38 protein-coding genes and 1 pseudogene are annotated in these 43,021 nt (G+C 70.8%); 20 read left to right on the top strand and 19 right to left on the bottom strand.

What is annotated here, in order from left to right; translation table 11 throughout:
• Positions 1 to 2,063 (top strand): 1,4-alpha-glucan branching enzyme (glgB, locus tag JGS39_RS08910; RefSeq protein WP_219568214.1); only part of this gene is annotated, 2,063 nt, incomplete at its 5' end.
• A 73-nt stretch (positions 2,064 to 2,136) separates the two neighbouring features.
• Here the strand turns inward: glgB and trxA are convergent.
• Positions 2,137 to 2,481: a thioredoxin gene (trxA, locus tag JGS39_RS08905; protein WP_219568213.1), complete on the bottom strand. Its 345-nt coding sequence runs from the start codon at positions 2,479 to 2,481 to the stop codon at positions 2,137 to 2,139.
• Positions 2,478 to 2,927, bottom strand: a complete 450-nt coding sequence (locus tag JGS39_RS08900; RefSeq protein ID WP_219568212.1) for a MerR family transcriptional regulator — start codon at positions 2,925 to 2,927, stop codon at positions 2,478 to 2,480. The genes trxA and JGS39_RS08900 overlap by 4 nt, the downstream gene beginning before the upstream one ends.
• A gap of 177 nt (positions 2,928 to 3,104) precedes the next feature.
• Between JGS39_RS08900 and JGS39_RS08895 the strand changes: the two genes are divergently transcribed.
• Complete coding sequence (locus tag JGS39_RS08895) at positions 3,105 to 4,577, top strand: glycoside hydrolase family 16 protein (protein ID WP_219568211.1); 1,473 nt, start codon at positions 3,105 to 3,107, stop codon at positions 4,575 to 4,577.
• A 63-nt stretch (positions 4,578 to 4,640) separates the two neighbouring features.
• Here JGS39_RS08895 and JGS39_RS08890 read toward each other — a convergent pair whose 3' ends face one another.
• Entirely contained in the window at positions 4,641 to 6,002 is a 1,362-nt protein-coding gene (locus tag JGS39_RS08890) for a cation:dicarboxylate symporter family transporter (RefSeq protein WP_219568210.1), read from the bottom strand.
• Between the two features lie 130 nt (positions 6,003 to 6,132).
• On the opposite strand from JGS39_RS08890, the gene JGS39_RS08885 reads away from it, so the two are divergent.
• The 3 genes from JGS39_RS08885 to JGS39_RS08875 all read left to right on the top strand — a co-directional run bounded on the left by JGS39_RS08885 (position 6,133) and on the right by JGS39_RS08875 (position 9,251).
• The gene (locus JGS39_RS08885) at positions 6,133 to 7,803 is read left to right on the top strand and encodes a sensor histidine kinase (protein WP_219568209.1); all 1,671 of its coding nucleotides are present in this window, start codon (positions 6,133 to 6,135) and stop codon (positions 7,801 to 7,803) included.
• Positions 7,800 to 8,474: a response regulator gene (locus tag JGS39_RS08880; RefSeq protein ID WP_219568208.1), complete on the top strand. Its 675-nt coding sequence runs from the start codon at positions 7,800 to 7,802 to the stop codon at positions 8,472 to 8,474. Before JGS39_RS08885 ends, JGS39_RS08880 begins: the two co-directional genes overlap by 4 nt.
• Before the next feature lie 153 nt (positions 8,475 to 8,627).
• Positions 8,628 to 9,251, top strand: a complete 624-nt coding sequence (locus JGS39_RS08875; RefSeq protein WP_219568217.1) for a helix-turn-helix domain-containing protein — start codon at positions 8,628 to 8,630, stop codon at positions 9,249 to 9,251.
• A gap of 51 nt (positions 9,252 to 9,302) precedes the next feature.
• Here the strand turns inward: JGS39_RS08875 and JGS39_RS08870 are convergent, their stop codons facing one another.
• Positions 9,303 to 10,259, bottom strand: coding sequence for a hypothetical protein (locus JGS39_RS08870; RefSeq protein ID WP_219568207.1), 957 nt, complete (start codon positions 10,257 to 10,259; stop codon positions 9,303 to 9,305).
• A 137-nt stretch (positions 10,260 to 10,396) separates the two neighbouring features.
• Complete coding sequence (locus JGS39_RS08865; RefSeq protein ID WP_219568206.1) at positions 10,397 to 11,422, bottom strand: ATP-dependent 6-phosphofructokinase; 1,026 nt, start codon at positions 11,420 to 11,422, stop codon at positions 10,397 to 10,399.
• Positions 11,423 to 11,708: 286 nt separating this feature from the next.
• Here JGS39_RS08865 and pta point away from each other — a divergent pair, with 286 nt between their 5' ends.
• The 3 genes from pta (at position 11,709) to pyk (ending at position 16,533) form a co-directional block, all read left to right on the top strand.
• Complete coding sequence (pta, locus tag JGS39_RS08860; protein WP_219568205.1) at positions 11,709 to 13,790, top strand: phosphate acetyltransferase; 2,082 nt, start codon at positions 11,709 to 11,711, stop codon at positions 13,788 to 13,790.
• Positions 13,787 to 15,028 (top strand): acetate kinase, encoded by a 1,242-nt coding sequence (locus JGS39_RS08855; protein ID WP_219568204.1) that lies wholly within the window; start codon positions 13,787 to 13,789, stop codon positions 15,026 to 15,028. Before pta ends, JGS39_RS08855 begins: the two co-directional genes overlap by 4 nt.
• A 74-nt stretch (positions 15,029 to 15,102) precedes the next feature.
• Positions 15,103 to 16,533: a pyruvate kinase gene (gene pyk, locus JGS39_RS08850; protein ID WP_219568203.1), complete on the top strand. Its 1,431-nt coding sequence runs from the start codon at positions 15,103 to 15,105 to the stop codon at positions 16,531 to 16,533.
• A gap of 89 nt (positions 16,534 to 16,622) precedes the next feature.
• Here the strand turns inward: pyk and JGS39_RS08845 are convergent, their stop codons facing one another.
• From JGS39_RS08845 to JGS39_RS08830, 4 genes are all read right to left on the bottom strand, one after another.
• Positions 16,623 to 17,927 carry a hypothetical protein gene (locus JGS39_RS08845; protein ID WP_219568202.1) on the bottom strand — a complete coding sequence of 435 codons (1,305 nt, stop codon included), beginning with the start codon at positions 17,925 to 17,927 and terminating at the stop codon, positions 16,623 to 16,625.
• Entirely contained in the window at positions 17,917 to 18,531 is a 615-nt protein-coding gene (locus tag JGS39_RS08840; protein ID WP_219568201.1) for a DUF6114 domain-containing protein, read from the bottom strand. Before JGS39_RS08840 ends, JGS39_RS08845 begins: the two co-directional genes overlap by 11 nt.
• Positions 18,532 to 18,628: 97 nt before the next feature.
• Entirely contained in the window at positions 18,629 to 19,276 is a 648-nt protein-coding gene (locus tag JGS39_RS08835; RefSeq protein WP_219568200.1) for a DUF6230 family protein, read from the bottom strand.
• A 599-nt stretch (positions 19,277 to 19,875) separates the two neighbouring features.
• Positions 19,876 to 20,838: a tetratricopeptide repeat protein gene (locus tag JGS39_RS08830; RefSeq protein WP_236063775.1), complete on the bottom strand. Its 963-nt coding sequence runs from the start codon at positions 20,836 to 20,838 to the stop codon at positions 19,876 to 19,878.
• Positions 20,839 to 21,170: 332 nt separating this feature from the next.
• Between JGS39_RS08830 and JGS39_RS08825 the strand changes: the two genes are divergently transcribed.
• The gene (locus JGS39_RS08825) at positions 21,171 to 21,800 is read left to right on the top strand and encodes a TetR/AcrR family transcriptional regulator (RefSeq protein ID WP_219568198.1); all 630 of its coding nucleotides are present in this window, start codon (positions 21,171 to 21,173) and stop codon (positions 21,798 to 21,800) included.
• A 19-nt stretch (positions 21,801 to 21,819) separates the two neighbouring features.
• Here JGS39_RS08825 and JGS39_RS08820 read toward each other — a convergent pair whose 3' ends face one another.
• The 6 genes from JGS39_RS08820 to JGS39_RS08795 all read right to left on the bottom strand — a co-directional run bounded on the left by JGS39_RS08820 (position 21,820) and on the right by JGS39_RS08795 (position 26,457).
• Positions 21,820 to 22,896, bottom strand: a complete 1,077-nt coding sequence (locus JGS39_RS08820) for an alpha/beta fold hydrolase (RefSeq protein WP_308120268.1) — start codon at positions 22,894 to 22,896, stop codon at positions 21,820 to 21,822.
• An 84-nt stretch (positions 22,897 to 22,980) separates the two neighbouring features.
• Positions 22,981 to 24,681, bottom strand: coding sequence for a coenzyme B12-dependent isobutyryl-CoA mutase large subunit (gene icmA / locus JGS39_RS08815; RefSeq protein ID WP_219568197.1), 1,701 nt, complete (start codon positions 24,679 to 24,681; stop codon positions 22,981 to 22,983).
• 83 nt (positions 24,682 to 24,764) lie between these two features.
• Complete coding sequence (locus tag JGS39_RS08810) at positions 24,765 to 25,100, bottom strand: DUF3817 domain-containing protein (RefSeq protein ID WP_148020772.1); 336 nt, start codon at positions 25,098 to 25,100, stop codon at positions 24,765 to 24,767.
• A 65-nt stretch (positions 25,101 to 25,165) separates the two neighbouring features.
• Entirely contained in the window at positions 25,166 to 25,675 is a 510-nt protein-coding gene (locus JGS39_RS08805; protein WP_148020771.1) for a MarR family winged helix-turn-helix transcriptional regulator, read from the bottom strand.
• Between the two features lie 141 nt (positions 25,676 to 25,816).
• Positions 25,817 to 26,110: an MTH1187 family thiamine-binding protein gene (locus tag JGS39_RS08800; RefSeq protein WP_014048385.1), complete on the bottom strand. Its 294-nt coding sequence runs from the start codon at positions 26,108 to 26,110 to the stop codon at positions 25,817 to 25,819.
• Positions 26,107 to 26,457, bottom strand: a complete 351-nt coding sequence (locus JGS39_RS08795) for a DUF3817 domain-containing protein (protein ID WP_148020770.1) — start codon at positions 26,455 to 26,457, stop codon at positions 26,107 to 26,109. Before JGS39_RS08795 ends, JGS39_RS08800 begins: the two co-directional genes overlap by 4 nt.
• Positions 26,458 to 26,703: 246 nt before the next feature.
• Here JGS39_RS08795 and JGS39_RS08790 point away from each other — a divergent pair, with 246 nt between their 5' ends.
• The 4 genes from JGS39_RS08790 to JGS39_RS08775 all read left to right on the top strand — a co-directional run bounded on the left by JGS39_RS08790 (position 26,704) and on the right by JGS39_RS08775 (position 29,334).
• Positions 26,704 to 27,336, top strand: coding sequence for an AIM24 family protein (locus tag JGS39_RS08790; RefSeq protein ID WP_219568215.1), 633 nt, complete (start codon positions 26,704 to 26,706; stop codon positions 27,334 to 27,336).
• A complete protein-coding gene (locus JGS39_RS08785) occupies positions 27,336 to 27,986 on the top strand; it encodes an AIM24 family protein (protein ID WP_219568196.1) in 651 nt (216 codons plus the stop codon). Before JGS39_RS08790 ends, JGS39_RS08785 begins: the two co-directional genes overlap by 1 nt.
• Entirely contained in the window at positions 27,983 to 28,744 is a 762-nt protein-coding gene (locus JGS39_RS08780; RefSeq protein ID WP_219568195.1) for an AIM24 family protein, read from the top strand. The genes JGS39_RS08785 and JGS39_RS08780 overlap by 4 nt, the downstream gene beginning before the upstream one ends.
• A gap of 113 nt (positions 28,745 to 28,857) precedes the next feature.
• On the top strand, positions 28,858 to 29,334 hold the full coding sequence (locus JGS39_RS08775) for a MarR family winged helix-turn-helix transcriptional regulator (protein WP_219568194.1): 477 nt from the start codon (positions 28,858 to 28,860) through the stop codon (positions 29,332 to 29,334).
• A 12-nt stretch (positions 29,335 to 29,346) separates the two neighbouring features.
• Here JGS39_RS08775 and JGS39_RS08770 read toward each other — a convergent pair whose 3' ends face one another.
• Together JGS39_RS08770 and JGS39_RS08765 are read right to left on the bottom strand one after the other, a co-directional pair.
• Positions 29,347 to 30,804 (bottom strand): sensor histidine kinase, encoded by a 1,458-nt coding sequence (locus JGS39_RS08770; protein WP_219568193.1) that lies wholly within the window; start codon positions 30,802 to 30,804, stop codon positions 29,347 to 29,349.
• Positions 30,801 to 31,460 (bottom strand): response regulator transcription factor, encoded by a 660-nt coding sequence (locus tag JGS39_RS08765; protein WP_219568192.1) that lies wholly within the window; start codon positions 31,458 to 31,460, stop codon positions 30,801 to 30,803. Before JGS39_RS08765 ends, JGS39_RS08770 begins: the two co-directional genes overlap by 4 nt.
• A 120-nt stretch (positions 31,461 to 31,580) precedes the next feature.
• Here JGS39_RS08765 and JGS39_RS08760 point away from each other — a divergent pair, with 120 nt between their 5' ends.
• Positions 31,581 to 32,168, top strand: a complete 588-nt coding sequence (locus tag JGS39_RS08760) for a PepSY domain-containing protein (protein ID WP_219568191.1) — start codon at positions 31,581 to 31,583, stop codon at positions 32,166 to 32,168.
• Positions 32,169 to 32,240: 72 nt separating this feature from the next.
• Here JGS39_RS08760 and meaB read toward each other — a convergent pair whose 3' ends face one another.
• A complete protein-coding gene (gene meaB, locus JGS39_RS08755; protein ID WP_219568190.1) occupies positions 32,241 to 33,203 on the bottom strand; it encodes a methylmalonyl Co-A mutase-associated GTPase MeaB in 963 nt (320 codons plus the stop codon).
• A 28-nt stretch (positions 33,204 to 33,231) separates the two neighbouring features.
• Positions 33,232 to 34,434, bottom strand: coding sequence for an acetyl-CoA C-acetyltransferase (locus JGS39_RS08750; protein WP_219568189.1), 1,203 nt, complete (start codon positions 34,432 to 34,434; stop codon positions 33,232 to 33,234).
• 134 nt (positions 34,435 to 34,568) lie between these two features.
• Here JGS39_RS08750 and mce point away from each other — a divergent pair, with 134 nt between their 5' ends.
• The 6 genes and pseudogenes from mce to JGS39_RS08720 form a co-directional block, all read left to right on the top strand.
• On the top strand, positions 34,569 to 34,997 hold the full coding sequence (gene mce, locus JGS39_RS08745; RefSeq protein ID WP_219568188.1) for a methylmalonyl-CoA epimerase: 429 nt from the start codon (positions 34,569 to 34,571) through the stop codon (positions 34,995 to 34,997).
• A gap of 235 nt (positions 34,998 to 35,232) precedes the next feature.
• Positions 35,233 to 39,096 (top strand): polarized growth protein Scy, encoded by a 3,864-nt coding sequence (gene scy / locus JGS39_RS08740; protein WP_219568187.1) that lies wholly within the window; start codon positions 35,233 to 35,235, stop codon positions 39,094 to 39,096.
• Between the two features lie 185 nt (positions 39,097 to 39,281).
• Positions 39,282 to 40,220, top strand: a complete 939-nt coding sequence (locus tag JGS39_RS08735) for a coiled-coil domain-containing protein (protein WP_219568186.1) — start codon at positions 39,282 to 39,284, stop codon at positions 40,218 to 40,220.
• Positions 40,221 to 40,301: 81 nt separating this feature from the next.
• Positions 40,302 to 41,345 (top strand): ATP-binding cassette domain-containing protein, encoded by a 1,044-nt coding sequence (locus JGS39_RS08730; protein ID WP_219568185.1) that lies wholly within the window; start codon positions 40,302 to 40,304, stop codon positions 41,343 to 41,345.
• Positions 41,346 to 41,350: 5 nt separating this feature from the next.
• Positions 41,351 to 42,130, top strand: a complete 780-nt coding sequence (locus tag JGS39_RS08725; protein WP_219568184.1) for an ABC transporter permease — start codon at positions 41,351 to 41,353, stop codon at positions 42,128 to 42,130.
• A gap of 158 nt (positions 42,131 to 42,288) precedes the next feature.
• A pseudogene (locus JGS39_RS08720) lies at positions 42,289 to 43,021 on the top strand (DUF8746 domain-containing protein); the annotation flags it as partial.

Here is a 43,021-nt window from a genome sequence, read left to right as displayed (position 1 = left end):
TCGCCCGCTCCGTCACCGTCCTCGCCAAGGGGCTGCGGGCCCAACTGCTCGACGACGGTGACGGGTTCTTCTCCGGCCTGCTGCCGATGTCCACCGTCCCCGAGTACCGGCTCCTGGTGGCCTACGACGACAACGAGATCGAGATCCACGATCCGTACCGCTTCCTGCCCGCGCTCGGCGATCTCGATCTGCACCTGATCGGCGAGGGCCGGCACGAGGAGCTGTGGACCGCGCTCGGCGCCCGGACCATGGAGCACCAGGGCGTCACGGGGACCCGGTTCACCCTCTGGGCGCCCAACGCCCGCGGGGTCCGCGTCTGCGGGGACTTCAACTACTGGGACGGCACCGGGTTCCCGATGCGTTCGCTCGGCTCCACCGGGGTGTGGGAGCTGTTCCTGCCGGCGATCGGCGAGGGCGCGCTGTACAAGTTCGACATCTGCCGCCCGGACGGCTCGCACACGCTGCGCGCCGACCCGATGGCCCGCCACGCCGAGGTCCCGCCGTCCAACGCCTCGGTCGTCACGGCCGCGCACCACGTCTGGCAGGACCAGGAGTGGATGGCCCACCGCGGGGACGTACCCGTGCACGAGGCGCCGCTCTCGGTCTACGAGGTGCATCTGCCGTCCTGGCGCCCCGGCCTCACCTACCGCCAGCTCGCGGAGCAACTCCCGGCGTACGTACGCGACCTGGGCTTCACCCACGTCGAGCTGATGCCGGTCTCCGAGCACCCCTTCGGCGGCTCCTGGGGCTACCAGGTCACCGGCTTCTACGCCCCGACTTCCCGGATGGGCTCGCCCGACGACTTCCGCTTCCTCGTCGACGCTCTGCACGGCGCCGGGATCGGGGTGATCGTCGACTGGGTGCCGGCGCACTTCCCGCGCGACGAGTGGGCGCTCGCCGAGTTCGACGGCCGTCCGCTGTACGAGCACTCGGACCCGCAGCGGGCCGCGCACCCGGACTGGGGCACGCTCGAATTCGACTACGGCCGCACCGAGGTGCGCAACTTCCTCGTGTCCAACGCCACTTACTGGTGCGAGGAGTTCCACATCGACGGGCTTAGGGTCGACGCGGTCGCCTCGATGCTCTACCTCGACTACTCGCGCGAGGACGGGGAGTGGTCCCCCAACGAGCACGGCGGCCGGGAGAACCTGGACGCCGTGGCCTTCCTCCAGGAGATGAACGCGACCGTCTACCGTCGCAACCCCGGTGTCGTGACGATCGCGGAGGAGTCCACCGCCTGGGACGGTGTCACCCGTGCCACCCATCATGTGGGCCCCGGCGGCTTCGGCGGTCTCGGCTTCGGGCTGAAGTGGAACATGGGCTGGATGCACGACTCGCTGGAGTACGTGTCGAAGGAGCCGGTGCACCGCAAGTACCACCACAACGAGATGACCTTCTCGATGGTGTACGCGTACAGCGAGAACTACGTCCTGCCGATCTCGCACGACGAGGTGGTGCACGGCAAGCGTTCGCTGGTCAGCAAGATGCCCGGCGACTGGTGGCAGCAGCGTGCCAACCACCGCGCCTATCTCGGCTTCATGTGGGCCCACCCCGGCAAGCAGCTCCTGTTCATGGGGCAGGAGTTCGCCCAGGGAGCGGAGTGGTCGGAGGGGCACGGCCCCGACTGGTGGCTGCTCGACCCGTCGTACGCGGCGGAGAGCGACCACCGGGGCGTAAGGACCCTGGTCAGCGACCTCAACACCGTGTACGGGGCGACGCCCGCGCTGTGGCAGCGCGACACCGTGCCGGAGGGCTTCAGCTGGATCGAGGGCGGCGCCGCGGAGGACAACGCGTTCGCGTTCGTCCGGTACGACGCTGACGGATCGCCGTTGATCGCCGTCTCCCACTTCTCCCCGGTGGTGCGGCACGACTACCGCATCGGGGTACCGGACGGGCCGGAGGCCTGGGTGGAGGTCCTGAACACGGACGAGCTGCGGTACGGCGGAAGCGACGTGCGCAACGAGGAGCCGCTGAAGCCGGAGGCGGTGGCGGCGCACGGCCGGGACACCAGCATCACGCTGACGCTGCCGCCGCTGGCGACGGTGTGGCTGCGGCCGGCCTGACCGAGCGGCGTCGGAACGGGCGGGGGCCCGCACCACGTACAGGTGGTGCGGGCCCGCGCGTGCCGGGCTCGGGTCAGACCGCCGCCGGCAGTACCCCCTCCAGCTCCTGGAGCAGGCGCCGCTTGGGGCGGGCGCCCACCATCGACTTCACCGGTTCGCCGTCCTGGAACACCATCAGGGTCGGCATGGAGAGCACCGCGTAGCGGCTCGTGATCCCCGGGTTGTGGTCCACGTCGATCTGCACCACCTTGAGCCGGCCGGCCTCCTCCGCGGCGATCGCGCTGAGCACCGGGGCCAGCTGGCGGCAGGGACCGCACCAGTCGGCGGTGAATTCGACCAGGACCGGCAGGCCGGCTGCCAGCACTTCGGCGTCGAACGTCGTGTCGGTGACCTCGGCGACACCTTCTGCGTGGATCATCTCTCGTCCTCCCAGTTCGGGCCGACCGGCGATTGAGGGGCGGTCGGTCCCAGTTCACAACGTGGTTCGGGGCCGCCCGGCAGCTCGGCGGACGCCTCCAGCTCGGCGCGGGCCAACTGGGCGCCCACCTCCGTGCGGACCGACTGGAGCTGGCCGATGAGCGCGTCCAGTTCGCCGAGCTTGCGCCGGTAGACGGCCAGCGAGGCCGGGCAGGAGTCGCCCGCCGGATGGCCGGCGCGCAGGCAGTCGACGAACGGACGGGTCTCCTCCAGGTCGAACCCGAAGTCCTGAAGGGTCCGGATCTGCTGGATCAGCCGCAGGTCGCCCTCGTCGTAGGTGCGGTAACCGTTCTCCGCGCGGCGTGCCGGCAGCAGGCCCCGTGACTCGTAGTACCGCAGCGTCCGTGTCGTCGTACCGGCGCGTTCGGCCAGTTCCCCGATTCGCATGCCCCGACGGTAATCCTTGACGTCGGCGTCAAGGCAAGGAGAGACGGGGCAAGGCGCCCGGAACCTTCGGGACATAAACCGTCCGGAGCCATTGACGGCCGCCCCGGGTGCAACTAAATAACTCTGAGAGCGCTCTCAACGACAACCTTCCCGGCACCGTCCCCACCGGAGGTTCACTTGCGTACGAGCCGCACCACCCCCCATAGACGCACCACCGTCCTCGCCACCCTCACGGCCCTGGCCCTCACCCTCGCCGGAGCGATCACCGTCGCGGGCTCCGGGCCCGCCCGCGGCGACGTACCCGCCACCCCCGGCTGGAACCTTCAGTGGAGTGACGACTTCAACGGCGCGAACCGCAGCCTGCCGTCCTCCGCGAACTGGCAGATCGACACAGGTCACGGCTATCCCGGCGGCCCGGGCAACTGGGGCACCGGCGAGATCCAGGACTACACCGCCAGTCCCGACAACGTCAGCCTCGACGGCAGCGGCAACCTCCGCATCACCCCGCTCCGCGACGGCGCGGGCAACTGGACCTCGGGCCGCGTCGAGACCAAGCGGGCGGACTTCAAGGCCCCGGCCGGCGGCACCCTGCGCATCGAGGGCCGCGTACAGATGCCGAACGTCACCGGCAACGCGGCCCTCGGCTACTGGCCGGCCTTCTGGGCGCTGGGCTCCCCGTACCGGGGTAACTACTGGAACTGGCCGGGCATCGGCGAGTTCGACATTATGGAGAACGTCAACGGGATCAACTCCGTCTGGGGCGTCCTGCACTGCGGGGTGAATCCCGGCGGCCCCTGCAACGAGACCACCGGCCTCGGCAACAGCCGCACCTGCCCGGGGGCGAGCTGCCAGTCCGCGTTCCACACCTACCGCTTCGAGTGGGACCGCGCCGTCACCCCGAACGCCCTGCGCTGGTACGTCGACGACCAGCTCTTCCACAGCGTCACCCAGAACCAGCTGGACGCCACGACGTGGGCGAACATGACGGACCACGCCGGGTACTTCCTCCTGCTGAACCTCGCGATCGGCGGGGCCTTCCCGAACGCGCTCGGCGGCTCCACCCCGACCGCCGAGACGGTTCCTGGCCGGCCCATGCTGATCGACTACGTGGGCGTCTGGACCAAGGGCGGCGGAGGAACCACGGAGCCGCCGACCGACCCGCCCACGGATCCGCCGTCCAGCTCCTCCACCCTCGCCCTGCGCAGCGCCGGCGGCCTCGGGGCCACCCAGTCGGCCGCCTCGTCGGTGACGGTCGCCTCGGCCGGGGGCGGTACCTACGACGGCGCCCCGCACAGTCCGCAGACATTCACCGCGACCGGCATCACCCGGGCGTACGACGGCGGCTCCACCCAGTTCGACGTCTTCGCCGACTCGGGCACCACCATCGCGAACGGGCAACAGGTGCGGGTGAGTTACGACCGTACGGGCGACGGGATCTGGGACCGCACGGAGACGTACCACTACTTCGCCACCGATCCGGTCAACGGGTACGAGCACTACACGCAGGCCAAGGGCCTCATATCGTCCACCGGGAGCCACGGCAACCTGGTCAACGGCAAGGTGAAGGTCGAGATCTGGAACGCGATCGGCAACGGCACGAGCACGGTGGGCGTCGGCAACCAGTCCGTCGTGCACATCCCCTACGGCTGAGGCCGGCCACGACAGACAGCTGCGGCCGGTACGGGAATCCGTACCGGCCGCAGCGCCAACGCGCTACACCTTCGCGAGCGAGGGCTGCTCGTCGCCGCCGTCCCTGGCCTCGGGGACGTGCGGCTCGGCGGGACCCTCGTCCGTGAGCATCGCCTCGTCGAACGGGAGGGATCCGGAGAGGACCTGATCCACCCGCTCCCGGTCGATCTCCTTGGTCCAGGTACCGACGAGCACCGTGGCCACCGCGTTGCCCGCGAAGTTCGTGAGGGCACGGGCCTCGCTCATGAAGCGGTCGATGCCGACGATCAGGCCGACACCGTCCACCAGCTCGGGGCGGTGCGACTGGAGGCCTCCGGCGAGGGTGGCGAGTCCGGCGCCGGTGACGCCCGCGGCGCCCTTGGAGGCGATCACCATGAAGACCAGCAGCGAGATCTGCTCGCTGATGCTGAGCGGGTCACCCGTCGCGTTGGCGATGAAGAGCGATGCCATCGTGAGGTAGATCGCGGTGCCGTCGAGGTTGAAGGAGTAGCCGGTCGGCACGGTGATGCCGACGACGGGCTTGCTGACGCCCATGTGCTCCATCTTCGCGATCAGCCGCGGCAGGGCCGACTCGGACGAGGACGTGGAGAGGATGAGCAGGAACTCCCGGCCCAGGTACTTCAGCAGGGCGAAGATGCTGACCCCGGCCACCAGCCGCAGGATCGTGCCCAGGATCAGGAACACGAAGAGCGCGCAGGTGACGTAGAAGCCGATCATGATGACCGCGAGGGACTTCAGCGCGTCCACGCCGGTCTCGCCGACCACGGCCGCCATCGCGCCGAAGGCGCCGACGGGGGCCATCCACATGATCATGGCGAGGATGCGGAAGACCAGGCGCTGGATGTGGCCGATGCCGCGCAGGACGGGTTCGCCCGCCGGGCCCAGGGCCTGGAGTGCGAAGCCCGAGAGCAACGCGATGAGGAGGGTCTGGAGGACCTCGCCCTCGGTGAAGGCCGACACCATGGTGGTGGGGATGATGCCGAGCAGGAAGTCCGCCGTGGACTCGCTGTCCCCCGCCTGCGCCTCACCGGCGGCGCGGGCCGCCTCGGTGAGGTGGAGGCTGGAGCCGGGCTCCAGGATGTTGCCGACGACCAGGCCGATGGCCAGGGCGACGGTCGACATCACCAGGAAGTAGCCGAGGGCCAGACCGCCGACGGCGCCGACCTTGGCGGCCTTGCGCACGGAGCCGACGCCCAGCACGATCGTGCAGAAGATGATCGGCGAGATCATCATCTTGATGAGGTTGACGAAGCCGGTTCCGATCGGCTTGAGCTCGACGGCGGTGTCCGGAGCGACGAGGCCGACCAGAATGCCGAGCCCCACCGCCGCGATCACGGCGAGATACAGATATTTCGTACGGTCCCGCTTGGCGGCGGCCACTCCCACGGGGGTCTCCTCGGCTCGTCCCTGTCCCTCCCCCGTCCCTGGGGGCCTCGGTGACTATCTCTGTCCCTGTGACGCCGGTCACCCTTGTGTGCATTTCGTTCACAGGTTTTCGGCCAGGCAGACTGTGAGGATGCGTTTCCCCCGTACCCGCCCGCGCAGCCTGGCGGGCCAGCTCTTCGCCATGCAGGTGGTGCTGGTCGCGGCCGTGGTGGCGGGGTGCGCCTTCTTCGCGTACGTCTCCGGCAGCTCCCAGGCCAAGGAGACCGCGACCCGGCAGGTGCGGACGGCCGCGCTGGCGATCGCCGGTGCGCCGTCGGTACGGGAGGCGATCCGCACCCCGGACCCGTCGGCCGTGCTTCAGCCGTACGCGGAGCAGGTCCGCAAGGACACCGGGATCGCCTTCGTCACCATCATGGATCCGCACCGGGTCCGCTGGACGCACCCGAACGCCGAGCGGATCGGCGAGAGCTTCCTCGGGCACACCGCACGGGCCCTGCGCGGCGAGACGTTCTCGGAGACGTACACCGGCACGCTCGGGCCCTCGATACGTGTCGTCACACCGATCCGGGACGGCGACAGGATCGTCGGCCTCGTCAGTGCGGGCATCACGGTCGAGCGGGTCTCCTCGCAGGTGCGGGCGCAGCTGGGCGCGCTGGGGCTGGCGGCGGGTGCGGCGCTGGCGCTCGGCGGCCTCGGCACGTACGTGATCAACGCCCGGCTCCGGCGGCACACCCATGGGATGAACGCCGCCGAGCTGAGCCGGCTGCACGACTACCACGAGGCCACCCTGCACGCGGTGCGCGAGGGACTGCTGATGCTCGACGGGCAGCGCAGGATCGCGCTGATCAACGACGCGGGCCGCGAACTGCTCGGGCTGGCGCCCGGCACGGTCGGACGCCGGGTCGCCGAACTCGATCTGCCCGCTCCGCTGACCGGGGCGCTGCTCGCCTCCGAGGAGCGGGTCGACGAGGTGCATCTGACGGCGGACCGGGTGATCGTGGTCAACACCCGTCCGGTGGTCGGCGGGGAGCGGCGCGGCACCGTAGTCACCCTGCGCGATCACACGGAACTCCAGGCGCTGTCCGGCGAGCTGGACTCCGAGCGCGGCTTCACCCAGGCCCTGCGTTCGCAGGCGCACGAGGCGGCGAACCGGCTGCACACGGTGGTCTCGCTGATCGAGCTGGGCCGTGAGGAGGAGGCGGTGGGCTTCGCCACGGCGGAACTGGAGCTGGCCCAGGCGCTCACCGACCGGGTCGTCGGCGCGGTCGGTGAGCCGGTGCTGGCGGCGCTGCTGCTCGGCAAGGCCGCGCAGGCGAACGAGCGCGGGGTGGAACTGGTGCTGGCGGACGACAGCCTGATCGACGACGGGGCGCTGCCCGCGACGCTGCCGCAGCGCGATCTGGTGACCATCCTCGGCAATCTGATCGACAACGCGGTGGACGCGGCGTCGGAGGCGGTGACCGGCCCCGGATCCGGTGGCGGTGTGCCCGGCCGGCGCACGGGCCCGCGCCCGGCCCGCGCCCGCGTCACGGTCACGGCGCTCGCCGACGACGGGGAGCTCCTGCTGCGCGTCGCCGACAACGGGGCGGGCGTCGGACCGGACGACGCCGCGGAGGTGTTCCGGCGCGGCTGGTCGACGCACGGCGCGGGCCGCGGGCTCGGCCTGGCGCTCGTCCGGCAGGCCGCGCACCGCAACGGCGGGGCGGTGGTGCTGGAACAGGGGCCGGACGGCGGCGCGGAGTTCACCGTACGGCTGCCGCTGGCGGCGTGCAGCGCTGTGCGGAAGGAGAGGACCACGTGATCCAGGTGCTGGTCGTCGAGGACGACCCCGTCGCCGCCGACGCCCATCAGCTGTACGTGAACCGGGTGCAGGGCTTCTCCGTGGCGGCCGTCGCGCACTCCCGGGCCGAGGCGGCGCGGGCCCTGGACCGCGTCCCGGTCGACCTCCTGCTCCTCGATCTGTATCTGCCCGACGGGCACGGGCTGCAACTGCTGCGTTCGCTGCGCGCGGCCGGGCACGGGGCCGATGTGATCGCGGTGACCTCGGCCCGCGATCTGGCCGTGGTCCGCGAGGGCGTCTCGCTCGGCGTCGTCCAGTACGTGCTGAAGCCCTTCACCTTCGCCACGTTGCGCGACCGGCTCGTCCGTTACGCCGAGTTCCGTGCGGCGGCCGGTGAGGCGAGCGGCCAGGACGAGGTGGACCGTGCGCTGGCCACCCTGCGCACCCCGCAGCCCGCCCGCCTGCCCAAGGGCCTCAGCAGCCCGACCCTGGAGGCCGTGACCCGCGCGCTGCGGGCGGCCCCGGACGGTGTGACGGCGGCGGCGGCCGGGGTCGAGCTCGGGATCTCGCGCATCACCGCGCGCCGCTACCTGGAACACCTGGTGTCGGCCGGGCGGGCGGTGCGCAGTCCGCAGTACGGACAGATCGGACGCCCGGAACTGCACTACCGGTGGCTGGCGGAAGGGCGCTGAGAGGGGCCCCGGCCGTCTGGAGGTTCCTATGAGCTGTGCTCATCGTGTGAACACACCGTGGTCATACCGCCTCTGACCTCCTACGGTGGGGCCGTGCACCCCACCCCGCCTTTCAACGCCCCCGCCGCGCGCAGACTGCGCGAGGCCCTGGGGATGGCTCCCGGCCATGTCGCCTACGGACTCGGCGCCCAGTACGGCCTTCGGATCAGCGCCGAGACGGTCGCCGCCTGGGAGCGCGGACTCGCCTGGCCGTCCGAGTACGAACTCACCGCTCTGGCAGGTGTGTTGTGGTGTGCGCCGGGCGAACTCCTCACCGCTGCCCGGACACTGCGTGAGCACCGGGTCGCCCGGGAGATGACCGCGGAGGAGCTGGCGGGGCAGCTGGGGATCTCCGCGTCCGCGTATCTCCGGATGGAGGAATCGGGCAAATGGCGAGGCAACGAGCGTCAGTCCGCCGCCCTCAGCGAGGCGCTGGGACTCGGCCCCGCCGCGTTCGTGACGGTCTCCGGACGCGACGAGGAACTGGCGGAGCTGCTGCGCAGCGCGGTGAAGACCCGCTGGCAGGCTTACGTCAGGCCGGTGGCGAAACTCGCGCCCCTGGACCGCCCGCTCATCCAGGGCTCGCTGGAGCGGCTGCACTCGGACTACCAGGCGCTGATGGTGTCCACGCTCAGCTGGAGCAGTACCGGCACGGAGTCGTCGGGCGCCACCGGGGACGCCGGCCGGGCATACCTCGTGGGCATCGTGGACCGCTTCTGGGAGACGGCCGAGGCGTAGGCCCATCCGTCCGGATCAGGCCGGATCCGAACGGGACGCCCCTGTGGTCCGTCAGGCGGCGTCCACCGCGCCCCCGTCCCCCGACCGGCCCCGGAGAACGGCGAAGGCCGTGCAGCTGACGGGCAGGACGACGGCCGCGGTGACCAGGATGCCGACGGCGACGGGGGCGAGGATGCCGGCGTAGTACGCGGCGAAGAAGTTGCCCGTGGCCTGTTCGAGAAGGTTCCGTACGAGGGGCCGCAGGGGCAAAGCGAGTTGCACGGCCAGCCGGAGCACCCCGGCGGTGGCGGCGGCCAGCGGCAGCGCCAGGGCGAGGACGCGGACCGCTCCGGCACGCGTCCACGTCACCGCCCAGGAACAGCGCAGGGCCGCGCGGGGACCGAGACCGCTCGCGGCTGCGGCCGGGGCGAGCGTGAGGGCGAGGCGCAGCACGACGGCGACGAACACGGCAGGCACGGGAGAGACCTCGACCAGGGTGTAGGGCCACGACCCGCGTTCCAGCACCTGGTCCTCGGTGTCGATATGAAGGCCGGTGAGGCGGTCCGCCACGAAGGCGACGAGCAGCGGCAGGGGCCACACGATCAGGCCGCGCAGCACGTAGACGGCGAGTACCGGCCGCAGCCGCGCGGAAGGCCCGGGGGGTTTCGCCGCGACCGCCCGTGAGCACGCGGCCTGCAGGGCCGCACTGCCGGTGCCGAGGAGAAGCAGGAAGAGCGGGAGCGTCCAGAGGGCGACCTGTACCAGGCCGGTGAGGTCGTGCAGATAGGGGTCTTCGAGCTGGTGGTACCGGATGCGTTCGTTCCGCATGTGGGTGAACAGCGGCCACCCGAGCGCGAATATCACCGCCGTCAGCAGCAGCCCTGCCAGTCCGCCCCAGCCGACGACCCGTAGGGTCGCGCCCGCCAGAGCGCCGCGGTTTCGCCGCAGGACCTCGAATGTCGTGGCGGCCGGAACGCGTTGCGCGCCCCCGCCCACCGGTGGCGCCGTGACGTCGTGCTGTATGCGCATGGGACGAGCCTTCTGTACGTACCGGATCCGTTCGCTCCCCTGAAGGACGCCGAACGGACCCGGCACGGTTCGCGGCTACCGGATGGCCGTCACCCTCGACACGTACGGGCGGGCGGTCACCCACGCACCGGTACCGGTCAGAAGACCGACTCGGCCTCGTGCATGCGGGCCACGGGCACGGTCTTGAGCTGGGTGACCGCGTCGGCCAGCGGCACCATCTCGATGTCGTTGCCGCGCAGGGCCGTCATCCGCCCGAAGTCGCCCCGGTGCGCCGCCTCCACCGCGTGCCAGCCGAAGCGGGTGGCGAGCACCCTGTCGTACGCGGTCGGCGTGCCGCCGCGCTGGACGTGGCCGAGGATGACCGGCCGGGCCTCCTTGCCGAGCCGGGTCTCCAGCTCGACGGCCAGGCGGTTGCCGATGCCCTGGAAGCGCTCGTGGCCGAACTGGTCGATCGCGCCCTTGGCGTACGGCATGGAGCCCTCGGCCGGGTGCGCGCCCTCGGCGACGCAGATGACCGCGAACTTCTTGCCGCGCGCGAAGCGCTCCTCGACCATCTTGACGAGGTCCTCCACCTGGAACTTCCGCTCGGGCAGGCAGATGCCGTGCGCACCGCCGGCCATTCCGGACTCCAGCGCGATCCAGCCCGCGTGGCGGCCCATCACCTCGACGACCATGACGCGCTGGTGGGACTCGGCCGTGGTCTTCAGCCGGTCTATGGCCTCCGTCGCGACGCCCACCGCGGTGTCGAAGCCGAAGGTGCGGTCGGTGGCCGAGATGTCGTTGTCGATGGTCTTCGGGACGCCGACGACGGGCATGCCCGCGTCGGACAGCATCCGGGCGGCCGTGAGGGTGCCCTCGCCGCCGATCGGGATCAGTGCGTCCATGCCGTAACGACGGCTCAGCTCGGCACAGTTCTCCGCGGCTTCGCGCAGCCGGTCGCGCTCCAGGCGGGCGGAGCCGAGGATGGTGCCGCCGCGGGCGAGGATGCCGCTCACCGCGTTGAGGTCGAGGGGGCGGAAGTGTCCGTCGAGGAGGCCCTTGAAGCCGTCCTCGAAGCCGATGACCTCATCGCCGTGACCCACCACGGCACGGTGCACGACCGAGCGGATCACTGCGTTCAGGCCTGGGCAGTCGCCGCCTGCGGTGAGAACTCCGATGCGCATCGTGCTGTATCTCCTGCTCGCTGGGGCCCGTCGTATGCCGTACGGGCCGGGGGCAACGGCATGATCCCCCGTACCGTGAGTCACGACGATTGTCCCACGTCACGTCCGCACCCGGCGCTTTCGGCTGCTCCATGGGCGGCCGGACCGGCTCCGGCGGTGGCTACGACGGCTGCGACCAGGGACTTTCGTCCGGCGGGCGGCCTCTCGGTCCCCGCAGGTATCGTCAAACAGGCGATACCACTCGAACCGGACAACATACCGGACAAGAGATGACGGGAGAGCACGCGTGACGCGCAGCGTGTACGTGACCGGGATCGACCGGGGAGACGGCCGTCAGGTCGTCGATCTGGGAGTCATGGAGCTCCTGACGCGTCAGGTGGACCGGGTCGGGGTGTTCCGGCCCCTGGTCCACGACGACCCCGACCGGCTCTTCGAACTCCTGCGGGCCCGCTACCGGCTCTCGCAGGACCCGGGGACCGTCTACGGCCTCGACTATCACGAGGGCTCCGCGATCCAGGCCGAGCAGGGTACCGACGAGCTGGTCTCCCGGCTCGTCGAGCGCTTCCACCGGGTGGCGGCGGACTACGAGGTGGTCCTCGTCCTCGGCACCGACTTCGCCGCCACCCAGCTCCCCGACGAGCTGGCCCTGAACGCCCGCCTGGCCAACGAGTTCGGCGCCCCGGTGATCGCGGTGGTCGGCGGCCAGGACCAGGACGCGGAGTCCGTGCGGGCCGAGACGCGCAACGCGTACCGCGCGTACGCCGGTCTCGGCTGCGACGTGCTGACGATGATCGTGAACCGGGTGGCCTCCGCGGACCGCGAGGTGATCGCGGAACGACTCTCGGCCACCCTTCCGGTGCCCTGCTCGGTGCTGCCCGACGACCCGGCCCTCTCGGCGCCGACGGTCGCGCAGATCACCGCGGCACTGGACGGCACGGTGCTGCTCGGCGACGACGCGGGGCTGGCGCGGGACGCGCTGGACTTCGTGTTCGGCGGCGCGATGCTGCCGAACCTGCTGAAGGCGCTGACGCCGGGCTGCATGGTGGTGACGCCCGGGGACCGTTCGGATCTGGTGGTCGGCTCGCTCGCCGCCCACAGCGCGGGGACGCCGCCCATCGCGGGCCTGCTGCTGACGCTGAACGAGCGGCCGGGCGAGGAGATACTCAAGCTCGCCGCGCGCCTGGCGCCCGGCACCCCGGTCGTCTCGGTGGCCGGCGGCTCCTTCCCCACGGCCGGGGAGCTCTTCGCCCTGGAGGGCAAGCTGAACGCGGCGACGCCGCGCAAGGCCGAGACGGCCCTGGGACTCTTCGAGCGGCATGTCGACACGGCCGCGCTCCTCGACCGGATCTCGGTCGCCCGCAGCGGCCGGGTCACGCCGATGATGTTCGAGCACGAACTGCTGGAGCAGGCCCGCGCGGACCGGCGCCGGGTGGTGCTGCCCGAGGGCACCGAGGAACGGGTGCTGCGCGCCGCCGACGTGCTGATGCGGCGCGACGTCTGCGACCTCACCCTGCTGGGCGATCCCGACGTGATCCGCAAGAAGGCCGCCGACCTCGGCATCGACCTGGCAGGCACCCAGCTGATCGACCCGCAGACCTCCGAGCTGCGCCAGACCTTCGCGGAGCGGTACGCGCAGCTGCGCGCACACCGCGGGGTGACGGTCGAGCTCGCGTACGACGTCGTCTCGGACGTCAACTACTTCGGCACCCTGATGGTCCAGGAGGGGCTCGCGGACGGCATGGTCTCCGGGGCCGTGCACTCCACGGCGGCGACGATCCGCCCGGCCTTCGAGATCATCAAGACCAAGCCCGACGCCTCGATCGTCTCGTCCGTCTTCTTCATGTGCCTCGCCGACAAGGTCCTGGTGTACGGCGACTGCGCGGTCAACCCGGACCCGGACGCGGAGCAGCTCGCGGACATCGCCGTGCAGTCCGCGGTCACCGCCGCCCGCTTCGGCGTGGAACCCCGGATCGCGATGCTCTCGTACTCGACGGGCACGTCGGGGTCGGGCGCCGACGTCGACAAGGTCCGTGAGGCGACGGACCGGGTGCGCGGAAGCCGCCCGGACCTGATGATCGAGGGCCCGATCCAGTACGACGCCGCGGTGGAGCCGAGCGTCGCCGCGACGAAGCTGCCCGGCTCCGAGGTGGCGGGCCAGGCGACGGTCCTGATCTTCCCGGACCTGAACACCGGCAACAACACGTACAAGGCCGTGCAGCGCTCGGCGGGCGCCGTGGCCGTCGGCCCGGTCCTCCAGGGGCTGCGCAAGCCCGTCAACGACCTGTCCCGGGGCGCACTCGTCCAGGACATCGTCAATACCGTGGCCATTACGGCGATTCAGGCACAGGGCGAGGAGCGACCCGTATGACCACCCCCACCGCACAGGACACGGCAGGAACCGGAGCGAGCAGGGTGCTCGTCCTCAACTCCGGTTCCTCCTCCGTGAAGTACCAGCTCCTCGACATGCGCGACCACACCCGGCTCGCGTCCGGGCTGGTCGAGCGGATCGGTGAGGAGACCTCACGCCTCGTCCACACCCCGCTGGCCGGCGGCGGTGGCGAGAGCCGGGAGCGCACCGGCCGGATCCCCGACCACGAAGCGGCACTCAAGGCGGCCGCCGAGGAGCTGGCCGCCGACGGGCTGGGGCTGGACTCCCCCGAACTGGCGGCGATCGGCCACCGGGTGGTGCACGGCGGACTTCGGTTCACCGAGCCGACGGTGATCACGGACGAGGTGCTGAAGGAGATCGAGCGCCTGGTGCCGGTGGCGCCGCTGCACAACCCGGCGAACATCACCGGCATCCGTACGGCCCAGGCGCTGCGCCCCGACCTGCCGCAGGTGGCGGTCTTCGACACCGCGTTCCACACGACGATGCCGGAGTACGCGGCGCGCTACGCGATCGACGTGGAGACGGCGGACGCCCACCGGATCCGCCGCTACGGATTCCACGGCACCTCGCACGCGTACGTGTCCCGCAAGGCGGCCGAGCTGCTGGGCAGTGCCCCCGAGGACGTCAACGTCATCGTGCTGCACCTGGGCAACGGCGCGTCCGCCTCGGCGGTGGCGGGCGGCCGGTGCGTGGAGACCTCGATGGGACTGACCCCCTTGGAGGGGCTGGTCATGGGTACGCGTTCCGGAGACATCGATCCGGCGGTCACGTTCCACCTCAAGCGGGTGGCGGGCATGTCGGCCGACGAGATCGATGAACTTCTCAACAAGAAGAGCGGTCTGGTCGGCCTCTGCGGCGACAACGACATGCGGGAGATCAGGCGCCGGGTCGATGAGGGCGACGAGCGGGCCGCGCTCGCCTTCGACATCTACGTGCACCGGCTGAAGAAGTACATCGGCGCCTATTCGGCGGTGCTCGGCCGGGTGGACGCCGTGGTGTTCACGGCGGGGGTCGGCGAGAACTCGGCTCCCGTACGCGAGGCTGCCATCGCGGGTCTGGAGGAGCTCGGCCTCGTGGTGGACGCCGGTCTCAACGCCGTACGGTCCGGCGAACCCCGGCTGATCTCGCCGAATTACGCACGGGTCGCGGTCGCCGTGGTGCCGACGGACGAGGAGCTGGAGATCGCCGGCCAGACCTTCGCACTGGTCGACAACTGAGCACCCCCGCGCCCCTTTGTATCTTCCACCAGACGGAATATTCCGCAGCGAAACAAACCGATAGGATCCGCCTCATGCGCCGTTCCAAAATCGTCTGCACCCTCGGTCCCGCCGTCGACTCCCATGAGCAGCTCGTCGCTCTGATCGAGGCCGGCATGAGCGTGGCCCGATTCAACTTCAGTCACGGTTCCCACGCGGAGCACCAGGGTCGTTACGACCGGGTCCGCAAGGCCGCCGCCGAGACCGGGCGGGCGGTCGGCGTGCTCGCCGACCTCCAGGGCCCGAAGATCCGCCTCGCGAAGTTCGCCGAGGGCCCCGTCGAACTGGTCCGCGGGGACGAGTTCGTCATCACCGCCGAGGACGTCCCCGGGGACAAGTCGATCTGCGGCACGACCTACAAGGGTCTGCCCGGCGACGTCGCCAAGGGCGACCCGATCCTGATCAACGACGGCAACGTCGAGCTGAAGGTCGTCTCCGTGGACGGCCCCCGCGTCCACACCATCGTCATCGAGGGCGGGGTGATCTCCGACCACAAGGGGATCAACCTGCCGGGTGCGGCGGTCAACGTCCCGGCCCTGTCCGAGAAGGACATCGAGGACCTGCGCTTCGCCCTGAAGATGGGCTGCGACCTGGTCGCGCTCTCCTTCGTGCGGGACGCGAGCGACGTCAAGGACGTCCACAAGGTCATGGACGAGGAGGGCCGCCGGGTCCCCGTCATCGCCAAGGTCGAGAAGCCGCAGGCCGTCGACAACATGGAGGGCATCGTCGCGGCGTTCGACGGCGTGATGGTCGCCCGTGGCGACCTCGCCGTCGAGTACCCGCTGGAGAAGGTCCCGATGGTGCAGAAGCGCCTCGTGGAGCTCTGCCGGCGCAACGCCAAGCCGGTGATCGTGGCGACCCAGATGATGGAGTCGATGATCACCAACTCGCGCCCGACCCGCGCCGAGGCGTCCGATGTCGCCAACGCGATCCTGGACGGCGCGGACGCGGTCATGCTGTCCGCGGAGTCCTCGGTGGGCGCGTACCCGATCGAGACGGTCAAGACGATGTCGAAGATCGTCGTCGCCGCCGAGGAGGAGCTGCTCTCCAAGGGCCTCCAGCCGCTGGTGCCGGGCAAGAAGCCCCGCACCCAGGGTGGTTCGGTGGCCCGCGCGGCCTGCGAGATCGCGGACTTCCTGAACGGTGAGGCCCTGGTCGCCTTCACCAAGTCCGGCGACACCGCCCGCCGCCTCTCCCGCTATCGCGCGGCCCAGCCCATCCTCGCCTTCACCACGGACGAGTCGACCCGCAACCAGCTGGCCCTCAGCTGGGGCGTCGAGGCCTACGTCGTCCCGCACGTGGACACCACGGACGCGATGGTGGACCTGGTCGACGCGGAGCTGCTGAAGCTGGACCGCTACAGCAACGGCGACACGATGGTCATCACGGCCGGCTCGCCTCCCGGCATCCCCGGCACGACCAACATGGTGCGCGTGCACCACGTGGGCGGCCAGAGCCGCGACTGACGCGTCCGTCCCGCACAACGACTGTGGGCCGTACCCCTCGGGGTGCGGCCCACAGTCGTTGTACGGCTCCCGGACGGGTCAGGGGTGCGTCAGGCGCCGTCCTTGGTGAAGTAGTTCTGCAGACCGGGCACCTTCAGCGTCCCGCCGAACTGGCCCGCCTGCTTCAGCTTCACGTTGGTGAAGAACGCGAACGGCACGTTCAGCGGCGGCGGGGTCTCCGGGCTGAAGGTGATCGGGATGAGGCCGAAGAGGTTGCCCTTCAGCTCGTCCGTGTACATCGTCACCTCGCCGTCGCGGATGGTCGACGTGGAGCCCTTCCGCGCCTTCACGTGGCCGGTCACGCCCGGCATCGGGCCGACCGTCAGCTGGTGGAGGTCCTTGATGTCGATGGAGGAGGCGGTGAACTTCAGCACCTTCTTCGTGCTGCCGTCGCCCTTCTCCACCTCGACGATGCCCTTGTAGTCGAGCCCGACCAGGGTGAGCAGCGAACTCTCCAGGACCCACGGTTCGTTCGGGAGGCGGGGGATGCCCTGCTCCAGATCTGCCGCGGCCAGGGCCTTCGGGTCGGCGGTCGGACACGGGAAGGCGGGCTTGGCGCCGTCCGGGATGTCCTCGTCCGCCTTCGGGTCGAGACCCTTGACGTCCTCTTCGAGCTCCTTGACCGGCTTGCCGGCCTTGTCCGCCGCGTCGCGGATGGCGTCGGCGGTCTTGTCGACCGTGTCCTTCGCCGCGTCCGTGGCCTTCTCGACGGGCTCGTCGGCGGGCTTCTCCGTGGGCTCCGCGGTGGCGGACTTCGAGGGCTCCGGGGTCGCCGTGGTGGCGCTGGGGGACGGGCTCGCCGTCTCCTCGTCCGGTCCGTCGAAGAAGTCCTTGAGCTTGTCGCCCCAGCCCAGCGGGTCGAGCGGGTTCGCCGGCTTCGTGGCGGTGGGACTCGGGCTCGCCGTCGCGGCCGGGGCGTCGGCGCTCGTCTCGGCCGCGTCCGTCTTCGCCTCGTCCGTGGCGCTCGCCGAGGCCGACGGGGTTGCCGTGGGCTCCGGGGTCGCCTCGTCGCTCTTGACCGGAGCGGGCTTGCTGCTCTCGGAGGCCGACGGGGACGGCGTCTTCGACGCCGAGGGCGACGGCTCCGCCGACTCGCTCGGCTCGTCGGAGCGGGTCACGCAGGGGCCGGGGGCGAACGGGATGTCCGTGCTGTCGTCGGCCATCGCGAGCTTGGGGGTGAGCCCCATCCCGACGAAGACGGCCGTCGGCATCGCGGCGAGCGCGAACGCCTTCTTGCCGGAGGGCATGTGCAGCTTCGTCAGCAGCGACTTCCTGGGCGCGGCGTGACGCGGCCCTCTTCGCTCGTCGAGCCCGCCCTCGCCCAGGGCGTTCACCTGCCTGTCGTCACCCCGCACGATGCCTCCCGCCGTCTGCCTCGACTGTCGTGTCGTACTGGGCCGGCTGCTGCTCGGGGACACCCATCCCGTACAGCGCGCCCTCGGAATGGACCGGGGCCTGCGGGTCCTTCGCGAAGGAGAGGCCGTCCGGCTCCGCGCCGAGCAGTTCCGGCTCCTCCGCCTCGCCGAGGAGGCCCTGGGCCGGTACGGCCTCGTCCGGCTGCGGCTCGCCCGGGACCCAGGACACGGAGAGCGCGCCACCGAGCAGAGCGAACAGGAAGCCGATGAGGAAGCCGCCGATGTTGGCGACGGGTATGGAGATCAGCGCCAGCAGGATCGCCGCGACTCCGGCGAACACCCGGACGATGCTGTGGAACCACATCGTCAGGCCCAGCGTGACGAGCAGGACTCCGATGATGAGCGACCCGGCGCCCGCGGTGGTGGACATGGCCAGCGTCATGTTGCCGAGGTGCATGTTCGCGTACGGGAAGTACGCGATGGGTACACCGCCCAGCATGGTGAACAGGCCCGCCCAGAACGGCCGGTTACCCCGCCAGGTGCGGAAGTTCCGCCGGTAGACGCTGAGGTAGTGCTCGTTCTGCCCTTGGGATTCGGGGCTCATGGAAAACAGCTCCCTGGAACCGGTACTGCTGTGAGAAAGAGAAGGGTGGGCGGCCGGGGTCCGCCGCGAGGCGTGCCCCGGCCACCCGGGCGAGTGCTTAGTAGCACTCCTTGACGCCCTTGTGCAGCTTCAGCGACAGGTCGGGAAGCTTGAACGTTCCTGCCGTGGTGGCCCACGCCTGCTGGCGAACGTCCGACAGCTTGGCCTCGTCGGCGCGCTGCGAGAACCCGTACGGGTTGGCCTGGGTACCGGGCTGAATGCCGATGCTCCCGGGCCGGTCCTTCTTCAGCGAACCGGCAGCCACACCGATGTCGATGTTCTTGAACTCGGCGTCCGCGTCGAGCTGCGACACGTCGAGGTACAGGTCCTTGGCGTAGACCTTGTCCTTGCCGGTGCCCGCGTTGAGCTGCAGCGTGATGCTGCCCAGCCCGAACGGCAGGTCGGGCGTGACGACCGACTGGCACATGTTCGTGATGGTGGCCTCGCTGAACCCGGACACGGCGACCGGAGCGGCCATGTCCTTGCCCTTGAGGTCCTTGCCCGTCGCGACACTGCCGTACTGGACGAAGTTCTGGCCGACCAGCTCATCCGCGCTGACCTTGAACTCCTGGCCGGACACGCTGAACGACGCGGCGAGCGCGCCCTGTGCCAGACCCACACCGACTGCGGCGGTGGCTATGACGCTCGGCACCATGACGACAGCGAAACGCTTCCATCTCGTGCCACCGCGAACCTGGGAACTCATACTTTTCCTCCTTCTCGGACGTACATCTCCGGTCTGGCATCCTGCCCGACCTGGGAGGGGAGAAGTGCTACGTCCTCGGGAAGGAGAGCGCCTGCGGACGGGGCTTGAACCGCGCCCGAATCACCGGCGATCACCCCCGAGCGACAACCACTGGCCACGCGTTCGCGCAACCTGTTTCGGACAGGCCCTGCCGGTCAGCAGGAACCCCCCTGTCCGGAATCGGCGCCACTGCCGCCGATCCACTCGGTGGGGACCCAACGGAGCCGCCGCACCGACTGGCAGCCGGACTGGCGTTATTGGACCGAGCGTGGCCGATCGTGGTCCATTCGCGGCCGTGACACAAGGGGGTTCGTTACTCGCTAGTAACGGCCCGATAACCGACCCGCGACCGGGCGGCACCGAGCGGCCACACAGGGTTGCCCCGACCCGGCCGACGAAAGCAGCCATTGGCGAACGAAGCCGGACAGACCACAAAGATCGATTTACTGCGAGTAACAGGGCGTCCTTTTATCAAGATTTGGTAAAGCGGAGGGCTCTCTTATCGCCGGAACGCGAAAACGGCCGTGACCCCCACCGGGAGCCACGGCCGTGTTGTCAGATCAGAACAAGACGCGCGCGAGCGCGGTCCGCGCGGCGCCGACGCGCGGATCGTCGGGGCCGATCACCTCGAAGAGCTCCAGGAGACGGAGGCGCACCCGGTCCCGGTCGTCACCGAAATTGCGGCGGACCGTCTCGACGAGACGCCCGAACGCGTCCTCGACGTGACCGCCGACCAGATCCAGGTCGGCCGCCGCGATCTGCGCGTCCGCGTCCCCCGGGTTCTCGGCGGCGTCCTTGCGGATCTGCTGCGGGTCCATCTTCTGGACCCGGCCGAGGAGTTCCGCCTGCGCGAGGCCCAACTTGGCCTCGGTGTTGGCCGGGTCGTCGGACAGGACGTTCTTGTACGCCTGGACGGCGCCGGCGAAGTCGTTGGCGTCCAGCGCCTGCGCGGCCGCCTCCAGCAGCGCGTCGTACGGTCCCGCGGGCACCTCGGGGGTCTCCGCGGCCGCCTCCGGGCTTGCGGCGCCCCGGTCGACCGCGATACCGGTGAGGCCGAACCGCTCCTCGCCGACCTGGATCAGCTGGTCGAGCGTCTCCCGGATCTGGGATTCGGGGGCCGCGCCCTGGAAGAGGGGCAGCGCCTGTCCGGCGACGACGGCGAAGACGGCCGGGATGCCCTGGATCCCGAACTGCTGCATCAGCATCTGGTTGGCGTCGACATCGACCTTGGCCAGGACGAACCGGCCGTTGTACTCGTGGGCCAGGCGCTCCAGGAGCGGGCCCAGCTGCTTGCACGGCTCGCACCACTCGGCCCAGAAGTCGATGACGACCGGGACTTCGGCGGAGCGCTGGAGGACGTCGCTCTCGAAGCCCGCCTCATCGACGTCGATCACGAGGGAGGACGGGGGCACGGCTGCGGGGCCACCCTGCCGGGCGGACTCGGCGCGGGCCTGCTCCGCCTTCACCTTGGCCTCACCGGCCGCCTTCACCGCGGCGAGGTCGACGACGCCGCTCATGGACATGTTCCTAGGCTGCATACGTACATCCTCCCCCCTCGGCACACCGTTCCGGAAAGCGATACGGGAACCGCGTCCGCCCGCTGCCCCCGCCGGTGTGCGAGGTGCACGGACAGACACGGTCCGAGGGCCCCTGAAAGGCCCGGTTCGGCGCCCGGTCCCCACCCGGCGCCTGTGGCTGTAGCTCGTTCGCAGCGCCATGACGGCAGGACCGTCGTTCTTACGCTACGACCCGTAGCGTAACTGGACCCCACCCTCGATGCACAAGAGTGTTCGGTGATCTGTCTCACGGCTGACGGGGTCGGCCGAAACTAGCTACCGGCGGGTATGGTCGCGGGATGCTGAGCCGCAGCCACCCCAAACCCTCACGAACGGGACGTCCGCGCAGTGTCGCGGCCGACGAGGCGATCCTCGAAGCCACCAGAGCCTCGCTGGTCGACCTCGGCTGGTCGAAGCTGACGATGGGCGATGTGGCGACGCGCGCGGGGGTCGCCAAGACGACCCTGTACCGGCGCTGGGCGGGCAAGAACGAGCTGGTCGTGGACGCCGTCGCGGTGCTCTTCGACGAGCTGGAACTGCCGGACCTGGGGAGCCTGTCCGCCGATGTGCAGGCGGTGGTGCTGCAGTTCGCCGCGCTGCTGGAGCGGCCGGAGACCCAGACGGCCCTGATGGCGGTGGTCGCGGAGTCGACGCGCGACGAGGCGCTGCGGACCCGGATCCGCGACTCGATCGTGAACCGGCAGAAGCACCTCGTCCTCCAGGGCCGGCAGCGAGCGCAGGAGCGCGGCGAACTGCCCGTCGAGCAGGACGAGGCCAAGGCGGCGCTGACCGCCGACCTGATCTTCGATGTGATCGCCGGTGCGGTGGTCCACCGGGCGCTGGTGAGCGCCGAGCCCGTCGACGAGGACTGGGCCCGGCGCTTCACGCTGCTGCTGCTCGCGGGGCTGGGCGCGGCCGCGGCGGGGTAGTAGCGGCGGGGCCTACGGGTTACCGCTGCCAGGCGCAACTGCCCAGCGTGGCCTTGCCGGCGGCGACCAGCCGGTCCGCCTGCTTCGGCGCCATCAGCTTCGTACGGTCGCCGTGGCAGACGACGGTGCGGTCCCCGTGCCCGGCCAGGTCCACCAGGATCTGGTCCCAGTGGCGGTACTGGACGTCATGGCCGGAGTCCGCGTACGTGCGCACCACCGGGGTGACCGGCAGCGCCTCGCGCCAGGTGGCGAGGGTGGCCGGCGGGACCGTGGTGTCCTTCTCGCCGCCGTACAGGTAGACCGGGGCCTTCAGCTTCGACAGGTCGGGCCCGGGACGCTCGCAGTAGAGCCGCTGCTCGTGCACCTGCGGCGCCGGATCGGCCTTCTGGCCGCGCTGGTTGTACGTCCGGGCCCCCTCCTCGTACGCGGTGTCGGCGAAGCCCGGGATGGACTTGACGGCGCTGTCGTCGGGGAAGGCCCACCAGGAACGCGGATCGGCGATCGAGTCCTTGACCGCGTCGGCCAGCGCGTCGTCGCTCAGGCCGCAGTACGCGGGCTTCGTACCGTACGGCGGGAGCGCGGCGGCCAGATGGAGGGCCTGGATGCGTCCCGGGGCGCGGGCGGCGAGTTCGGCGGCGTACGGGCCGCCGCCGGAGATCGCGATCACCGAGACCTTGTCGACGCCGAGGCGGTCCAGGACTTCGAGCGCGTCCTTCGCGAAGTCGGCCTTGCCCAGGGACTTGTCGTACTCCGTGTCGCCGAAGCCGTTGCGTTCCACGGAGATCAGACGCAGTCCGAGGTTCTCGCGGGTGGTGCGGAAGAAGTCCGTCATGTGCGCCGCCCGGGCGCTCGTGCCGGTGCCGCCGATGAAGAGGACCGGGGTGCCGCCGCGGCGGCCCTCGTCGATGTAGTGCGCGGTCCGGCCGGTGGAGAGCTCCGCCGCCTTCACATCCGGCCCGAGGGAGTCGAAGGTGTCCTGCACCCCCGGCCTCGGCGCCGGTGCGGCGCTGACCGCCGTCGAACCGCTGACCAGCAGCGTTCCGAGCACGGCGAGTGCGGCGCCGGCGGCCGCGGTGATTCTCCCGGACAGTCTCACGGTGTTCCTCCAGGGGTGGTGCGGGTATCGCGGCTGCGCCTACCCGGGCCCCCGGAGGTGACACCTGTAACTACCAACTGTCTGTCAGAAGCCGGGCGGCTCCGTGTAAGTGCCCCACTCCTCGCGCAGCACCCCGCAGATCTCGCCGAGGGTCGCCTCCGCGCGTACGGCGTCGAGCATCGGAGCGATCATGTTGGAGCCGTCGCGGGCGGCGGCCAGCATCGCGTCCAGTGCGGCGGTGACCCGGGCGTCGTCGCGGCCCTCCTTGCGGCCGGCGAGCTCGCGGACCTGCTCGCGCTCGACCTCGTGGCTGACGCGCAGGATCTCCAGGTCGCCGGTGACCGAGCCGTGGGCGACGTTGACGCCGACGACCCGCTTCTCGCCCTTCTCCAGGGACTGCTGGTACTGGAAGGCGGACTCGGCGATCTCGCCGGTGAACCAGCCGTCCTCGATGCCGCGCAGGATGCCGGAGGTCATCGGGCCGATCGGGTGCTGCCCGTCCGGGTGGGCGCGGGTTCCGCGTTCCCTGATCTGGTCGAAGATCTTCTCGGCTTCCGCCTCGATGCGGTCGGTGAGCTGTTCCACGTACCAGGAACCGCCCAGCGGGTCGGCCACGTTGGCGACGCCGGTCTCCTCCATCAGCACCTGCTGGGTGCGCAGCGCGATCTCGGCGGCCTGCGCGGAGGGGAGCGCGAGGGTCTCGTCGAGGGCGTTGGTGTGCAGGGAGTTGGTGCCGCCGAGGACTGCGGACAGGGCCTCGACCGCGGTGCGTACGACGTTGTTGTACGGCTGCTGGGCGGTGAGCGAGACGCCGGCGGTCTGGGTGTGGAAGCGGAGCCACTGCGCCTTGTCGGTCTTCGCGCCGTACGTCTCCTTCATCCAGCGGGCCCAGATCCGGCGGGCCGCGCGGAACTTGGCGATCTCCTCGAAGAAGTCGAGGTGCGCGTCGAAGAAGAAGGAGAGGCCGGGGGCGAAGGTGTCGACGTCCATCCCGCGGGAGAGGCCGAGCTCCACGTAGCCGAAGCCGTCGGCGAGGGTGTAGGCGAGCTCCTGCGCGGCCGTGGCCCCGGCCTCGCGGATGTGGTAGCCGGAGACGGAGAGCGGCTTGTAGGCGGGGATGTCGCGGGCGCAGTGCTCCATCAGGTCGCCGATGAGGCGCAGGTGGGGCTCGGGCTGGAAGAGCCACTCCTTCTGCGCGATGTACTCCTTGAAGATGTCCGTCTGCAGCGTGCCGTTGAGCACGGCCGGGTCGATGCCCTGGCGCTCGGCGGCGACCAGGTACATGCAGAAGACGGGCACGGCGGGGCCGCTGATCGTCATCGACGTCGTGACGTCGCCGAGCGGGATGCCCTTGAAGAGGACCTCCATGTCGGCGGCGGAGTCGATGGCCACTCCGCAGTGGCCGACCTCGCCGAGCGCACGGGGGTCGTCCGAGTCCCGGCCCATGAGCGTCGGCATGTCGAAGGCGACGCTCAGCCCGCCGCCGCCCGCGGCGAGGATCATCTTGTAGCGCTCGTTGGTCTGCTCGGCGTTGCCGAAGCCGGCGAACTGGCGGATGGTCCAGGTGCGGCCGCGGTAGCCGGTCGGGTGCAGGCCCCGGGTGAAGGGGTACTCGCCGGGCCAGCCGATCCGCTCGAAGCCCTCGTACGCGTCCCCGGGACGGGGGCCGTACACGGGGTCGACCGGATCACCGGAGAGCGTGGTGAAGTCCGCGTCACGCTTGCGGGCCTTGTCGTAACGGGCCTGCCAGCGTTGGCGGCCTTCCTCGATCGCGTCAGCGTCCATACCTATCAATTTACTAGGACGTCCTAGTAAATGTCGATGACAAACCGCCCGGCGCTTCGCACGGGGCGGTTCGGGTGGGACGGTCAGGCGTTCGCGGGGGCCGCGGGGGCCGCGTCCGCGAGCAGCGGCTCGACCTCGCGGACGACCTTGCGCTCGACGAAGAACGCGGCCGTCGGGATCGTGCCGGAGAGCAGCACCCAGGCCAGCTTGCCCATCGGCCACTTCGCCTTGGAGCCCAGGTCGAAGGCGAAGATCAGGTAGATGATGTACAGCACGCCGTGGATCTGGGAGACGACGAGGGTCAGGCCCTCGCCCTTGTCGAAGCCGTATTTGAAGATCATGCAGACGCAGAGGATCAGCAACATGACGGCGGTGACGTAAGCCATCACCCGATAGCGGGTCAGCACACTGCGTTTCATGCCATCGAGCGTAACCGGCCGCCCGGGGCGATCTTGCAGCGGGCCCGGGGCCGGAACGCCGTCTCTCAGATCTCCTCGAAGTCCTGCGCGGCGATGCGCAGCGGACGCAGCAGCGCGAAGATCTCCGCGCACTCCTCGGCGTCGTACACGCCGAGTCCGAACTCCATCGCGACCAGGTCCTGGGTCGCGGACTCGACGACCTCGCGGCCCTTGTCGGTGATGGAGGCGAGCGTTCCGCGGCCGTCGTTGGGGTTGGGGCGCTTGTCGACGAGGCCGGAGCGCACCAGCCGGTCCACGGTGTTCGTGACCGAGGTCGGGTGGACCATGAGCCGCTCGCCGATCTTGGACATGGGCAGCTCGCCGGCCTTGGAGAAGGTGAGCAGCACCAGCGCCTCGTACCGCGCGAAGGTCAGTCCGTACGGTTTGACGACCGCGTCGACCTCCGCGAGCAGGATCTGCTGCGCCCGCATGATCGAGGTGATCGCCCCCATGGAGGGCACCGGGCCCCAGCGCTGCTGCCAGAGCTCGTCGGCGCGGGCGATGGGATCGAAGGGGAGACTGAGGGGCTTCGGCACGGCCACGACCTTACCCATGAGGAACTTTCCGCTGCTCCCCGTCTCGAACTTCGGTCCGAACCCCGAATGGGGTGGGGATGCGCGGAGCCCCCGGCCGGCTGTGCGGCTGGGGGCTCCGGGGAGGTTCGGCGGGACTCGGCGTCAGTCCGCGAGGTATCGCTCGACCGTCTCGACCTTGGAGGTCAGACCGTCGGTGACACCCGGACGGATGTCGGCCTTGAGCACGAGGGAGACCCGTCCGGCGCGAGCCTCGACGGCCGCGACAGCGCGCTTCACGACGTCCATCACTTCGTCCCACTCACCTTCTACGGAGGTGAACATGGCGTCCGTGCGGTTGGGCAGCCCCGACTCGCGGACCACCCGGACCGCGTCGGCGACGTACTCGCCGACGTCCTCGCCGACACCCAGCGGACTGACGGAGAAGGCGACGATCATGCGCTGACCGTGCCTTCACGGCGGGCCCGGGCGGCGATGACGCCGTCGGCCTCGTAGCGCTTGAGCACCTTGTCGCCGTACAGGCCGCCGAAGGGCAGGACGCAGAGCAGGAAGAAGAACGCGACGCGCTTGAGCGGCCACTTGGTCTTCGCCCAGACGTCCAGCAGCGCCACGACGTAGATCACGAAGAGCACGCCGTGCAGCATGCCGAGCGGCATCATCAGGAAGTCGATGTCGGAGACCCGGCTCAGCACCGAGCCGAAGAGGATCAGCGCCGGGAAGGAGAGCGCCTCGGGAATCGAGATGAGGCGCAGCCGGTGCAGGGCGGTGGCGGTCTTGATGTCCACGGGGGCACCTTCGGTGGGAGGACGGTGACAGCTTGTGAACGCAGGCACAAGCGGCACCCATTGTGGCATCGGCGCTCCCGGCGACCGGCGGCGGGGCCGGTCCGGTACCTGCCGCTCCGTACGGGATACGTCCCGATTGCGTCCGGGTCCGGTACCGGATGCGTATCAGGGACGGTCCAGGGGGCCGGATCGCGTCACAGGCCCTGTTCCGGCGGCGGCCCCTGCCGCTACCTTCGCCGGGTGGCGATGTTCCGACTCCAAGGCAGCAAGACGCTCGCCGTCGACCTGGCCGGCGACGCAGTCAAGGCGAAGAACGGCTCGATGGTCGCGTACGACGGCCGGATGACGTTCAAGAAGATGACCGGCGGGGGTGAGGGCCTGCGTGGCATGGTGACCCGCCGGCTGACCGGCGAGCAGATGGCCGTGATGGAGGTGACCGGGCAGGGCACCTGCTTCTTCGCCGACCGCGCGAGCGAGATCAGTCTCGTCTCGCTGCACGGCGACAAGCTGTACGTCGAAGCGAGCAATCTGCTCTGCACCGACTCCGGGCTGCGCACCGGCACCACCTTCACGGGGATGCGCGGCAGCGCGGCGGGCAACGGCCTGTTCACCACGACCGTCGAGGGAACCGGCCAGGCGGCGATCATGTCGGACGGCTCGGCCGTGGCCCTGCGGGTCTCCGCCCAGTACCCGCTCTTCGTCGACCCGGGCGCCTACATCGCCCACCAGGGCAACCTCCAGCAGCACTTCCAGTCGGGGGTGAACTTCCGGACGCTGATGGGCGAGGGGTCGGGCGAGTCCTTCCAGATCCGGTTCGAGGGCGAGGGACTCGTCTACGTCCAGCCCAGCGAGCGGAACACGATCGGGGGCAACGTCTGATGCCGTTCCGTGAGATCAACTCGAAGATGGTCGAGGCGACGGTGATCCCCGGCCAGAAGATGTTCAGCCAGCGCGGCGCGATGCTCGCCTACCGCGGCGAGGTGTCGTTCACGCCGAACATCCAGGGCGGCCAGGGCGGTGTGATGTCGATGATCGGCCGCCGGATGGCGAACGAGGCGACTCCGCTCATGACAGTCGAGGGCAGCGGCACCGTGATGTTCGGCCACGGCGGCCACCACATCCAGGTGATCAACCTGACCGGCGACACCCTCTACGTGGAGGCCGACCGGCTGCTCGCCTTCGACGGGACGCTCCAGCAGGGCACGATGTTCATGGGCTCGCAGGGCGGCGTGATGGGCATGGTCCGTGGCCAGGTGAGCGGGCAGGGCCTGTTCACCACGACGCTGAAGGGACACGGCGCGGTGGCGGTGATGGCGCACGGCGGGGTCATCGAGCTGCCGATCGCGCCGGGCCGCGAGGTGCATGTGGACCCGCAGGCGTACGTCGCGCACCACGGCGACGTGACCAACAAGCTCTCCACCGCGCTGGGCTGGCGCGAGATGGTGGGGCGCGGGTCCGGCGAGGGGTTCCAGCTGGAGCTCAGCGGCAGTGGTGCGGTGTACGTCCAGGCATCGGAGGAGAAGCTTTGAGCGGGCCCGTGGTCTTCGACCCGATGACGCTGCCGTCGGACGACAACGTCAACGCGTACACCTTCTGTGTGGAGCTCAAGGGGAGCCAGTGGTTCCTGCAGAAGGGCAAGATGATCGCCTACTACGGGCGGATCGAGTTCAACGGCATCGGGCACGGCCGCTTCCAGGGCCTGATCCGTACGAGCTTCCACTCGCCGCTGCACGCGGCCGACTGGGTGGTGGCCGAGGGCAGCGGCAAGATGCTGCTCGCGGACCGGGCCTTCGATGTGAACTCGTACGACCTGGACGACGGCAATCTGACGATCCGGTCCGGCAACCTGCTCGCCTACCAGCCGACGCTGGCACTCAAGCAGTCGATCGTGCCCGGATTTCTCACGCTGATCGGTACGGGGAAGTTCGTCGCCGCGTCCAACGGTCCGGTCGTCTTCATGGAGCCGCCGCTGCGCGTCGACCCGCAGGCGCTGGTGGGCTGGGCGGACTGTCCCTCGCCGTGCCACCACTACGACCACGGCTATATGACGGGCGTGATGGGCGGGCTGCGGGCGTTCACCGGGATCGGGGGCGCTTCGGGCGAGGAGCACCAGTTCGAGTTCGTGGGCGCCGGTACGGTGCTGCTCCAGTCCAGCGAGGCGCTGATGGCCGAGCAGCCGACCGGGGCCGTGCCCCAGCAGGCGGGGATCCCGGGAGCGGGTCAACCTGGGTCCGGACCTCGCAGGCCTGGTCAGCGGGGGGACTTCCAACATCACTTCGGTTTGTGAGCGGTAGTCTGCGGAGTGTGACGTCGAACGCCTGCGCCCAGCCTGCGAGCGCGTGCCGGGCGTCACACACCCTCACTTCGTCCGGCTTTCAACTTCTTAGGTAGAATCCATATATGGAGACCGAGACGGCCACCCGCTGGCTGAGCGACGCGGAGCAGTGCGCCTGGCGCACCCACCTGGATGTCGGCAGGCTGCTGACGCATCAACTGGAGAAAGACCTCCAGCCGTTCGGCCTGACCATGAACGACTACGAGATCCTCGTCAATCTCTCGGAGTCGGACGACCAGCGCATGCGGATGAGCGACCTCGCCGGTGCCACGCTGCAGTCCAAGAGCAGGCTCTCGCACCAGATCACCCGTATGGAGAGCGCGGGCCTGGTCCGCCGGGAGAACTGCGAGTCCGACCGCCGGGGGCTGTACGCGGTCCTCACCGAGACCGGTGCCGAGACTATGCGCAAGGTCGCGCCGCACCACGTGGCGTCGGTCCGCAAGCACTTCATGGACCTGCTGCCGCCGGAGGCCCTGGAACAGCTGCACGCGGCCCTGACCCCGGTCGCCGACCACCTGCGCGGGCGGCGCGGCAAGCTCTGACCCACCGGGGGTTCAGCGGGCGTCCGGCAGCCACAGCGTGAACCGGGCGCCCCGCTCCCCCGCACCCGTCACGGTCAGCCGGCCTCCGTGCCGCACGGCCACATCGCGGGCGAGGGCGAGGCCCAGTCCCGCCCCGCCCTCGTCACGGGTGCGGGCGTCGTCGAGGCGCACGAAGCGTTCGAAGATCCGCTCACGCTCCGCCTCCGCAACCCCGTCCCCGTCGTCGGTGACCTCGACGGCCACTCCGCCGCCCTCCGCGCGCACGGCGACCGCCACCGCACTGCGGGCGTGCCGCTCGGCGTTGTCCAGCAGATTGCCGACCACCCGGGCCAGCTGTGTACGGGACCCGGTCACCTCAAGGCCCCCGGCCTCCTCCGGAACGGACACCGTCACCGGGATCCGGTCACCGGTGCGCTGCGAGACCTCCTCGCGCACCAGCGCGCCGAGTTCCAGGAGTGCCGTGCCCGGACGCTCCCCCGCGTCCAGCCGGGCCAGCAGCAGCAGATCGGCGGCCAGCGCCTGGAGCCGTACGGTGTCGGCGACCGCGCCCGTCACGTCCAGCAGCTCCGGGTGCGCGGCGCCCACCTCCAGCTGGGTGCGGAGCGAGGCGATCGGGCTGCGCAGTTCGTGCGAGGCGTCGGCGACGAACCGCCGCTGCCGCTCGACGGAGGCCTCCAGGGCGGTGAGCGTCTCGTTCGTCGTACGGGCCAGGCGGGCGACCTCGTCGTGCGAACCGGGCTCCGGCACCCGCCTGCTCAGGTCCTCCGACGCGGTGATCGCGGCCATCTCGCGCCGGATGCCCTCGACCGGGCGCAGCGCCCGCCGCGTCACCAGCCAGGTCACACCGGCGACGACGAGGAGCACGACGGGCAGTCCCGTCAGCATCGCGCCGCGCACACTGCCGACGGCCCGCTGCTCGGCGGCGAGCGGGGCGCCCGCGTGCACGGTCAGGGTCAGCCCGGCCGCGTTCGTGGCCTCGACGGAGGCGAAGCGGTAGTCGGCGCGGTCGCCGTCGACCGTGGCGGTGCCGTTGGCGAAGTCCGGGTCGTCGGTGGAGACCTCGCCTCGCGCGGGGTCGGGGCCGTCCGTCCCGTCGTCGTCATCGTCGTCGTCGCCGTCCTCGGCGGTCGGCGAGGGGGTCGGCGAGGGGGTCGGCGCGGGCGCGCGGGTGACCCGGTCCGTGCCGGTGCCGGAGACAGCCTCCAGGTCCTTGGAGACGGCCACCACCCGGCCGTCCTCGTCGGTCACCTGAACGGGGTGGTCCTCCTCGTCGCCCGTCTCCAGCCGGTCGTAGGGCACGCCCAGCGCCAGCTGCCCCGCGACCTCCCGGGCCGCGACCTCGGCCTGGAGCCCGGCCTGGTCTGTGAGGTTGGCGCGCAGGACCAGGAGGACGGCGAGCCCGGCGGCGGCCAGTGCGAGCGCGACCACCAGGGTGGCGCCGAGCGCCGCTCTGGCCCGTACGGACCTCACAGCGCCTCCAGCCGGTAGCCGGCTCCGCGCATCGTGCGGATGGACGCCGTGCCGAGCTTGCGGCGCAGGGTGCTGACGTAGACCTCGACGATGTTCGGGTCGCCGTCGTAGGCGAAGTCCCAGACGTGCTCCAGGATCTCCGCCTTGCTCACCACCTGCCCGGCCCGCAGCACGAGCTGTTCCAGCACGGCGAACTCCTTCGCGGTGAGGGCGATCTCCTCCTCGCCGCGGTGGACCCGGCGGGCCGCGGTGTCCATGCGCAGGGAGCCGACCGTGACCACCGGGGAGCCGGCCCCCGCCCGGCGGCGCAGCAGCGCCCGGACCCGGGCGACCAGCACCACGTAACTGAACGGCTTGGTCAGGTAGTCGTCGGCCCCGGTGTCGAGCCCCTCCGCCTCGTCGTACTCCCCGTCCTTCGCGGTCAGCATGAGGATGGGCACCTCATGGCCCGCGGCGCGCAGGGCGGCGCAGACCCGGTAGCCGTTCATCCCCGGCAGCATGATGTCGAGGACGACGAGGTCGTAGGCACCGTCACAGGCCCGGTGCAGCCCTTCGAGGCCGTCGTGGACCACGTCCACGGCGAACCCTTCGGCGGTGAGCCCCCGGGCCAGGGAGACCGCCAGCCGCTTCTCGTCCTCCACGATCAACAGGCGCATGTGCACAGCGTCGCAAACGGAAGCTGAAGAAGGCTTCAGGTGGCTTCAGGCTGCGTTCAGCATCGCCCCGGCAGTGTGGACCGCATCGCAACGGACCCATCCGATCGGGGAGGAACCCTCATGAAGCGAAAGATCGTCATCGCCGCCGTCACCGCGGCCGTACTCGTCGGCGGCACAGCCGCTGCGGCCGTCGCCTTCGCGGCCGACGACGGCCCTGCCGCGGGCAGCGCCACGGCCCGTGTCTCCGTCGGCGACGCGGCCTCGTCCGCCGTCCGGGCCGTCCCGGGCACGGTGACCGAGGCGGAGCTCGACGACGAGGACGGCGGACTGGTCTGGGAGCTCGACGTGTACGGCTCCGACAAGGTCTGGCACGACGTGACGGTGGACGCCGGCAACGGCAAGGTGCTCGGGAAGCACACGTCCGACGACAACGACGACCGCGATCGCCACGCCCCGCGGCCGGCCACCGTCACGCTCGACCAGGCGGCCGCCGCCGCGCTGAAGACGTCCCCGGGCACGGTGACCTCGGTCGAACTGGAGGGCCGCAGCGGCGGCGCGGTGCGCTGGGAGGTCGACGTCCGGGGCAAGGACGGCAGGGCGCACGAGCTGAACGTGGACGCGAAGTCGGGTGCGGTCACGGTGGACCGGTCGGACGACGGGCGTGACTCCGACAACGGGCGTGACTCCGACGACGGCGACGACGACTGAGGCCGGTCCGCCGGAGCCGTTCCCCGGTCCCGGTGCGGCCGCACGCCGCGCCGGGACCGGGGAACGGTCCGGTCAGGCCTCCCCGGTGAGCCCCGCCACCAGTTCGTCCGCCGCCGCGTACGGATCGAGGCGGCCGGCCACGATGCGTGCGGCGAGGGCGTCCAGACGGCGGTCGCCGTGCAGGTCCCCGATGCGTTCGCGGAGCCGGGTGACGGCGATCGTCTCGACCTCCCGGGCGGCGCGGGTGGTGCGCCGCTCGGCCAGGACCCCGTGCTCCTCCATCCACGCCCGGTGCTTCTCCAGCGCCTCGACGACCTCGTCGATGCCTTCGCCCCGGGCGGCGACCGTCTTCACGATCGGCGGGCGCCAGTCGCCGGGACCGCGGGACTCCCCGAGGCCCAGCATGTGGTTGAGCTCGCGGGCGGTGGCGTCGGCGCCGTCCCGGTCGGCCTTGTTCACCACGTACACGTCGCCGATCTCCAGGATTCCGGCCTTGGCCGCCTGGATGCCGTCGCCCATGCCCGGGGCGAGGAGGACGACGGAGGTGTCGGCCTGGGAGGCGATCTCCACCTCCGACTGGCCGACGCCGACCGTCTCCACCAGGATCACGTCGAAGCCCGCCGCGTCCAGCACCCGGATCGCCTGCGGGGCCGACCAGGCGAGGCCGCCCAGATGACCGCGCGTGGCCATGGAACGGATGTAGACGCCCGGGTCCGAGGCGTGGTCCGACATCCGGATCCGGTCCCCGAGGAGCGCGCCGCCGGAGAACGGCGACGACGGGTCGACGGCGAGCACGGCGACCCGCTTGCCCTGCCGCCGGTAGGCGGAGACGAGCGCCGATGTCGATGTCGACTTGCCGACACCCGGGGATCCGGTCAGGCCGACGACGCAGGCGTTCCCCGCCAGGGGTGCCAGCGCCGCCATCACCTCGCGCAGTTGCGGCGACGCCCCCTCCACCAGGGAGATGAGCCGGGCCACGGCCCGTGGCCTGCCCTCCCGTGCCTGCTCGACCAGGGTGGGGACGTCCACCTTCACGCTCGGCCTCCTCGCTCGCTCGTACCGACTACTTGCCCGGTACGCGGATGATCAACGCATCGCCCTGGCCGCCGCCGCCGCACAGCGCGGCCGCACCGGTGCCGCCGCCGCGCCGCTTGAGCTCCAGCGCCAGGTGCAGCACCACACGGGCGCCGGACATCCCGATGGGGTGGCCGAGCGCGATGGCGCCGCCGTTGACGTTGACCTTGTCCGAGGTGACGCCGAGGTCCTTCATGGACTGGACGGCGACGGCCGCGAACGCCTCGTTGATCTCGATCAGGTCGAGGTCCTCGACGCCGATGCCCTCCTTCTTGAGGGCGTGGCGGATGGCGCCCGACGGCTGCGACTGGAGCGAGTTGTCCGGACCGGCCACGTTGCCGTGGGCGCCGATCTCGGCGATCCAGTCCAGGCCCAGCGCCTCGGCCTTGGCCTTGCTCATGACGACGACGGCGGCGGCGCCGTCGGAGATCTGCGAGGAGGTGCCGGCCGTGATCGTGCCGTCCTTCGCGAAGGCGGGACGCAGCTTGCCGAGCGACTCGACGGTCGTCTCGGCGCGGATGCCCTCGTCCTTGGAGAAGAGGACCGGGTCGCCCTTGCGCTGCGGGATCTCGACCGGGGTGATCTCGGCCTCGAAGAGGCCGTTCTTCTGCGCCGCGGCGGCGCGCTGGTGGGACAGGGCGCCGATCTCGTCCTGGGCCGCACGCGCCAGGCCGAGACGGGTGTTGTGCTTCTCGGTGGACTCGCCCATCGGAATGTTCTCGTAGGCGTCGGTCAGGCCGTCGTACGCCATCGAGTCGAGCATCTCGATGGCGCCGTACTTGTGGCCCTCGCGGGACTTCGGGAGCAGGTGCGGGGCGTTCGTCATGGACTCCTGGCCGCCGGCCACGACCACGTCGAACTCACCGGCGCGGATCAGCTGGTCGGCCAGGGCGATGGCGTCGAGCCCGGAGAGACACACCTTGTTGACGGTGAGCGCCGGGACGCTCAAAGGGATGCCGGCCTTGACCGCTGCCTGGCGTGCCGGGATCTGCCCTGCCCCGGCCTGCAGCACCTGGCCCATGATCACGTACTCGACCTGGTCGCCGCCGATGCCGGCCCGGTCCAGCGCCGCCTTGATGGCGAAGCCGCCGAGGTCGGCGCCGGAGAAGCTCTTGAGGGAGCCGAGGAGGCGGCCCATGGGCGTACGGGCGCCCGCGACGATCACCGAAGTGGTACCGGTCGTTCCTGACATGAGGCACAGCCCCTTGGAATAGGAGTGAACGAGGGTTTACATGAATGTACTGAGCGGTACCTCGCCCGTCATCCGGCAACGGGTGTGATCGCGCGCACGTTGCGTAACCATCCGCCGAGCGCTGCACTGGTTCCATGCTGACGCGAATCGACCACATCGGGATCGCCTGTTTCGACCTCGACAAGACCGTCGAGTTCTACCGCTCGACCTACGGGTTCGAGGTGTTCCACTCCGAGATCAACGAGGAGCAGGGCGTGAGGGAGGCCATGCTCAAGATCAACGAGACGTCCGACGGCGGCGCCTCGTACCTCCAGCTGCTGGAACCGACCCGCGAGGACTCCGCGGTGGGCAAATGGCTGGCCAAGAATGGCGAGGGCGTGCACCACATCGCCTTCGGTACGGCGGACGTGGACGAGGACGCCGCGGACATCCGGGAGAAGGGGGTCCGGGTGCTGTACGACGAGCCCAGGACGGGTTCGATGGGGTCCCGCATCACCTTCCTGCACCCCAAGGACTGCCACGGTGTGCTGACCGAACTCGTCACGTCCCGGACGGAGCACTGACCCCGGCTGACCAGCGGGAGCCGGACAACCGCTTCTCAGGGATACCCGGCCCGGTAGAGTGGGCTGTTCCGGGCCGGGGCCGGGTCGGGGCCGCGCCGCGTCCTCAGCCGATGATCTGTCACCATTCCCCGGGGGGCCGTTCGCCGGCGAACGGTGCTCGTTTGGAGTTTGCGACGAGGGTTGGGGCCTCCCCCGCTCGAACAGTTGAGAGCTCGGGGAAGGATGGGACCGCGCAGTGCGGGGCTACGAACGCCAGGAGAGCCACCGGGCTGAAGACGACCATCTCTCGAGGTTCGAAGCCGAGATGGACCGGCTGAAGACCGACCGGGAGAAGGCCGTCCAGCACGCCGAGGACCTCGGTTACCAGGTCGAGGTCTTGCGCGCCAAGCTGCACGAGGCCCGACGCAGTCTGGCGACCCGTCCCGCCTACGACAGCGCGGACATCGGTTACCAGGCGGAGCAGCTGCTCCGTAACGCCCAGATCCAGGCCGACCAGCTGCGCAACGACGCCGAGCGCGAGCTGCGCGACGCCCGTGCCCAGACGCAGCGGATCCTCCAGGAGCACGCCGAGCACCAGGCCCGGCTCCAGGCCGAACTGCACAACGAGGCCGTGCAGCGCCGCCAGCAGCTCGACCAGGAGCTGGCGGAGCGCCGCCAGACAGTCGAGTCCCACGTCAACGAGAACGTGGCGTGGGCCGAGCAGTTGCGCGCCCGGACCGAGTCCCAGGCCCGCCGGCTGCTGGAGGAGTCGCGTTCCGAGGCCGAACAGGCGCTGGGCGCCGCCCGTGCCGAGGCCTCCCGGCTGGCCGACGAGACGCGTCAGCGCCTGGGGTCCGAGGCCGAGTCCGCCCGCTCCGAGGCCGAGGCGATCCTGCTGCGCGCCCGTAAGGACGCCGAGCGGCTGCTGGGCGCCGCCTCCAGCCAGGCGCAGGAGGCCACCGCCCACGCCGAGCAGCTGCGCACGTCGACGACGGCGGAGACCGAGCAGACGCGGCAGCAGACCACCGAGCTGAACCGGGCCGCCGAGCAGCGCATGCAGGAGGCCGAGACGCAGCTGCGCGAGGCCCGCCTCGAGGCCGAGAAGGTGCTGTCCGAGGCGAAGGAGGCCGCGGTCAAGCGGCTGGCCGGCGCCGAGTCGCAGAACGAGCAGCGCACCCGTACCGCCAAGTCGGAGATCGCCCGGCTGGTCGGCGAGGCCACCAAGGACGCCGAGTCCCTCAAGGCGGAGGCCGAGCAGGCGCTCGCCGATGCCCGGGCCGAGGCGGACCGGCTCCGTTCCGAGGCGGCCGACACCGCGCGCACCGCCGCGGCCGAGGACGCCGCGGCCCAGCTCGCCAAGGCGGCCCGCGCCGCCGAGGAGGTGCTGACCAAGGCGTCCGACGACGCGAAGTCGACCACGAGGGCGGCGAGCGAGGAGGCCGACCGGATCCGCCGTGAGGCGGAGGCCGAGGCGGACCGGCTGCGCGGCGAGGCCGCCGAGCAGGCCGACCAGCTCAAGGGCGCGGCCAAGGACGACACCAAGGAGTACCGGGCCAAGACGGTCGAGCTCCAGGAGGAGGCGCGCCGGCTGCGCGGCGAGGCCGAGCAGCTGCGCTCCGAAGCGGTCGCCGAGGGCGAGCGGATCCGTGGCGAGGCCCGGCGCGAGGCCCTCCAGCAGATCGAGGAGGGCGCGAGGACAGCCGAGGAGCTGCTGGCCAAGGCGAAGGCGGACGCGGAGGAGCTGCGCGGCGCCGCGGGCACCGAGAGCGAACGGGTCCGCACCGAGGCGGGCGAGCGCGCGGCAACGCTGCGCAAGCAGGCCGAGGAGGCCCTGGAGCGGGCACGCGCCGAGGCCGAGCAGCTGCGTACCGAGGCCGAGGAGCAGGCCGAGTCGACGACGGCCGCGGCCGAGCAGGCGGCGGCGGAGCTGCGCGAGGAGACCGAGCGCGCGGTCGCGGCCCGGCAGACCGAGGCGGCCGAGGAGCTGGCCCGGCTGCACAGCGAGGCCGAGACCCGGGTCACCACCGCCGAGCAGACGCTGAGCGAGGCTCGTTCCGACGCGGAGCGGATCCGGCGCGAGACGAACGAGGAGTCCGAGCGGCTGCGCGCGGAGGCCGCCGAGCGGCTGCGCACGCTGCAGGAGCAGTCCGAGGCCGAGGCCCAGCGGCTGCGCGACGAGGCCGCCGCCGATGCCTCGCGGTCCCGTGCGGAGGGCGAGTCCCTCGCCGTACGGCTGCGCAGCGAGGCGGCCGCCGAGGCCGAGCGGCTGAAGACCGAGGCGCAGGAGAGTGCCGACCGGGTGCGGTCGGAGGCCGCGGCCGCCGCCGAACGTGTGGGCACGGAGGCCGCCGAGGCGCTGGCCGCCGCCCAGGAGGAGGCGAACCGGCGCCGTCGCGAGGCCGAGGAGACCCTCGACGCGGCACGTACCGAGGCCAACCAGGAGCGCGAGCGGGCCCGCGAGCAGAGCGAGGAGCTCCTGGCCTCTGCCCGCAAGCGGGTCGAGGAGGCGCAGACCGAGGCCCAGCGCCTGGTCGAGGAGGCGGACGCGCGGGCGACCGAGATGGTCGCCGCGGCCGAGCAGACCGCCCAGCAGGTGCGGGATTCGGTCAACGGGCTCCAGGAGCAGGCCGAGGCGGAGATCGCCGGGCTGCGCTCCACCGCCGAGCATGTCGCGGAGCGGACGAAGTCCGAGGCGCAGGAGGAGGCGGACCGGGTCCGTTCCGACGCGTACGCGGAGCGGGAGCGGGCCGGCGAGGACGCCGCCCGGGTGCGCCGGGTGGCGCAGGAGGAGACCGACGCCGCGAAGGCGATGGCCGAGCGGACCGTGTCCGAGGCGATCACGGAGTCGGAGAAGCTGCGGGCCGACACCGCGGAGTACAGCCAGCGGATGCGTACCGAGGCGTCCGATGCCCTGGCCTCGGCCGAGCAGGACGCGTCGCGCAGCCGGGCCGAGGCCCGCGAGGACGCCAACCGGATGCGGTCCCAGGCCGCGGAGCAGGCCGACAGCCTGGTGTCCGAGGCCGCGAGCGAGGCGGAGCGGCTCCGTACGGAGTCGACGCAGCAGGCCGACAGCCTGGTGTCCGAGGCCACGGGCGAGGCGGAGCGGCTCCGTAGCGAGGCGCAGCAGCTGGCGGCCCGGCTCGGTGACGAGGCGGCGGGCGAGGCGGAGCGGCTGCGGGCCGAGGCGGCGGCGACCGTCGGTTCCGCGCAGGAGCACGCGCTCCGTACCCGCGAGGAGTCGGAGCGGCTGCGGGGCGACGCCGAGGCGGCGGCCGAGCAGATGCGTGCCGAGGCCCGCCAGGAGGCGGACCGGCTGCTGGACGAGGCGCGCGAGTCGGCCTCTAAGCGGCGTGCGGACGCGGCCGAGCAGGCGGACCAGCTGATCAACAAGGCCCAGGAGGAGGCGCTGCGCGCTGCCACCGAGGCCGAGGAGCAGGCCGACACGATGGTCGGGATGGCCCGCAAGGAGGCCGTGCGGATCACCTCCGAGGCGACGGTCGAGGGCAACTCCCTGGTGGAGCGGGCCCGGACGGACGCGGACGAGCTGCTGGTCGGCGCGCGGCGGGACGCCACGCAGATCCGGGAGCGGGCCGAGGAGCTCAGGAACCGGGCGGAGGCCGAGGTCCAGGAGCTGCACGACCGTGCGCGGCGGGAGACGGCCGAGCAGGTCAAGACGGTCGGCGAGCGCGTGGACAACCTGATGAAGGCCGCGACCGAGCAGCGCGAGGAAGCCGCGGCGAAGGCCAAGGAACTGCTGTCCGACGCCAACTCCGAGGCGAGCAAGGTCCGGATCGCCGCCGTGAAGCGGGCCGAGTCGCTGCTCAAGGAGGCCGAGCAGAAGAAGGCCAGCCTGGTGCGCGAGGCGGAGAAGCTGCGGGCCGACGCCGAGGCCGAGGCCACGCGGACGGTGGACGAGGGCCGGCGCGAGCTCGATGTCCTGGTGCGCCGGCGTGCGGACATCAACACGGAGATCTCCCGTGTCCAGGACGTCCTGGAGGCGTTGGAGTCTTTCGAGACCCCCGGGGCGGGCGGTAAGGGCGCGGGTGCCGGTCCGCCGGGCGGTGTCAAGGCCACGGCGGCGGCGGGCACTCGTGCGGGTGGCAAGCAGTCGGATGGGTAGCCACCCGGTGCTCTTCCGTGGTTCGGCATGGACGTTCAGCCCTCCGAGTGGCAAGGGTTACGGGGGTTAGCCACTCAAAAGGGGTGTCATTCTCCAGATCAAACAGGCATCTGCTCGATGACACGCCGTTCTGGCCCCTAGGATTCCCTCTATCACCTCACCGGTCTCACTTCGACAGGAACCCCATGAGTGACCCTTCCTCCCCCTTCGGCTTCGAGCTCGTGCGGCGTGGTTACGACCGCGGTCAGGTGGATGACCGCATTACCAAGATCGTCGCCGACCGTGATAGTGCTCTCTCCCGCATCACATCTCTGGAAAAGCGCATCGAGGAGCTCCACCTCGAAACGCAGAACGCCCAGGCCCAGGTGAGCGACGCCGAGCCGTCGTACGCGGGTCTCGGCGCGCGTGTGGAGAAGATTCTCCGCCTTGCCGAGGAGGAGGCCAAGGACCTGCGTGAGGAGGCCCGTCGCGCCGCCGAGCAGCACCGTGAGCTCGCCGAGTCCGCCGCCCAGCAGGTGCGCAACGACGCCGAGACCTTCGCCTCCGAGCGCAAGGCCAAGGCCGAGGACGACGGCGTCCGCATCGTCGAGAAGGCCCAGGGTGAGGCCAACACGCTGCGCTCGGACGCGCAGAAGGACGCGGCCCAGAAGCGCGAGGAGGCCGACGCCCTCTTCGAGGAGACCCGTGCCAAGGCCGCCCAGGCCGCCGCGGACTTCGAGACGAACCTGGCCAAGCGCCGCGACCAGTCGGAGCGCGACCTCGCGTCCCGTCAGGCCAAGGCCGAGAAGCGTCTGGCCGAGATCGAGCACCGCGCGGAGCAGCTCCGCCTGGAGGCCGAGAAGCTCCGCACGGACGCCGAGCGCCGCGCCCGTCAGACGGTGGAGACCGCTCAGCGTCAGGCCGAGGACATCGTGGCCGACGCCAACGCGAAGGCCGACCGGATCCGCAGCGAGTCGGAGCGCGAGCTGGCGGCGCTCACCAACCGCCGCGACTCGATCAACGCGCAGCTGACCAACGTCCGCGAGATGCTGGCGACGTTGACGGGTGCCGCGGTGGCAGCCGCCGGCTCGCCCGCCGACGAGGAGCCCGCGACCCGCGGCGTCCCGGCGCAGCAGACCCGCTGATCACCTGCCCGGCCCAGCCTTTGCGCGCCCGGTTCCGCCTTTGTGGTGGCGCCGGGCGCGCGGCCGTTCTAGCGTGAACGCATGATCGAGCTTGATGGCCTCACCAAGCGCTTCGGCAACAAGGTTGCCGTCGACCAGTTGTCGTGCCGGATCAGTCCGGGGATGGTGACGGGTTTTCTGGGACCCAACGGGGCGGGCAAGTCCACCACGATGCGGATGATGCTCGATCTCGACAACCCCACCAGCGGATCGGTGCGCATCGACGGCAAGCACTACCGCGATCTGTCGGAGCCCCTGAAGTACATCGGTGCGCTCCTGGACGCCAAGTCGATGCACGGCGGCCGCAGCGCGTACAACAACCTGCTCTGTCTCGCCCAGAGCAACCGGATCCCGGAGAGCCGGGTGGCGGAGGTTCTCGACACCGTCGGCCTGACCGCGGTGGCGAAGAAGAAATCCAAGGGATTCTCCCTCGGTATGGGGCAGCGACTCGGAATCGCGTCGGCGCTGCTCGGTGATCCCGAGATTCTGATGTTCGACGAACCCGTCAATGGTCTGGACCCCGAGGGAATTCACTGGATCCGCAATCTGATGAAGGCGCTCGCCGCGGAAGGGCGGACGATCTTCGTCTCCTCCCATCTGATGAGTGAAATGGCACTGACCGCGGACCATCTGATCGTGATCGGTCAGGGCCGGCTGCTCGCCGACACCTCGATGGCCGACTTCATCCATCAGAACTCCCGCAGTTATGTGCGGCTGCGCTCGCCGCAGCAGGAGCGGCTGCGGGACGTCCTGCACGCGGAGGGAATCGTCGCGGTCGAGTCGGGCAACGGCACGCTGGAGATCGACGGCGCCACCACCGAGGCCCTGGGCGAGCTCGCCGCCCGGCACACGATCGTGCTGCACGAGCTGAGCTCCCAGCGGGCCTCTCTGGAGGAGGCGTTCATGCAGATGACTGCGGACTCGGTGGAGTACCACGCACACTCGGAGCGCGGGGCCGCGCCGCCGCCGGTGGGGCCGCACTGGGGCGATCAGTGGAACCGGCCGCCCGGCTCCGCCCCGGGGGCTCCCGGCGGTTCCGGCGGTTCCGGCGGTTCCGGCGGTTCCGGCACCGGACAGGGGGCGTGACGGCGATGGCATCGGTACCCGCGGTCCTGACCTCCGAATGGACCAAGATCCGTACGGTTTCCTCGACGACCTGGACGCTGATCTCCGCGTTCGCCGTCACCGTCGCGATGAGCGCCGCGCTCTGTGCGGTGATGAACTCCCAGTTCGACGACCTCTCCGACGCGGAGCGGGCCACGTTCGACCCCACGTTCATCAGCTTCTCCGGGATGATTCTCGGCCAGCTGGCGATGGTCGTCTTCGGTGTCCTGGTGGTCGGTACGGAGTACAGCTCCGGCATGATCCGCACCTCGCTGGCGGCGGTGCCGCAGCGTGCCACCTTCCTCTTCAGCAAGATGCTGGTCGCCGGTGTGCTGGCCCTGGTGGTCGGGATGGTGACCAGCTTCGTCTCGTTCTTCCTCGGCCAGGCCCTGCTCGGTGACCACCGCATCGGCATCGGCGAGGACAACGTGCTGCGGGCGGTCTTCGGCGCCGGTCTCTACATGGGGCTGATCGCGATCTTCTCCATGGGGGTGGCGGCGATGCTGCGCAGCTCCATGCTGTCGCTCGGCATCCTGATGCCGTTCTTCTTCCTGGTCTCGCAGATCCTGTCGGCCGTCCCGGGCGCCAAGAGCGTCGCCCAGTACTTCCCCGACCAGGCCGGTTCCAAGATCATGCAGGTGGTGCCCGACGCGATGAACAGCGATCCGGCACCGTACGGGCCGTGGGCCGGGCTGCTGATCATGGTGGCGTGGGTGGCGGCCTCGGTGTTCGGCGGTTTCCTCGTACTCAAGAAGCGCGACGCCTGACCGGGTGCCGTGGGCCCCGGTCCACGGCATCCGGAAGCGACTCGCCCCGGTATCGGCTTGGCCGGAACCGTCAGGGCCTGGATATCCTCCTCACTCATACGGGGGGCGTACGGCCGACGGCCTGTGCCCCGACGACAGATAAGTCGATGGGCTGGAGCATGATCGAGGCAGTCGGCCTGACCAAGCGCTATGGCGCGAAGACGGCCGTGTACAACCTTTCCTTCCAGGTGCGGCCCGGCGCCGTCACCGGGTTCCTCGGCCCCAACGGGTCGGGGAAGTCGACCACGATGCGGATGATTCTCGGCCTGGACCGGCCGACGGAGGGCCGGGCGACCATCGGCGGCCACGAATTCCGCGATCTGCCTAACGCCCCGCGTCAGGTGGGCGCCCTGCTCGATGCCAAGGCCGTGCACGGCGGGCGCAGCGCCCGCCGTGCACGGCCTTGGCATCGAGCAGGGCGCCCACCTGACGCGGNGAGCAGCGCGAGAAGCTCACCGCCACGCTCACCGAGGCGGGCGGCCAGGTCATGTCGGAGCCGGACGGCGCCCTGCGGATCACCGGGCTCCGGCTGCCGCGGATCAGCGATCTGGCCCATGAGGCGGACGTCCGGCTGTGGGAGCTGTCGCCGCACCAGGCCTCGCTGGAGGAGGCGTACATGCGGATGACGCAGGGCGCCGTGGACTACCGCTCGACGGCCGACCAGGTGGCCCATCTGCAGGCGCCGCCGACCCCCGGATACGGACCGCAGCAGGCGTTCGCCCCGCCGCAGGGCGCCCCCGAGGTGCCGCAGCAGGGCTGGTACGCCCCGCCGCCGCCCGGCCGGAACCCGTACACGGACGCACCGGCCCCCGCCGTCCCGGCGGCCGCCCCGGCCGCTCCTGCGGCTCCCGT

It is taken from the genome of Streptomyces poriferorum (genome assembly GCF_019399235.1).
GTDB lineage: Bacteria > Actinomycetota > Actinomycetes > Streptomycetales > Streptomycetaceae > Streptomyces > Streptomyces poriferorum.
This window is presented reverse-complemented; position numbering and strand designations above follow the sequence as displayed.

Bases quoted from the DNA above. Each gene is read 5' to 3' on its own strand.
- trxA (WP_219568213.1), bottom strand. From the start codon at position 2,481: ATGATCCACGCAGAAGGTGTCGCCGAGGTCACCGACACGACGTTCGAC.
- JGS39_RS08900 (WP_219568212.1), bottom strand. From the start codon at position 2,927: ATGCGAATCGGGGAACTGGCCGAACGCGCCGGTACGACGACACGGACG.
- JGS39_RS08885 (WP_219568209.1), top strand. From the start codon at position 6,133: ATGCGTTTCCCCCGTACCCGCCCGCGCAGCCTGGCGGGCCAGCTCTTC.
- JGS39_RS08875 (WP_219568217.1), top strand. From the start codon at position 8,628: ATGGCTCCCGGCCATGTCGCCTACGGACTCGGCGCCCAGTACGGCCTT.
- JGS39_RS08870 (WP_219568207.1), bottom strand. From the start codon at position 10,259: ATGCGCATACAGCACGACGTCACGGCGCCACCGGTGGGCGGGGGCGCG.
- JGS39_RS08865 (WP_219568206.1), bottom strand. From the start codon at position 11,422: ATGCGCATCGGAGTTCTCACCGCAGGCGGCGACTGCCCAGGCCTGAAC.
- JGS39_RS08855 (WP_219568204.1), top strand. From the start codon at position 13,787: ATGACCACCCCCACCGCACAGGACACGGCAGGAACCGGAGCGAGCAGG.
- pyk (WP_219568203.1), top strand. From the start codon at position 15,103: ATGCGCCGTTCCAAAATCGTCTGCACCCTCGGTCCCGCCGTCGACTCC.
- JGS39_RS08840 (WP_219568201.1), bottom strand. From the start codon at position 18,531: ATGAGCCCCGAATCCCAAGGGCAGAACGAGCACTACCTCAGCGTCTAC.
- JGS39_RS08835 (WP_219568200.1), bottom strand. From the start codon at position 19,276: ATGAGTTCCCAGGTTCGCGGTGGCACGAGATGGAAGCGTTTCGCTGTC.
- JGS39_RS08830 (WP_236063775.1), bottom strand. From the start codon at position 20,838: ATGTCCATGAGCGGCGTCGTCGACCTCGCCGCGGTGAAGGCGGCCGGT.
- JGS39_RS08825 (WP_219568198.1), top strand. From the start codon at position 21,171: ATGCTGAGCCGCAGCCACCCCAAACCCTCACGAACGGGACGTCCGCGC.
- icmA (WP_219568197.1), bottom strand. From the start codon at position 24,681: ATGGACGCTGACGCGATCGAGGAAGGCCGCCAACGCTGGCAGGCCCGT.
- JGS39_RS08810 (WP_148020772.1), bottom strand. From the start codon at position 25,100: ATGAAACGCAGTGTGCTGACCCGCTATCGGGTGATGGCTTACGTCACC.
- JGS39_RS08800 (WP_014048385.1), bottom strand. From the start codon at position 26,110: ATGATCGTCGCCTTCTCCGTCAGTCCGCTGGGTGTCGGCGAGGACGTC.
- JGS39_RS08790 (WP_219568215.1), top strand. From the start codon at position 26,704: ATGTTCCGACTCCAAGGCAGCAAGACGCTCGCCGTCGACCTGGCCGGC.
- JGS39_RS08785 (WP_219568196.1), top strand. From the start codon at position 27,336: ATGCCGTTCCGTGAGATCAACTCGAAGATGGTCGAGGCGACGGTGATC.
- JGS39_RS08775 (WP_219568194.1), top strand. From the start codon at position 28,858: ATGGAGACCGAGACGGCCACCCGCTGGCTGAGCGACGCGGAGCAGTGC.
- JGS39_RS08765 (WP_219568192.1), bottom strand. From the start codon at position 31,460: ATGCGCCTGTTGATCGTGGAGGACGAGAAGCGGCTGGCGGTCTCCCTG.
- JGS39_RS08760 (WP_219568191.1), top strand. From the start codon at position 31,581: ATGAAGCGAAAGATCGTCATCGCCGCCGTCACCGCGGCCGTACTCGTC.
- JGS39_RS08750 (WP_219568189.1), bottom strand. From the start codon at position 34,434: ATGTCAGGAACGACCGGTACCACTTCGGTGATCGTCGCGGGCGCCCGT.
- mce (WP_219568188.1), top strand. From the start codon at position 34,569: ATGCTGACGCGAATCGACCACATCGGGATCGCCTGTTTCGACCTCGAC.
- JGS39_RS08735 (WP_219568186.1), top strand. From the start codon at position 39,282: ATGAGTGACCCTTCCTCCCCCTTCGGCTTCGAGCTCGTGCGGCGTGGT.
- JGS39_RS08730 (WP_219568185.1), top strand. From the start codon at position 40,302: ATGATCGAGCTTGATGGCCTCACCAAGCGCTTCGGCAACAAGGTTGCC.
- JGS39_RS08725 (WP_219568184.1), top strand. From the start codon at position 41,351: ATGGCATCGGTACCCGCGGTCCTGACCTCCGAATGGACCAAGATCCGT.